The sequence below is a fragment of the Winogradskyella sp. genome (genome assembly GCF_013213975.1).
In the GTDB taxonomy this organism is placed as follows: domain Bacteria; phylum Bacteroidota; class Bacteroidia; order Flavobacteriales; family Flavobacteriaceae; genus Winogradskyella.
This window is the reverse complement of the sequence record NZ_JABSST010000016.1, coordinates 1-42,233: the sequence shown is the minus strand read 5'-3', so window position 1 is coordinate 42,233 and position 42,233 is coordinate 1. Positions and strand designations below refer to the sequence as shown.

General features: G+C 32.9%; 40 protein-coding genes. 5 read left to right on the top strand and 35 right to left on the bottom strand.

Annotated elements, in window-relative coordinates; genetic code table 11:
• The 27 genes from HRU49_RS03615 to HRU49_RS03485 all read right to left on the bottom strand — a co-directional run.
• Nucleotides 1-645 (bottom strand): hypothetical protein (locus tag HRU49_RS03615; protein ID WP_296354256.1); only part of this gene is annotated, 645 nt, incomplete at its 3' end.
• A gap of 239 nt (nt 646-884) precedes the next feature.
• Nucleotides 885-3,092, bottom strand: a complete 2,208-nt coding sequence (locus HRU49_RS03610; protein WP_296354254.1) for an LruC domain-containing protein — start codon at nt 3,090-3,092, stop codon at nt 885-887.
• 620 nt (nt 3,093-3,712) lie between these two features.
• Nucleotides 3,713-4,330, bottom strand: a complete 618-nt coding sequence (locus HRU49_RS03605) for an acyltransferase (RefSeq protein ID WP_296354252.1) — start codon at nt 4,328-4,330, stop codon at nt 3,713-3,715.
• Nucleotides 4,330-5,538: a glycosyltransferase gene (locus HRU49_RS03600; RefSeq protein ID WP_296354250.1), complete on the bottom strand. Its 1,209-nt coding sequence runs from the start codon at nt 5,536-5,538 to the stop codon at nt 4,330-4,332. The genes HRU49_RS03605 and HRU49_RS03600 overlap by 1 nt, the downstream gene beginning before the upstream one ends.
• Nucleotides 5,539-5,540: 2 nt before the next feature.
• Entirely contained in the window at nt 5,541-6,695 is a 1,155-nt protein-coding gene (locus HRU49_RS03595; RefSeq protein WP_296354248.1) for a glycosyltransferase family 1 protein, read from the bottom strand.
• A gap of 5 nt (nt 6,696-6,700) precedes the next feature.
• The gene (locus tag HRU49_RS03590; protein WP_296354247.1) at nt 6,701-7,915 is read right to left on the bottom strand and encodes a glycosyltransferase; all 1,215 of its coding nucleotides are present in this window, start codon (nt 7,913-7,915) and stop codon (nt 6,701-6,703) included.
• A 26-nt stretch (nt 7,916-7,941) separates the two neighbouring features.
• The gene (locus tag HRU49_RS03585) at nt 7,942-8,901 is read right to left on the bottom strand and encodes a phosphoribosyltransferase family protein (RefSeq protein WP_296354245.1); all 960 of its coding nucleotides are present in this window, start codon (nt 8,899-8,901) and stop codon (nt 7,942-7,944) included.
• Nucleotides 8,902-8,913: 12 nt separating this feature from the next.
• A complete protein-coding gene (locus tag HRU49_RS03580) occupies nt 8,914-10,386 on the bottom strand; it encodes an O-antigen ligase family protein (RefSeq protein WP_296354243.1) in 1,473 nt (490 codons plus the stop codon).
• 263 nt (nt 10,387-10,649) lie between these two features.
• A complete protein-coding gene (locus HRU49_RS03575) occupies nt 10,650-11,993 on the bottom strand; it encodes an oligosaccharide flippase family protein (RefSeq protein ID WP_296354242.1) in 1,344 nt (447 codons plus the stop codon).
• A 10-nt stretch (nt 11,994-12,003) separates the two neighbouring features.
• Entirely contained in the window at nt 12,004-14,328 is a 2,325-nt protein-coding gene (locus HRU49_RS03570) for a hypothetical protein (protein WP_296354239.1), read from the bottom strand.
• A 17-nt stretch (nt 14,329-14,345) separates the two neighbouring features.
• Nucleotides 14,346-15,080, bottom strand: coding sequence for a TolC family protein (locus tag HRU49_RS03565; protein ID WP_296354238.1), 735 nt, complete (start codon nt 15,078-15,080; stop codon nt 14,346-14,348).
• Between the two features lie 215 nt (nt 15,081-15,295).
• Nucleotides 15,296-16,477 carry a sugar transferase gene (locus HRU49_RS03560; RefSeq protein WP_296354236.1) on the bottom strand — a complete coding sequence of 394 codons (1,182 nt, stop codon included), beginning with the start codon at nt 16,475-16,477 and terminating at the stop codon, nt 15,296-15,298.
• 26 nt (nt 16,478-16,503) lie between these two features.
• A complete protein-coding gene (locus HRU49_RS03555) occupies nt 16,504-16,890 on the bottom strand; it encodes a response regulator (protein ID WP_296354234.1) in 387 nt (128 codons plus the stop codon).
• Between the two features lie 14 nt (nt 16,891-16,904).
• Nucleotides 16,905-17,840, bottom strand: a complete 936-nt coding sequence (locus tag HRU49_RS03550) for a UDP-glucuronic acid decarboxylase family protein (protein ID WP_296354260.1) — start codon at nt 17,838-17,840, stop codon at nt 16,905-16,907.
• A gap of 31 nt (nt 17,841-17,871) precedes the next feature.
• Nucleotides 17,872-19,233 (bottom strand): UDP-glucose/GDP-mannose dehydrogenase family protein, encoded by a 1,362-nt coding sequence (locus HRU49_RS03545; RefSeq protein ID WP_296354232.1) that lies wholly within the window; start codon nt 19,231-19,233, stop codon nt 17,872-17,874.
• Nucleotides 19,234-19,992: 759 nt separating this feature from the next.
• Entirely contained in the window at nt 19,993-20,706 is a 714-nt protein-coding gene (locus HRU49_RS03540; protein ID WP_296354231.1) for a LytTR family DNA-binding domain-containing protein, read from the bottom strand.
• A 9-nt stretch (nt 20,707-20,715) separates the two neighbouring features.
• Nucleotides 20,716-21,033 carry an Hpt domain-containing protein gene (locus HRU49_RS03535; RefSeq protein WP_296354229.1) on the bottom strand — a complete coding sequence of 106 codons (318 nt, stop codon included), beginning with the start codon at nt 21,031-21,033 and terminating at the stop codon, nt 20,716-20,718.
• Nucleotides 21,020-22,183: an ATP-binding protein gene (locus HRU49_RS03530; protein WP_296354227.1), complete on the bottom strand. Its 1,164-nt coding sequence runs from the start codon at nt 22,181-22,183 to the stop codon at nt 21,020-21,022. The genes HRU49_RS03535 and HRU49_RS03530 overlap by 14 nt, the downstream gene beginning before the upstream one ends.
• Nucleotides 22,183-23,280, bottom strand: coding sequence for an FIST N-terminal domain-containing protein (locus HRU49_RS03525; RefSeq protein WP_296354225.1), 1,098 nt, complete (start codon nt 23,278-23,280; stop codon nt 22,183-22,185). Before HRU49_RS03525 ends, HRU49_RS03530 begins: the two co-directional genes overlap by 1 nt.
• A gap of 1 nt (nt 23,281) precedes the next feature.
• The gene (locus HRU49_RS03520) at nt 23,282-24,865 is read right to left on the bottom strand and encodes a PAS domain-containing sensor histidine kinase (protein WP_296354223.1); all 1,584 of its coding nucleotides are present in this window, start codon (nt 24,863-24,865) and stop codon (nt 23,282-23,284) included.
• Nucleotides 24,866-24,872: 7 nt separating this feature from the next.
• Nucleotides 24,873-25,412 (bottom strand): heme NO-binding domain-containing protein, encoded by a 540-nt coding sequence (locus HRU49_RS03515; RefSeq protein WP_296354221.1) that lies wholly within the window; start codon nt 25,410-25,412, stop codon nt 24,873-24,875.
• On the bottom strand, nt 25,412-25,822 hold the full coding sequence (locus tag HRU49_RS03510; RefSeq protein WP_296354220.1) for a response regulator: 411 nt from the start codon (nt 25,820-25,822) through the stop codon (nt 25,412-25,414). The genes HRU49_RS03515 and HRU49_RS03510 overlap by 1 nt, the downstream gene beginning before the upstream one ends.
• Nucleotides 25,823-26,436: 614 nt before the next feature.
• The gene (locus tag HRU49_RS03505; RefSeq protein ID WP_296354218.1) at nt 26,437-27,045 is read right to left on the bottom strand and encodes a DUF4230 domain-containing protein; all 609 of its coding nucleotides are present in this window, start codon (nt 27,043-27,045) and stop codon (nt 26,437-26,439) included.
• Nucleotides 27,046-27,088: 43 nt separating this feature from the next.
• Entirely contained in the window at nt 27,089-27,838 is a 750-nt protein-coding gene (locus HRU49_RS03500) for a cyclase family protein (protein ID WP_296354217.1), read from the bottom strand.
• Complete coding sequence (hemW, locus tag HRU49_RS03495) at nt 27,835-28,968, bottom strand: radical SAM family heme chaperone HemW (protein WP_296354215.1); 1,134 nt, start codon at nt 28,966-28,968, stop codon at nt 27,835-27,837. Before hemW ends, HRU49_RS03500 begins: the two co-directional genes overlap by 4 nt.
• A gap of 19 nt (nt 28,969-28,987) precedes the next feature.
• The gene (ruvC, locus tag HRU49_RS03490) at nt 28,988-29,542 is read right to left on the bottom strand and encodes a crossover junction endodeoxyribonuclease RuvC (RefSeq protein WP_296354213.1); all 555 of its coding nucleotides are present in this window, start codon (nt 29,540-29,542) and stop codon (nt 28,988-28,990) included.
• A gap of 3 nt (nt 29,543-29,545) precedes the next feature.
• A complete protein-coding gene (locus HRU49_RS03485; protein WP_296354211.1) occupies nt 29,546-30,184 on the bottom strand; it encodes a cell envelope biogenesis protein OmpA in 639 nt (212 codons plus the stop codon).
• Between the two features lie 27 nt (nt 30,185-30,211).
• On the opposite strand from HRU49_RS03485, the gene HRU49_RS03480 reads away from it, so the two are divergent.
• From HRU49_RS03480 to HRU49_RS03465, 4 genes are read left to right on the top strand one after another with little or no spacing between them, the layout of a single operon-like run.
• Nucleotides 30,212-31,180 carry a lysylphosphatidylglycerol synthase domain-containing protein gene (locus HRU49_RS03480; protein ID WP_296354209.1) on the top strand — a complete coding sequence of 323 codons (969 nt, stop codon included), beginning with the start codon at nt 30,212-30,214 and terminating at the stop codon, nt 31,178-31,180.
• Nucleotides 31,177-32,316: a glycosyltransferase gene (locus HRU49_RS03475; protein WP_296354207.1), complete on the top strand. Its 1,140-nt coding sequence runs from the start codon at nt 31,177-31,179 to the stop codon at nt 32,314-32,316. The genes HRU49_RS03480 and HRU49_RS03475 overlap by 4 nt, the downstream gene beginning before the upstream one ends.
• A 50-nt stretch (nt 32,317-32,366) precedes the next feature.
• Nucleotides 32,367-33,233: a hypothetical protein gene (locus HRU49_RS03470; RefSeq protein WP_296354205.1), complete on the top strand. Its 867-nt coding sequence runs from the start codon at nt 32,367-32,369 to the stop codon at nt 33,231-33,233.
• Nucleotides 33,234-33,971 (top strand): Bax inhibitor-1/YccA family protein, encoded by a 738-nt coding sequence (locus HRU49_RS03465; RefSeq protein ID WP_296354203.1) that lies wholly within the window; start codon nt 33,234-33,236, stop codon nt 33,969-33,971.
• Here the strand turns inward: HRU49_RS03465 and HRU49_RS03460 are convergent.
• From HRU49_RS03460 to HRU49_RS03440, 5 genes are read right to left on the bottom strand one after another with little or no spacing between them, the layout of a single operon-like run.
• A complete protein-coding gene (locus HRU49_RS03460) occupies nt 33,968-34,444 on the bottom strand; it encodes a hypothetical protein (protein ID WP_296354201.1) in 477 nt (158 codons plus the stop codon). The genes HRU49_RS03465 and HRU49_RS03460 overlap by 4 nt on opposite strands.
• Before the next feature lie 41 nt (nt 34,445-34,485).
• The gene (locus HRU49_RS03455) at nt 34,486-34,962 is read right to left on the bottom strand and encodes a CDC27 family protein (protein WP_296354258.1); all 477 of its coding nucleotides are present in this window, start codon (nt 34,960-34,962) and stop codon (nt 34,486-34,488) included.
• A gap of 6 nt (nt 34,963-34,968) precedes the next feature.
• The gene (locus tag HRU49_RS03450; RefSeq protein WP_296354199.1) at nt 34,969-35,619 is read right to left on the bottom strand and encodes a tetratricopeptide repeat protein; all 651 of its coding nucleotides are present in this window, start codon (nt 35,617-35,619) and stop codon (nt 34,969-34,971) included.
• The gene (locus HRU49_RS03445; RefSeq protein ID WP_296354197.1) at nt 35,620-37,899 is read right to left on the bottom strand and encodes a M56 family metallopeptidase; all 2,280 of its coding nucleotides are present in this window, start codon (nt 37,897-37,899) and stop codon (nt 35,620-35,622) included.
• A 2-nt stretch (nt 37,900-37,901) separates the two neighbouring features.
• The gene (locus HRU49_RS03440) at nt 37,902-38,261 is read right to left on the bottom strand and encodes a BlaI/MecI/CopY family transcriptional regulator (RefSeq protein ID WP_296354195.1); all 360 of its coding nucleotides are present in this window, start codon (nt 38,259-38,261) and stop codon (nt 37,902-37,904) included.
• A 121-nt stretch (nt 38,262-38,382) separates the two neighbouring features.
• Here HRU49_RS03440 and HRU49_RS03435 point away from each other — a divergent pair, with 121 nt between their 5' ends.
• Nucleotides 38,383-38,880 (top strand): DUF456 domain-containing protein, encoded by a 498-nt coding sequence (locus HRU49_RS03435; protein WP_296354194.1) that lies wholly within the window; start codon nt 38,383-38,385, stop codon nt 38,878-38,880.
• Between the two features lie 236 nt (nt 38,881-39,116).
• Here the strand turns inward: HRU49_RS03435 and HRU49_RS03430 are convergent, their stop codons facing one another.
• The 3 genes from HRU49_RS03430 to HRU49_RS03420 all read right to left on the bottom strand — a co-directional run bounded on the left by HRU49_RS03430 (nt 39,117) and on the right by HRU49_RS03420 (nt 42,164).
• The gene (locus HRU49_RS03430) at nt 39,117-39,785 is read right to left on the bottom strand and encodes a response regulator (RefSeq protein WP_296354192.1); all 669 of its coding nucleotides are present in this window, start codon (nt 39,783-39,785) and stop codon (nt 39,117-39,119) included.
• Nucleotides 39,786-39,864: 79 nt separating this feature from the next.
• Nucleotides 39,865-41,727, bottom strand: a complete 1,863-nt coding sequence (locus HRU49_RS03425; protein WP_296354190.1) for a tetratricopeptide repeat-containing sensor histidine kinase — start codon at nt 41,725-41,727, stop codon at nt 39,865-39,867.
• Nucleotides 41,728-41,924: 197 nt separating this feature from the next.
• Nucleotides 41,925-42,164 (bottom strand): hypothetical protein, encoded by a 240-nt coding sequence (locus HRU49_RS03420; RefSeq protein ID WP_296354188.1) that lies wholly within the window; start codon nt 42,162-42,164, stop codon nt 41,925-41,927.
• Between the last annotated feature and the right edge of the window lie 69 nt (nt 42,165-42,233).

Here is a 42,233-nt window from a genome sequence, read left to right as displayed (position 1 = left end):
GTATAACACTGCATTTTCTTGATCAATGGCGGCTGTAAAACTACCCATTGGCATATCTGAAAGGTATGTTAATGAACCATCCAATGGATCTACCTGAAAAAGCTCATCAGACCCATTAACGCAATATAAATAATCTTCGACACTATCTCTACCTATATTATTGCTTGGACCTTGACTGAAAAAATACTCAACTTTATTGCTAGTAATCATCTCAACAGATGCCGAATACTTTAAGTTGTCCTTTCTTCGGATATATAGTTGTTCATAGAAATTTGGTATGTTGACTGAGTGCTCTAATATTCCATTTTTTGGAACTCCATAAAAAATCAATTTATTGAGAACATCATTTTTAAATATCTCTTCAGTTACAATCTCTCCCGCTTGGTTTTCAAATGTTTCATAACCTACAGAATGCAAATCCTCGACATAAGCATACACATCATACTTAGAATACGGTGAATTGTCATGAATTTTAATATCTACTTTTCGATATGTACTGTAGTCAAAACCATTTGGAATATTTATTGATTCAGTAACTATATTTTCTGACGAGGCGTCATTAAAATCGGGTTTAGCACATGAACTGTTTAGTAATAAATTATAAAAATTTGAATGCTTATTTTTCTGCTCATAAACTATGTTCATTTCTTAATCTCTAAATTAGATGAGAAACTTCTCAAATTTTTTCTTTTTCTTTCGCTAGTTTCTTTTAATAGTCAAGTTGCCATTTAACGTAGATAAATGGAAAATGATCTAAAAAGACATATTAAGGGTTGTATTATCTCAATATAAAATACCTATAATACCTTAAAATAAAAAGCCGCTCTATAGAAATTGACTTTATCAATTATTGAGCGACTTTTTAATCAACTAACCATAAGTTTTTAATTAAAAATTAGTTTAGAGTTATTTCTATTACCGTTAGCATCAGAATACCAATCTAGATTTGGATTTGAAGTAACGAAATCATCAAAATTTGGATAAGCCTCAAGAATGGTTGTATTCTCCTTTGGCCATGGCCAATCAATTGGTAAGTCGTTAAGTGCCCATGGAAAACCATTAGCATTGACAAATAAATTGCTCCCAGTTGATAAGTCATCACACTGAGAAAAATTACTATCATCATTATACATAGATGGTAAATTCAACGCTGGATAATTGATATGAATTGCGTTATATAAATGATGTATTTCCTGACCTGAGACACCATCTCTTAATAAAAATTCATCATAAGCACCATTTAATTTAGTAACAGTTCCAGAAATTACTGGAATATTTGCATAGTCTATTTGTCGACTATTAATTATAGCATCGGGATTATCGACATAAATAGATTTAAGATTTGCAAATACAAATAGGGTGGTGCCGTTATTGTTGTCATGTAATCTTGTAATGTGACTTGATTCGTAACTGTCTGAAGCATCTAAGGTTAGTACAGCATCGTTGTCGCCATCTATTACCCTTAGTACAAAACTATTATTATAACCGCCTCCTAATGCAGGGAACTTATAATTAAATTCAATAGTTGTGATATAAGTATTTTGACCGTCGTGGTTATCCCCATTATTCAATCCTTCCTTATAACTGTAATTATTAACTAAATCATTAAAATCATAATCTCCTTGACAAGGGTATAAATCTTCATAGACTGATGTAAAATACAAGCCTTGTCCTTGAGGATAATTATACGTTGCTATATCAGGGTTATCATCGTCTACATCAAGACCTCCTTCACACCCATCTCCATCATTATCAACCATATTGTTGTAACCAGGCGAGCATGAGTTTGATGATATAAACGTAGAACATGTATTAATCACATCATTATCTCCCATAGAACTGGTGTAGCTGTTAGAACATATATCTAACTCTCCTTTAAATTTCTTACCACCATTAAATGTTAGTGCTCCAGTTTCAATTATAGAATAAGCATTATCACCTTTAATGTTGCCACTTGAAATAATACTTGCGCATTTAAATATAGACCCTTCTTTGACTTTAACTTCTTTATTTGAATTATTCATGAATGCTCCCGTAACAAGAGTATAAGAAGCATTCTTACATTCCAATTCATCGTTATTTATTAATGTTCCTGAAATTGTTGTTTTACAATAATTCTTAAACTTACCAGAATTAATGGTGAAATTGCCAGCAACAATCAATTCTGAATCTTCTTTATTATCAAATTTATCTGAAAGCGTTACATGACCACCTATAACAACTGATCCCCCTTCATTTTTAAAATGTTCATTATTATTGAAACTACCGGTGATGTTAATCGTTCCACCAAAATTTTGAACATGATCTGAAACTGAAAGATTTCCTGTAATACTAGTTAATCCCCAGTTATCTAAATCGGCAGCAATATTTGCATTTACTCCATTGAAAGTGCCCTCATTATAAATTTTTGAATTTATAGTCCCTGACAGATTTAAAGTCCCTCCTTGACCTACATATATTGTTAATTTACTCGAATTGTCATTTAAATAGGAAGGGGTCCATGATCCTCCGCTACAAATATAGATTTTGGTATTAGAATTAACATTTATCCCTTGTGTTGCGTTTCCAGTTATTTTATAATTACCACCATCGTTTCCATTAAACTCGGAATAGTCATCACAGTTCCAACTTGGAGGATCATCAGAAGGAAATGCCCTCCCTGCCTCTTCGCTTTCTTCCACAATATCATCTGTCAAAATAAAATTTTCTAATTGGTCTGGTGAGATGTAATACTGTCTTGTATTTGTTGCAAGATCTGCTTCTATTAGAACCGTTTCAGTATGGTTTGGTATTAAAAATTGTGTGTTAAACGCGTGATGTTTTTCAACTGCCCCTTCGAGCAATAATTTATTGGTTTCACCTTCAACTTTGTAAACTCTAATTTTGACCATGTCTGCAATAGATTCGTCTGACAAAATTATGGATGCGTTTTGAAGATTAACCGGTCTGAGATCATGACCATCAGGTACTATTATTGATGACAAATCATCAATATTTTCGTTTGTTGCTCTTGAAGCTTCATCTTGAAATTCTCTACTACAACTATGTAACGTTAAAAGTAATAGAGCAAGAATAATATTCCATTTTTTCATTTCTAATAATTATGTGTTAATAGCTTTACTAAGCTAAAACTCTTAATATATGTACAGTTTAAAAATCGTCTAACTGTCTGATAATAAAAATGAATGATTAATAAGTTTCGTTAAATGGTATTTTTAACTCTAAAACCCTATAATGATGAGAATTATACTTTTAAATACGTTAAAAAGTAGGAATTTGTGATAATGAATGAACTCTTATTCGCTTTATCTAATTTATTCTTCTTTGCTCGATAATCTCAGAAATTATTTTACTTTGATTACAAATTAATCCATGCGATGCCTTTAATATTTCTTCAAATTTTTTGTTTGGTATATGCGCTGTGATTAAAATTTAAGATATTTAATAAATGTCTTAGTTAAGAGTATAGTGCAAAATGAAAGGCCTCATTTCATCTGACCCAGATAGTACTCGTATTATGACTATTTTTACAAATGTGCATTAAGTAGTCTTGTCTAAGGTTAACACTATTAAGGACCAAACAAAATTTAATTATATAACTTTTATTAATATGCTTACTAGATTATTTACAAAGATACATTCATAACCTTCTACTAAAACGATTATTTCTCAGGTTTTATATCACTTAAGTTTGGTCTATTTTGAAATTACTTTAATAACATTTCTCCCATGACTGTGTTTCAAAATTATATTGCTTTAATACTTTAGCAGGATTACCCGCAACCAAGGTATATTTAGGTATATCTTTTGTAACCACACTTCCTGCCGCAACAATTGAATGCCTGCCTATAGTAACCCCAGGTAAGATAACGGTATTAGCACCAATCCAAGATTCATCTTCAATGATAATGGGCTTAGTGGTAAACCCCTGTGCATGAATTGGTCTATAAATGTCCTTATAATTATGATTTAATCCAGAAATCACCACACCCTGAGCTAGTCTTACATCATTCCCTATATTTACCGGTCCAATTATTGTATTACTTAAACCTATTCTTGTCCTATCCCCAATGATAACGTCACCTACACCATTATTCACTGCTGAAAAATCTTCAATGGTTGACGCTTGACCAAGACTGAATTTATTCCAGGGCACCACATCCATCCTAGTGTGTCTTCTCACAACAGAACCTTTTCCTTTCTTATGAACAAATGGGTTTACAAACCATTTTATCCATAATCTAGGTCTTGCTTGATTGGGGATTAAAATAGACCAATGAGCCAATCGCTTTAATTTACTGTTCGATTTTATTTTAGACACAAATTCCATTAATGAAATTGTTTTAAAGTAGATTCCATGGCCGCGTAAATATGATTAACACTATTTTTCCAAGTGTGTTGATTAGCAAATTTTATCTGTGCCTTTGCTTTAGTTTTTGAATGCTCCGTTAAAGCTTTATCAATAAGCGACACATAATCTTCTTTTGTTTCTCCCAGGTAAACATAGTCCTTAAACATTTGCATTGCTTTTGTTTCTGTAGCTACAACTGGTTTACCCATAGCTAAATATTCATCTATTTTTCTAGGATAATTACCTATAGTAATTTCATTAACAACCTGAGGGTTAATAGCAACATGAAAGCCTTTAATATATGAGGCTAATTGGTCTGCTGGTTTGTAACCTAAAAAATGTACATTTTTTAACTCATGTAAATTCGAATATCTAAATGCTTCATCTTCAGGACCAACAAGAACAATATTCCAATCCGATCTTTTAACAGCTATAAACTCTAATAAATCTATATCTAATCGCAATGTAGTTAGGGACCCTACGTAGCCAATTACAGGGCCTTGAATTGTATTAAATTCCTCCGGAATGGCCATACTATTATCTTCATCGCTAAACATACTCACATCACACCCTTGTCCTACCATAATACTATTCTTGTTATATTTTGAGCTATAGTCTACATAGTATTCTGAATTATTGACAATGACATCTGCATTTTCCATTAAAACTGGCTCTAGACGCTCACCATGCTTTTTCCAATATGGCTCTTTAACTAAGTTGTCTCTAATATAATAGGTGTATAGCTCTGGTTGCAAAAACTCTTTTAAGTGAAGTCCCAAAAACATAGAACTGTCATTGAACAATAAAATATTTTTAAAACCTAAGCGATTGATTGCATCTGTAATATTCTCCGAAAATAATTTTGCATTTCGCCTATTTAAAAGCTTGAATATTTGGTGAGAATTAATCCAATTTATAGACTCAATGACACTCTTTGGATAAAGGTTCCATAAGTTTGATTCTATTTTTTGAATATCTGGAAGATGACCTCTTGAAATATGAATTCGCTTTTGAATTGACGGCTTATATTTTTGCCTATACCTCGTAATCCTGTCTAATGGTGGATTTACATAAAGAACTCTGTTATACTTAGCAAATTCCACAGCAATGTTTTTACAGTTACTGCCAATTTTTATGTCCCAAGGCTGTATTCCTACTATTACTATATCTTTTCCTGTTACAGTCATTTCTAAATATTGTTATGGTTAAACGTCTGATAAATTCCCAAGACCTGTCTTGCTGCATTTTCCCAAGTAAATTTGGTATACCTTGCCAATCCCTTTTCAGTAAGCTGATTTTTATAATTTTTATCCGAACGTACTTTGGCTATGGCTTCATAAATATTTTCTGTACTATTTGGATTTACCAGACAAGCTGCATCACCTGCAACTTCGGGCATTGAGGATGTATTTGAGGTAATCACAGGAGTTCCACATGCCATTGCTTCGATGATTGGAATCCCGAAACCTTCTCTTAATGAAGGAAATAAAAACAACTCGGACAGACTAAACAATATTGGTAAGTCTGTGTCTACTACATACCCTGTAAGTATTATTTTATCGCTTAACTCTTCTTCTAAATCAATGGACTTTAAGATCGTACTTAGTTTGGATTCATTAAGACCAACAAGAACTAATTTTAAATCTTCTGTATACACATAAATATACATGTAAAAGGCTTTTAAGACACGTGCTGTGTTTTTTCTAGGGTCTGTATTGCCTAGATGCAACAAAAAGTGTTCTGGAAGATTATATTTCTGTTTAACCTTTGCCCTTGCTTTGTTATCAACCACAGCTTTAAAGCACTCATTGACACCATTATGTACTGTTTGTATTTTGCTGCTGTCTAACTTATAAATTTTAGAAATATTTTGTCTTTCAAAGTTAGAAACCGTGATAAGCCTCTGGCTCTTCTTAACGATGCTGTTAACAATTAATCTTCTATAGAGATTTCCTATTTTTTGATACCAAGAAGCGCTACTTGTCAATTGTTCTAGCACACTTCCTTCTTTAAAAATAACATCATGGAGCGTAGTTACTAATGGCATTTGCAAAGCCAAAGGCGCTGTATTACTAGTACAATGCAGAATATCACAGTTATGAGCTTTAGCCAATTTAGGCAGTTTGAATTGTTCCCAAATCGGATATGCGCCACCTTCAATCTCAACGATATGAAAGTTATCCGTACTAAAGACGACCTTATTATCTACATCTGGCTTAACAAAGATGAAATATTCGTTCTCCTTATCGATTTTTTGTAAGCTCCTAATTAACTCAAGAGCCACCCTATCCATACCATGCTTGTGTGGACGAAATAAACGCTGTGCCTCTATACCAATTCTCATTTTCCTTAGCTTTTTATTACACCGTGCGAGGTATGTATAAACTTTGTATTTGCGCCTTTTAATTTAAACAACAGACAAAACATTCTCAAAAATGCTGAAGGCAAAGAAGCCATTGCTTTTAGGGTTGCCAAATTATAAAATGTTCTTGGGAGTGCTAATAGAAATGTTACAACTAAAAATGAAAGATTCACTAACCACAAGAAACTAGAGACATGTGTTTCAATGCTAAACCCAAAATCGAAGATACTGTAAAAAAGCGCCGTTAGAATTGTAATACCAAGCAATAAAATTCTTGGGGGTATTATCATTTGAAAAACCTTATCAAAAAAGTTTATGTCCCCATTAGTAAAAAGAGCTCTTGCCCCTGCTCTATAATTTCTTTTTAAATACACAAATTGAGTTGCTAACCAGCGTCTTCTTTGTTTTGAAAAATCTGATGATTTCTGAACTTTTTCATCTAAGAGAACAGTATTTTGAAGATATTCTATTGTAATGTTCCTTTTAGCCAATTCAAACTCCAGCTCCTTGTCAAACCCGCCAATGGCAGTAATTTTTTTCATAATTGACACGAATAATTTGTACTCAAAACCCATCCCAGAACCAATCAATCCTGAAGACAAGCCTAAAGCTCTATGTCCTTTTCTGTAGATATGATTATTTATTTCTTCGCTAGCTGCATCCAAAACAGCAAAAGATGTATTTAGATTTTTTGCTTTTCTATGTGCTTGTATTACACGATAGCCATTCTTAAAAGCAGTATTCATTTTTACTAAAAAATAATCTTCCATTATATTATCAGCATCAAGCACTAAAGCATAATCATAAACTTTTTCGAGGTCCAAAATGGCCTTGTTCAACGCCTTGGCTTTAGTACTATTCTCAAAGTTAACTTCTACTAATTTAACAGGAAGTTTTTGAAGTTTGCTTAAAGTTGTTGGCTGTAAAGAATCTGCAATAATAATTACATCAAAAAGGTTTGCGGGATAGTGCTGTAATAATGCTTTTTTAGCCACATGAATAATAACAGCGTCTTCCTTGTAAGCAGGAATAAATATGGCCATTTTACCAGGTTGGTTATCAGTACTTTCTTTTCGTTTTTTATAGAATTGTCCTGCAACAGCAAATACCAAAACATATAGACACGATATCATGAAGTAAACAGCAAATACCATCTCTACACCTTGTGCTAAATATTGAAATACCTTAGTTATAGTTTCCATAGTGGTCGTTAATTTAATAGTTAGCTTTATTTTATAGCTAAATCGCTACTTTTAAACTTGTTAATTACTGTCCTTAATTTAAGTGTAACTTCTCTTAAAAATGGCAGGTATTTACCACTTTTAATATTATAAGTAAGCGACTGAGAATTGTATATCATCTTGAAGTTTTCTGTACAAAACACAGGTTTCTTGGTAAGCTTATTGATCTGTATGGCTTGCTTTAAATCGCTTTCCACAAATAAATTATACTTGCTGTTTTTATATTCATTGGCCTTGTGAACACCGTGACAGTTGGCTCTTTGCCTAGCTTTCATGTCTGGCAGATCTAGCATTACAAGTTTATGGTACTTTATCCCGTGATTTTTTAACCAAGTTTCCGTTTCAGCTCTATATTTCTCTAATCGAGAGGTTACTAATGCTCCTATTTTACTTCCTGAGAGATATAATGGTGCTGCATTTAGTAAAAACGAGACATACTTTGGCCCATCGTCATTCTGTTCTTTAGTTGGATCTGCACATAATACACCATCAATATCAAAACATGCTTTATCTAAAGTAGAATGGTTAAAGATGTTCCACTGAAAATAGCGTGGATTAGCTACTGTTTCTAAGGCATAATTCACAAGATATTCCTTGCCCGGTGCCGCATAAACTACTGCATACTTAAAATTGAATTTTGATTTTAAGTGTGCTAAATTCTCCTTACACTCTGCCAAGGCAGAACCACTAGCAATACTATCATCTACGACCAATACATTCTTATAATCTGAACTGTCAAAAAATTGTCTTCTAGCACCCGCTTTATACACAAAGCCATTAATAAACGAATGGATATCCGTATATGGTAAATTAAGATATAGCGCTAATAGATTAGCAGGTAGCATTCCACTTCTTGGCACACCAACCACCAAATCTATGTCTCTAGATATCAAATGAAGTTTTCTTAATATGGTTTCATTTAAATCGTTAATACTTCTATAATTCATGACTCTATTATTTTATGCACTTTTTAATCTTTTACTTTTATCCAATTGTGGAGAAACAAACATGAAAACCATAGTGGCATACATGAGTATCCCTGTGGGCATTTGTCCAAAAACACCATTACCATAAGAAGCCGCCATTATACCGGCCATCCCACAAGCAATTGCAGTTATTTGGATTTTTAAATTATGATCCTTGATTTTGAACATGATATTTCGAGCCCCTGAAAGAAGAATGAAAAACAACATAAATAAATAATACACTAATCCAACCACACCTGTATCTGCCCAGACCATGACATACCAGCTATCAGTCGCTGTATTTGCCAAAAAAGTACGAGGTGTAAAACGTTTTCCCCAGTTACCTGTGGCTCCTATACCACCCCCAAAAGGTCTTGAAGCCAAATAACCTTTTAGCTTTCTTTGGTTAGCTAAACGTATTTGTAGCGACCCTTCATTAGGGTCAAATGCGGTGCGCATTCTTCTTATTTCTGCATTTCCCTGACCAATTGTTGTGTGTGCAAAAAAAACATACACCCCTATTCCCAAAACAGCCCCAAGCAAAAGGATTTTGAAATTTTTGCTAAGAATTAAAAACAAAAACCCGCCAATAGCTGGCACAGCAAGAGCACCTCTAGTTCCTGAAATAACCATACCTAGAAAACCTGCTAATGCTACGCTAAAAAAAAATACTCTAAGCTTGATACTTGTTTTTTTGAATAAAGCTAAAATCCCAAACACAACACCTGCATGTGCCTGAGAGGCACCAAATTGACCAGCGTCTGAATAAAATGAGAAAATCCTCAACTTCCCGAAAAGGACATGTGTTTCTGCACCACCCAACTCTAACCAACGCTGTTCAAAAGGATCAACTCCAAATTGAAATTGTTGTAAGCCCTTTAAAGTTCCTATAATCGAAAGAATTCCCCAAATTATAAAAAAGTTATTTAAATCTTTTTGCTTACTAAATAATATAAATAACAATGGAATTGCCAAAAACTGATAGAGTCCTACACCGCGCATTGCATAAAACCAAGCCTCCATACTGATCACTTCTGGATTTCCTAATTGGAATAACACATAAACCATCCATAAGCTTACCACTATAGTCAAGCTAGACTTAGCCTTTAACCAAGGTAGTTTTACTGCAAATGCTTTGAAAAACAAAGCAATATAGATTAGCACTAACATCACGTCTATGGTTAATCCCCAAGGTGCTTGCACATATCGTGAAACCCCTATAGCGAAAAAACCCAATATGATAGTCACATAGATTCCGATTTTAGGGATTTTAAATATGGCATAAACCAAGGCTGTAATAAAGAACAAACCAACACAAAATATAACCCCAGCAACCTCGGTTTTAATAATAATAAGTCCTAAAAGGCTCATGAATACAAGGAAAATGATTGCACTGTTGAGTTTAGTTACTCGCATTGAGCCTGAGTTATTTTCAAAAGGGTTAATATGATTTTTAAATGTATCCATTGTTTATACCGTAAAACTTAACGCATTGATTTGTTTGACATTACAAACATAAATTCTAAACCGAGTGATATCGGCTAGATTTCGACTAATAATCATTAAGTGTAGACGAATAGAAAACTATTATTGATAAAGGAATGCAAATATATTATCTCGTTATATATCTCTTGATCTATACTTTCAAACAAAAAATAAAGCCACAATCTCTAATCGTAGCTTCATAATAAAAGACTAATTACTTTTCAGGTTAGTAAAATCTAAAACCCTCAGATAAATTGCTTTGATTGCAGCCAAAGGCTTTTGTAAAACGCATGACCGCTCCTAAAAATTTCCAATAGAGAAACACGAAACGTCTTATTTAGAAAATAAGCACCTACTATAATCCCAACAGTTGTAAATACCAGTGTTGAAACAGCAACCATTTCGATGGACTTGAAGACGTATATAGCTATCAAATCACCAACAATATTAGCACCTAGCATTATGGCCACTTTTAAGGCGTTAATGTTTGGTCTATTGATACTATCTAAACCAATCCCTGTCATTCTATCAATGGGAAGCAATAAACCATAAACCGATAATATTCTTACAATAGCTACAATATCTATTCCTATTATCTCAGTGTCTAAATACTGGTATCCCGAGATTAGAATTACAAATGCCTCCGCAAAAACGAAGGTTCCAATAGACACGGCAAAAAATAAATAGGTTAATGCTCCTGAATAAGTATTAAATAATACTCTTACGTCATTTGTTTTTCCTTCTAAACATGCTTTTGACATTTTCGGAAAGGCGGTTGCCGTAAAACTTCGTAAGGGAATTTGCTGGATCTCAGTTAGTTTTAAAGGTATACTAAACAAGGCTACAGCGGTGCTCCCAAAAGGGCTTACACTAATAATTAAAATATCTGCATTTCGCAATAAGTTTGTTCCAATTAATGTAAATGTACTGTACTTCCCAAAATTCAATAAGGTTTTTAATGTTGCCCTAGTTGCTTTTCGAATGTATTTTAAGCCATCCCAAGATTTACTTATGCACACCAAAGAAGTGATTGTATTAACCCCTATAAAAACTAGGGTAATCTTTAGAACGGAATATTTAAAAACAAAGGTATTTAATACCAAAAAGCCAAAGAACAAACCACTATTCAATGCTTTTATAATTAATATTTTGTCGTATCTCATCTTTGCCTGTTGTACTACAAGGGCATTGTTAAGGGGGAGGTTTAAAAATGCTAGCACTGGATACCAGCTAAAAAAGAGCACGTATGAAGACGTATTAATGATATTGCCCAAAAATAATTTAACACTTATCAATAATAGGGCTATGATTAAAGTGACAACTAAGCTAATAAGTACATTAGATCCTATTAGCTTGTCCCTGTTCTTTTCTGTCGCTCCCGAGAGAAACCTTACCAGTCCATTATTGCTTATTCCATAACGTAGCATTTCTGCAAGCGATCCTCCAGAGATAAATAGTACCCACTGCGCAAATTCCTGTGTCTCCAAACTTCTTGCCAATAAAGCAAAACCACCAAAACCCAATAATGCTATTATAAGATTACCTGATAAGGACAAAAAATTATCTTCTCTAATTATTTTTTTGTACAAGCTCTTCATCTTAAATATGATTACCTGTATAGAATTGAAAACGGAACATGTTCTTTAGCCTAACCCTAGTCTTAGAACGGTTTTTCGGCAACTCGCCCAAAACAGCTTCTACTTCATTAATCTCTACACCGTTAATAATAAACTGTAATTTTTCACCCGCAATTGCTTTTAAATCATACAAAATGTTGTCATCTGCTTTTAACCATAATCTATTAGACCGACAAATTATTAATGCTAAATCGGAATTTGCCACTAATTCTGAAGGGTAGCTAAACTCCAGCAAACTTGGTAATTCGATCAAAATATAGTCTAAGCCACTAATGGTATCTTCTGAATCATTAATCATAAAATCTTGGTAACTTTTAATTCTCTTATACGATTCGTCCACACGATATACTTTGTACTCGGACGAACTTAGAGTATCCTTTACCGAAGACAAAAACGGATGGCTACTATCTATTCTTGGATCTTGATAACCAAAAAATCTATACAACCATGCCACTCTAGAATAACTAGTCATGGACTTCTCCTCATTCGAGTGGTTTAACACCATAACGGAATGTCCCGATGCTTTTAATTTCTTAGCAATATTAGCGGCTATCACGCTTTTTCCTTCATTATTTCTTGTACTAATAAACGTAATTACTTTGGGCGTCTTTGTAATTTTTGCCTCTTTGAATGTTCTATTAAAATCCTGCATTAAAAACTCCATCAAACGATCTTGAATTCTCACTAAATCTAAGTGTGATTTTGCTCTGAAAAGCTTAGCAAGCATTCCCATTGACGGAATTCCTAAATGCGCTTTTGCCTTTTCTTCATTTTTTAATGTGTTATCAAAATATTCCATCAGTAAAATGCCTGCAAGAATGATAATACCAGTAATTAGTACAATTGCAATGATGATAATTTTTCGTTTTGAAGGTATAGGCTTCAATGGATAATACGGCGGATCTACAGCAGTTAAATTACTGGACAGTTGTGTATCTTGATACTTAAGTTTTGCCAGGTTTAAGCCATGTAAAATATCAAGATATTCTTGTTCTGCCACCTCTATTTCTCGTTCTATTCGCTTTAAATTAGCACCAGCAGGAGCATACGTTGCAAATTGTTTTTCTATGGCTTTATTCTGCGCATCCATGATCGAGAGCTTAGCTTTTAAATCTTCAGTCTCAACAACTTTATCTACCCAATCTGGCAATACTTTTTTAATAGGCACACCATCCGTTGAATTTTGAAACGAATACAACTCATCCACATTAGTCTTTATTTCTTTCTGAAGGGCTCTAGCTTGCTTTTCTAATTGTTCGATGTTTTGAGTAGCACGCTCGTCTCCATTAGACTTAGCCGAATACATACCTATTTTATAGTTCAGATCCCCCAACTGCTTTTTGCTTTCTACAATAGCATTATTCTTTTCTTGAATAAGTTCCTGTATTGCCAATTTTTCTTCTAAACGTTTTTTTGAAGCCTGTGAACCCGCTAATTGAGCCATGTTCTTTTTATAGGCCACTTCCATGTCTTCTTTTACTATCGCAACCGCTTTACTTTGCTCATAATAATTTATAATGTTATTATCTTGATTGAATTTTAGCATCCTCTGCTCTATAGCCTTCAATTTCGTTTCAGACATCATCAGTTGTTTTTCAAAGTATTTTACAACAGCATCAGAACCATTCTCTTTAAGGTTCTTATACATCTTGGTGCAGACCTCTGTATAGATTTTTAGTGTTTGTTGGCAAATTCCTGGGTCATCTGCCTCATAACTCAATTTTACCAAATCACTTGAAGAAATACGTTCTATTTTTACTTTTGAAATTGCCTCAATGGAATAGTATCGATGGTGAAAACTAAGCAGCGAATACACAAAATTAGAATTATCACTATGCATTACTTCTGTTAGGTATGCCACTGTAGCTTCATAATCTAAATTGCCGTCTTGATCAAGATTTATCTGAGTAGACAAATGACCTTTAATCTCTTCTGGAAGAATTTCCTGTAGTTCTTCGAAAGCTTCTTCTGAAATAAATTTATAGTTAGCCTTCTTTAAAGACAAGTGTCGACTTAATAATCTTATCGCAACTTCTTCTTGAGTATCTCTAGATTTAATAATATTGATAAGATTATCAAATGCATTATTAGCTGCTAGATAGTTAAACGTCTTATCCATCTCTATGGACGATCCCGAGGCTATACCTGTATATAGCATAGTTTCTGAATAGTAGCTTCTCTTTGGATTTAGCGTAAGCAACACTGCTAATACCCCAAAAATCAGTGGCACCACCACAAGAATCGTCTTATGCTTTAATATCAGTTTTATAAAATCAATAGGTTTCATCGTATCGTGCTAAAAAATTAATTGATTTTTACACCTGTGTAATTCTCCAACAGCTTTTTAGCTAAAAGTAAGTTTGACTTTGCTTTTTCAAATTCTGTTGCTACACCAGCTGTGATATCTGATATTCGTATGTATTCGTATATTTCCATTTGCCCATTGGTAAACTCCTTTTTTGCCATTTCCTTATTTACTTTAGCGTCACTGAGGTTGATCGCTTGAATTTCGAGTAAATTTTCCTTCAGAATTAAGTCTTCGTAATATCTAATTACTGTTTCTCTAATTTCATATTCCTGAAATTCCACCAAGCTTTCGGCTTGAGATATTTCTGCCTTTGCTTGTTTTATGTCAGACTTTCTATTGAAAACATCGAATACAGGGATTTTTAAGTATAAGCCTACGCCATAGTTGGTTTGTGTAGTTGTACTCGATAAGGTTACCGTATTGGGACCATTAATATTATTAGAAAAATTATCAAAGGTTCCATACCTAGTATCTGCTTGAATTCCGAAATTTCTTGTCCAATTTCTTCGCTTTGCTTTAAGATTAGCCTTCTTCACTTCAATTTCATTTTTTCTGTAACCAAGCATTCCGTTGTTTGTTAAAGCCGAATCAATTAAAACACCTAGTTCTGGTATTAATAATTTAAATGAATCAAGTGTTTTAGCTTCAGCAATTGTATCTTGAGCGTTAGCAAACGTATTTGCCATTACAATGACAATTAGCGTTATTACTATTCTAGAAAAATAATTCATGGCTCCAGTTTTGTATTCGTTATTCCGTTTTCACAACACAAACTTACAATGGCAATAGAGTGAATTCTCTTATATTTCGATGGATGATCGCTAAGTGTAGACGAATTGATAATATATATTGATTAAGCATTTTACCTAATTTTAAAATACTTAAACACAAAAAAGCCGCCACCCCAAAGTATTGACATAGCGGCTAAAAAACTAAACTTGAAAAACTATACTGAACCTCTTTGAAATAAGGCAGGAACTGTTCTTAAAAGAATCTTTAAATCAAACCAAAGTGAATAATTATTGTCTACAAAATAATCTGCATAACGATTATCTAAAGCAATACGTTCATCCTCTGACATATCGCCTTTCTTGCCTCTCAGTTCTACTTGCCACAATCCTGTAATACCTGCAGGTGCCAAGAAACGCTTAGACATCTGATCTTGTGTAAGTGTCTCCGCCTCATAAACCGGTAATGGACGATTTCCAACTAGGGACATATCACCTTTTATAACATTGATAAGCTGGGGTAATTCGTCAATACTGGTGTTTCTTATGATTTTACCAATTTTTGTAATTCTAGGATCGTCAACAATTTTTATGAAGCTAGAATTATTATTTCGTTCTCTGATTTTCAATTCTGTATGCCAATAGTCGCAAACTTTAACTAGTCCATCGTATTTCAAAGAAGAACAATATACACCCGCTGGTAACTTCCTGCACCTAGGACATTCATCTGCATGAATGTTATCTTTGTTAAAGGTGTTTTTATATTGGTTATTATATTTTGCCAATTGCTTTAACATCTTATCAGATCCTGCTCGCATCGATCGTAACTTATAAAAGTTAAATGTTTTTCGTCCAACACGTTTAGCTGCGTAATATACTTTACCTTTTGACTCTAAACGAATAGCTATAATAGTTAATAATAACAGTGGAGAAAGTAATAGCAACACTGTTGAAGCCACAACAATATCAAAAATCCGTTTAGATAATGGAAATCTATATTTTGCTGGTTTAATTGATGCTTCTGCCACACCATACGATTCATTAGTCTTCGACAATTGCCCTGCTCTTCGTAAAATTTGTTCTATTCTTGTGGAACCGATAACAAAATAGTCATCAACACCTTTTCCAAAAGCTTCTTTGTAAATTATATCATTGTGTCCTTCCATCAATAATATGAATGGAATTTTTGGCAAAGTTGTTTCATTTCTGAGCGTATTATAAAAATACATACCATTATTACCTGGTATATTGTACTCACAAATTATAACTGTAATATCTCTATTAGTTTTTAAAACTTCGAGTGCATTTAAAGCATTGTTACAGAAAACTCTTAAAGTTTCAGTACCCTTTGTAGCAGATTCTTTAATTCGATCTTCATTACCCACATATAGTATTCTCATTTTTTTAAGACTTTTATTTGATTTATTCACCAAACATTACTGTAATGAATAGGGTACAAATTCTTCTTCACAACCTCATCCAATTCCTCCGGATTAAATGGCTTAGTCAAATAATCCTGTGCTCCAAGTTTATAAGATTTTATACGCTCTTTGCTTTCACATTTTCCAGATAACATTATAATTGGTGTGTGTTTGGTATAGCCTCTTAACCTTATATTCTTTAAAAGCGTAAAACCATCAATCTCATCCATTTGGATATCACTGATTATTAAATCAGGTAAATTCTTTTCTAGCCAAGCTTCTGCTTCCGCTCCTGAGTTAACTGCCTTAACGTCGTACTTGTTTGATAGGAAAAACTCCAGTAGAGTGGTCATTGTTATCTCATCGTCTATAACTAATATCTTTTTTTTCATCACTTTAAGTTTTACTACTCGATGGCTTGCCTAAAAAAGGCAATTGTTTTCTCTAAACCTTTATCTAACTCAACATTTGGCTCCCAGTCTAGTTCCTTTTTTGCCAATTTTATATCTGGCTGCCTCATTAAAGGATCATCACTTGGCAATGGTCGAAAAACTATTTTTGATTTTGAATTGGTTAACTTAATTATCTTCTCTGCAAGTGCAATGATCTTAAATTCATCTGGGTTACCTATATTAACAGGCCCTGTGAACGAGTCATCTGTTCCCATAGTTCTTAACAGACCTTCTACTAAGTCATCTACATATTGAAAACTTCTAGTTTGCTCACCCTTGCCGTATACGGTTATATCCTTATTTTGTAAAGCCTGACCTATAAAGTTAGAAACTACCCTTCCATCATTTGGGTGCATTCTTGGTCCGTAAGTGTTAAAAATCCTCACGATTTTAATCTTTACATTGTTCTGAACATGGTAATCTCTGAACAAGGCCTCTGCCGCACGTTTACCTTCATCATAGCAAGAACGTTCTCCAACAGGATTTACATTTCCCCAGTAAGATTCAGGTTGTGGATGCACCATTGGACTACCGTAAACCTCACTGGTTGACGCTTGCAAAATTTTAGCCTTAACTCGCTTTGCCAGTCCCAACATATTAATAGCTCCCATTACGGATGTCTTTATAGTTTTTATAGGATTGTGTTGATAGTGAACAGGTGAAGCAGGACAGGCCAAATTGTAAATTTCATCTACTTCTATTAAATAAGGGTTAATAACATCATGACGAATTAACTCAAAATATGGATGTTTGGTTAAGTGAAGGATATTTGCTTTTTGTCCAGTAAAATAATTATCCAAACAATACACTTCATGTCCTTCTGACAATAGTCTTTCACAGAGATGTGAACCAACAAATCCTGCTCCCCCAGTTACTAATATTCTTTTTATCATGATAATAGTTTTATCAAATAGCACCAAGTTATACTACTAATTTCAATATTTTATTTGTTGATTTTTTCTTTACCTTTTTTACCCCAATACATTCATAATTGAATCCTAAAGAATAGATTTCTTTAGCACTATAAATATTTCGTCCATCGAATAAGGTGAACTCATTCATCAATCGTTTTACGATATTAAAGTTAGGCACCCTAAATTCTGGCCATTCGGTTAGAACAGCTAAACAATCTGCATCTATTAAGGCATCATATTTGTCTGGACAGTACATAATACGATCCTCAAAGTAATGTTTTGCTTCGTCCATAGCTTCAGGATCATAAGCTTTTACTATTGCTCCCGCATCAAGTAAACTAGTAATAATTTCTAGAGACGGAGCTTCTCTCATATCGTCTGTTTTTGGTTTAAATGAAAGTCCCCAGATGGCAATTACCTTGCCTTTCAACTCGCCGTTAAAATGTCTTGAAATTTTCTTGAACATTAATGTTTTCTGATATTGGTTTACAGATTCTACGGCTTTTAATACTTGAAGTTCATAGCTATTTTCACTCGCCGTTCTAATCAAGGCTTTTACATCCTTTGGAAAACAAGAACCTCCGTATCCAATTCCTGGATAAATAAATTTAGCACCAATACGTGAATCCGACCCAATTCCTTTTCTAACATTGTTAATATCGGCTCCTACGATCTCACACAAATTAGCAATATCATTTATAAAGCTAATCTTTGTAGCTAGCATTGAATTGGCAGCATACTTGGTCATTTCAGCCGACACAACATCCATAAAGATTATTGGGTGTCCGTTTAATGTAAATGGCTGATATAATCTATCTAATAATTCTTCAGCTCTCTTGCTTTCTGTCCCTACTACAATTCTATCAGGTTTCATAAAGTCTTCAATAGCTGCACCTTCTTTTAAGAATTCTGGATTTGAGGCAACATCAAACTTTATTTTCAACCCTCTTTCATCTAATTCTTGTTGCACTACTTGTTTTACTTTTTCAGAAGTCCCAACAGGAACTGTACTTTTCGTAACAATTAGTTTATAATCTTCCATATGCTTGCCACACTCTCTTGCTACAGCAAGTACATGTTTAAGATCTGCGCTACCATCTTCATCAGGAGGTGTTCCCACACTTATAAATATTGCCTCTGCATCAGATATTGTATCTGCTAGACTTGTTGAGAAAGCTAATCGTTCTTTAGACATGTTACGCTTAATCATATGTTCTAGTCCCGGCTCATAAATTGGTATTATTCCTTTTTTTAAGTTTTTGATTTTTTTGTGATCTATATCTACACAAACTACATCGATCCCTACTTCAGAAAAACACGCACCTGTAACTAAACCTACATAACCGCTTCCAACTATTACTATTTTCATAATTAAAGTTTTTTATTAATGAAACAAACTTAATAGTGGTATAACTCTTTGTGCGTTAAATTTCGATAGATAGACACTAAGTACAGACCAATGAATCGTTCTAACAGATGTTTTGTTTTATCCAAAAAATGATATTCAGCTCATTTACAGCTCTATAGTATTGACAATTAGAAATTATTGATTACTAATCTGTTTATTTTAAATTTTACATCTCAAGTAGATCTAAAACTTTGTAATTAAATCTCATATAAAAACAAAAGGCAAAAACTTTCGTTTTTGCCTTTCCACGTAGTTAGTATTAGGGACTATGTTAATAATTACAAGCCAGCTATTAATTAGTTTCTATGTGCATTCAAAAACTTCTTATTTACTCGTAATATTAACATCAATTACACTATTGTTGATTTTTTCAATCATCAGAAACTTTTAGCTTCCTTTAATATTGTATAACCTTTGTTAACTACTTAACCAATACTAATGTAAAATTATGATTAATGTGTTTTGGGTAGTTACATTTTCGTTGAATAGGCAAATAAGGTCCACAGATTGCGCTTAAGCTTCGATGAATGGTTTAAAGAAATGTTTAGTTAAAAAAATAAGACAGTAAAAATACTTTTACTGTCTTATCATGCTATCTATTCCAAAAACCTACTTTTATGAATACTTCAAAGATAATTCTTAAACCTTTTTAGGTGAGCAAAAAATCGTTAATATGCCCTTGCTAAACGTTGGATAACAGAATTTAGCAGGTAAGCGGATTTATAATAGGTTAAGACGTTTCATTAGTTCTGATCGATTAGACCGACTTACAGGAATAACATCTTTTTTTATTAACACACTATTATCTTCGATATCTATAATTTTAGATACGTTAATAATATAGGAACGATGTACTTTTAGAAATATAGTATCAGGTAACTTTTTCTCTATATTTTTTAATGTAGAATGAACCGTGTAATTTTTCTCTTCAGTCTTGATTAGAATATAATCCCCTTTGGCTTCTACTAAATAAATACTGGGAATATCAATTTTTATTAATCGTCTATCAATATTAACATACAGGTCATTTCCTGAAGCTAACTCTACGGACTCTCTATTTATTGACTTAGCAATTCCATTAGTAGATGTTGCCTCGGCCTTTTGAATGGCTTTTTGAAAACGCTCTCGGGTAATTGGTTTTACCAAATAATCCACGATGCAATCATATTCAAACGCTTGAATTGCAAAATTAGGATCGGAAGTGGTCAAAATAATCTTTGGAGGATTACTTAAAGTTTCTATAAAATCAAAACCCGTAAAATCTGGCATATGAATGTCTAGAAATATGAGATCTGCTTCATTCTGGTTTAAATATTTAATGGCTTGAATCGCATTTGGAAATTCTTCTAATGCAGTGAGACTAGAAATACCGTCACAAAGTTGAGAAATAATTGCTCTTGCTGTAACTTCGTCATCAATAATAATACAATTCATAGGATTGGCTTATAAGGTCTTTAAAAAATCTGTCATGTTTTGCAAAATGACCTCAAAATCTTCTCTACAATTAGTATTTCCATTTAAAAGATTATTCTCAAAGTCTACTGCTACTTCATAACTCTTAACGAGTCCTAAAATACTAATTTTATGCTTAAGCTTATGTACATTTTCTGCAGCTTTCTGATAATTTCTAGCATTTACATTATTAAAGTATACTGCTTTCTCCTCAGGAAATTCTTTCTGGATGATATTTATCAATTTTTGTTCAAAGGCTCTGTCTCCTCCAGACATGCTTTCAATATAAGATAAATTAGGCTGTTCCATTTGGCTCTTTTTTTAGAGTGAAATTAAAAGAAGTACCTTTTCCTAATTCAGAGGTTAACCAAATATCACCACCATAAAGATCTACAATCTTTTTAACCACAGACAAACCAATTCCTGTTGACTTTTGGTTATTTTCTAACTTCTGAAAGGTCTTAAAGATTTTTTCAAAATACTTTTCCTCAATTCCTTTTCCGTTGTCCTTGACATAAAATTCCCAGAATTGATCTTTATCTTCTACACCAATTTCAATTTTTCCCTTTTCTTTGTCATTATACGCAATTGAATTACTTATTAGATTTTGAAATAATTGCTGTAATCGATACTTATCACCTTTAACAACAGGCAATATTGACTTTTCAATATCTATATTTTTAGGAATTTGAATCATTATTAATATCTCATCTATTAAAAGGTTTAAATCTACATCAAATATCTCAACACTTGTTTTTCCAATAGTAGAATATTCAAGTATACCATTAATCAGTGTGTCCATCTTTTCAACGCTAGATCTTATAGTGTTAATTTGATTTTTACCTGTATCATTTAACAGTTCTCCATAATCTTCTTTCAACCAAGATGTTAAAGCGTCAATACTACGCAACGGTGATTTTAAATCATGAGATACCATATGCGCATAATCACTTAGTTCCTGATTTTGGACTTCCAAATTATGTAATAACTGTTCTTGCTCTTTAAAGGCTCGACAAGCCTTAAGATGTACAGCAAACTTTTGTATTACTGGCGATAATTGGTTCAAATCTTTAGATGTTATATTATCTTTTCTAGAATACAGAAATAAAAAGCCGTGATTGTTTAAATTAAAGACTATGGTTTTACCAGTACTAATAGATATCGGTGCAATAGAAGACATTAAATCTGTTGTTTCTACTATAGAATTATTTTGAATTTTATTGAGTTTTTCTAGCACCTCTTGATTATTTGACTTAATGTCTTTTCCAAATGGTAAGGCATATGTAGATTTTAATACATTATTATGTGGCTCTAAAATCCAAGCAGCATTTAAACTTTTTCGCTTTAAAATTAATTTAAGAAATGAGTCACAGCTTTCTTTATAATTTAAAGATTTACCTATGGCCATAGCATACTCATAAAGCTGAAGAATTTCTAAAATATGATTTTCTACTTTCATTATTCAAACAAACCTACAACTACCGTTTTATTATAAAATTCTAAAAAACCCTCCCCATATGAAGAAATCTCACCTATCGTCAAAGCACCACCAACGGAAATGTTAGAAAATTGATTTTTTAAAGTACTTGTTATCGCATTGAGCTCTTTATCAAAATTATTCTCTAAAAATAGTATTCGCGATATACAGTCTATAATAATAGCTTTTTTAGGCTGAGTTGCTTGATTGACACTATCTAAGGCTGCCTCTTCCGCAGCTGCAACTAGGGACTCTTCATTTCCATTTAAAATATCAACTAAAGTATTTTCCTCTAGCTCGCCTACACAAACCAATTCTTTATTTTCATTAACCATTAAAGGGTCTCTCACAATACATTCAGCACCATCTTTAATGATCCCGAAAGGATAGCCTTTTGCTATATCAAAAAAGTTTTCGTCATTAAACGTCTTTCCTGAATGCGCTTCTACAACTTCCTTATAGACTTCAAAGGGGTTTCTCCAGTTAATTTCTTTAATTACATTGCCTTGTGCCTTAGTAATTATGAATGGCCCTTCAACTTTCTTCCAACCATGCCTTACACCAATCTTAGACGTCATTCTTAAAACACCAAATACTGCAGCATCCATAAAGATCCCTTCATTACAAAATACACATGGCTTTTGTTCTAATGACAAACTACCTGCACCTCCACCAAAATAATTAGTTTGCATTCCATAATTCTCATATAATTCACTTAAATAGTTTGAAATATTGGAGGTTAAACCATCCACATAGGTAAGGATGCTGTAGTCTACATTATCCTCAAAACTCACCTTAGGAATACTGTACTCTTTTGAACTAATATTTTTAATTAAGAACATAGATTCCATATTGTTAAGTGTGTTTACAACAATCCCTTTATCCAATATAGAATTACCATGTATAACCTTTGGAAAAAGACCACCCATGAATTTTATCTCTGTTTTATTTAATTCATCTATTAAATGGCCAATGTCAATTTCTGTATGCTCACCTATTGTAATTAAAGCGGCATTTTGCTTAACGTGATTTAAGATTTTCTTTACAATCTCATCATAATTTGTAGATGTGACTAACATACTATTTTTTTAAAGTGAAGTAAAATATTGTTCCTTTTCCAAGCTCACTTTCGAGCCTAATTTCTCCTCCATGCAATTCAACGATTTTTTTAACTATAGATAATCCAACACCTGTTGATTCCTTACTTTTATTAAGTGTATGAAAAATTTTAAAAATCTTGTCATGAAATTGCTTTTCTATTCCAATGCCATTATCACCTACTGAAAATTCGTAATACTGCGCTGATTCCTTCATCGAAATCTCAACTCTACCCTCTTCTTTATCTATAAACTTTATGGCATTGCTGATAAGGTTTTGAAATAATTGTTGTAGCTTAGGCTTAAAGCCTTTAACGACAGGAAGTTTCACCTTCACACTCACTTCAACGTGCTCTGGAATATATAAAATCTCTAATAATCCAGAAACTAATTCGTCGAGATCTACATCCGCCTTTTTATCTGTATCTTCTGTTACGCTCGAATAAATTAAAACGTCCGTAATGAGTTGTTCCATCTTTTCTAAGGTGATTTGAATGAGATTTATATTGTGAAAACTTACCTCATCAAACTTATCTTTATTATCTTCTCTTAGCCAGGTAACAAGCGCATCAATACTACGTAAAGGTGATTTTAAATCATGCGACACAATATGCGCGTATTCTTGAAGTTCATCATTACTTTTCTCTAATTTTTTCAGTAATATTTCTTTCTGTAGCTCTAAATTTTTAAACTCAGTAATATCTAAATGAATACCTATAGAACCGATCACCTCGCCTTTAACATTATAGTTAGGTGCACCACTTATTAACCAATAGCGCAGCTCCTTCATTTTATTTACAATCTTTAATTCATAAGAATTGGAAATCCCATCTAAGCGTCTTTTATTTTCTATTTCAATTACTTTTTCCTTATCAGCCTCAAAAAGTTCGGCGGCCCTAGAACCTAATAATTCTTTTTCTGAATACCCTGACATTTCAACAAATCGTTGATTAACCATTAGAATTTCATCATCATTATTGACCTCAACCAATCCAAGATTCATATTAGCAATAATATTTCTATATTTTTGGCGCTCCGCCTCAACCACTTCTTGATATGCACTTTCAAGTGTAATATCCCTTACGATACCTTGCGCGCCGACGGCTTGTTCATTTTCATAAATAATAGATGCATTAATATGTACAAACTTTATGTCTTTTTTATTGGTAAGAATTTGAATCTTAAAATCTGTTAAAGAGCCTTCATTTAAGAGTTTTTTAAACGACTTCTGAACTTTTTTCAATTCTTTGGGTAAAACCATAGACATCAAATTAGAACTGTCTTTTGTGGACTCGAAACCTAAAAGATCAACAGCGGCGTTGTTCATTTTAAGAATATTACCCCATAAATCCATGATTACATAGGCGTCAACAATATTCTCAAATACACCTTGAAGCTGAGAACTAGTCTTAGAATACGAAGTTTGAAGTTCAGCATTAGCAGCCTTAAGCTTAAGATTTACCTCATAAAGCTCGGCAGACTTTGCCTCAAGAATTTCTTCTGCAGCCTTTCTCGAGGCCTTTTCTCTTGCAAGCGCCCTTTTAAGTACCTCTTCGATTTGACTCATGTAGCTGCTATCCTCTGTTAATAATAAACCTTACTTCTGTTCCTTCGTCGTTCAGTTTTTCTATTTTAATTTTAGCTGGGACTTTAAATAATTTGAAAGTTTCTAACATAAGTCCTTTACCAAGAACGTATAAGGCCTTATCAGATTTATAAGTTAATACCATACTACTTTCCGTACGTTCTTCCAATTCAAACGTAGGTAGTTGTGCATCTGGATAAATTTTCTGAACCTCGACATGAATATGATTTTCAATAGAGGCCAAAAGGTCCATGGGATTTTGGTAATGACTGACCAAATCTGGATGAGATTTGATTAATACAGCAAACAAATGCTCTGAATAGACCATCAATAAGTCATCCACAGCAATATTTGTATTAGCACTTAAATGAGATAATAGCTGCAACATCTCAGAGAATTCGTATGTCCCAACAGCTGTATATATGCCCCCAGAATCTAGATTTGCCTGATTTATAATTTTATCTACCATTTCTAGACCAAACTTTTCTTCCACTAAGTCTAAGAATTCGGTAAAAATTATTCCCTTCATTAAGTTGTAATCAATTCATTTATACTCCAATATGCTAATAATTTTTCAATTTTGGAAACATAATCTTCATATTTTAAAGGTTTTAACACATAACCAGCGATACCAGTTTTAAAACATTCCAATAAATCACGCTGATTATTTGAGGTAGTTAAGATTATAGTCGGGATGTAACTCAAGCGTTCGTCTGCTTTTAATATTCTTAAGAATTCTATGCCATTAATTTTAGGCATATTAAGGTCTAGGAGGATTATATCAGGCAAATTATTTTTTTGCTGTAATAATTCAAGGGCTTTTTCACCATTGTTGGCTTCAATAATTTTGTGATTTAGATTGAGGGACCCTGTTGCTCTCTTCAGTTTCATAACCTCTATCAGATCATCTTCGATTAAGAGAATGTTGATAGTTTTCATATTTTTTTTTATACGGGCAAATTTAACTCGGGTATAACAATTATATCAAAAAGTTCGTTTGAGGGCAATTTCTTGTCGGCGAATTGCTTCTTACTATCGACGAACGGGACGAATAAGACTATCTATTCAAAGTTAAAATCATAAAAAATTCATTATTCATTAATACATTTTATAGCTTAATATACTAACTTGTATTAATGAACAATAGGGTTTTTCGTTGACGATAATCTTTAAAACGTTAAATGGTTTCTCTTGATCTTTAAACTGTTTTTGAAGCTTATCTCGATTCCATTTGGATTGACCCTTATACCAACTCATAGGAATAAACTATCGGTTTTCCTATCATTTGAAAAGAGAGGCCTGTTTTGTAAATCTTAATGCTATTCCAAAGGCATTTATGTATATGGCAGCCAATATTCCTTCCTTATAATTTGCTCTCAATTCTTAAACGTATTCTGGATTGCATTTTAGGTTTAAAAACCCTTCACCATCTTACCATATAGATCAGCATGCTAAGGCAAATAATATATGACACACCACTTTAAAAACGAATACATCTTTATTAAATTTAAAGTACTCATTTACAGTTTAATGGGTTCTGTAGTCCTCAATGTTTATTCCAAAAGCTTTTTCTCGCCATCCTCAATTTTTAAGGCAGAATAATCTAGGGTCCAACCAATGGTCTCGACTAAATTCTCAATTAGCTGAATAGCCTCTAAAGCTTCAAGTCGAGCAACATTATACAAACCACTTTCTGGAATTTTATCTTTTATGTGAGTTTTGGCTTGGGTATGTAACTCAGTTAAATCTGACGCATCGAATTTGTTAAACATGCCATCTTTTTTATCGTAATAGTTAATATCACTTTCTATAGACAATACTTCTGGCTGTGGAAAATGCGATAAGACTACAGTCTTGGTTTTTGGGTTAGAGCGCATTTGTACTTTACTTAGATCAAAACCAACATGGGCTTTAGCATTAATTACAACAAGTGCTTTTTTCTTACTAGAAATTAACTTTAGAAACTTTTCTTTAACATCTTCATAATGATAGATCTCAGCAAAATCACCTTCAACAGTTATAAATTTACAAACACGCTTTATTTTATCTAAGAGAATGATAGATTGTGCATTTGTGGTTTGTTTTGTCTTCCATTGCTTATACAATGTCACTAACCCTAAGGTTACTAAAATGCTTATAATTATGATAAAAAATGTTTCCATATCTATAAATAAGAACTTACCTATTACTATTTGTCACTGCCTATTAATTCATCACTTTGTACAAAATTGGTTTACTTGGGGTGGCATCATTTTCAAAAGGGGCTATCTGTATATTAAGCAAATACATCCCATCGTCTATTTCATTAGACACGTAAATAAATTCCGTAATGGTTGCGTCTTTTCTTAATTGACCATGATAATTCCAAAAGGCTTTATGTCCTCTTAATTCCCCTCCATCTTCTTCTCGGTCTACACTTGGCAAGTCTACCAATAAATGGCGCACCCCTTTGCGAACCAAAAGCTTTATAGCTTCTTCTTGAAAATAGGTCCAATTTGTATGAGAATATTGTTTTGTTTTCTTATCACTAGTATTGGGAATTGTACGCACAACAATCGCATCTCGTTTTTTATTCCCAATAGCGAACTGTAATTGTTTAGCTGATATAACTGAATCTTCGCCTAGCTTTTCTGGCGCCACAGTAATGACCTCGGCTAAAAAGAAAAATTGCTTTAGATGTTTATTTATAGAATGTACTTCTTCTGTAATATGCCCTGCCATTTCGGTATGGGTACCGTGTGAATGTGGATTAAACGTAATCGTATTGAAATTGACTGACGCCCCTTTTTTTACACTAATGGTATCACCATCAAAAACTTCGGCTTCTATTTTTGGTGGTCCAATATACCAAGCATTTACATTAGTCCCTGATCCTTTTACAGGAATCGAAATATCTAAGGGTTTTTCTAAATCAACTTTTAATTTCTTAGAATTGTATTGTATGGTTGCTATCAAGATAAATTAAGTTTAAATAGTTCGCTTGCTATACCATCACTTAAGAATTGACCTTTTTTAGTTACTCTTAAATGCTCACCATCAATATACAACAAATGCTGATTTATAAAAACATTAGCTTGCTCAATTAGGTAGTCTCTTAATATGGATCCAAAATCTTTCTCAACCTTATCTAAGGAAACTCCCCAAATGGTACGTAGACCTGTCATAATATACTCGTTGTATTGATCTATTTTAGTAAGATGTTCTATTTCCATAGGTAAGTCACCATTTAAAATAGCCTTTATGTACTTTGAGTTATTTCTAACATTCCAACCGCGTTGCTTACCATTAAATGAATGCGCAGAAGGACCAATTCCTATATAGGACTTGCCTTGCCAATATGCCGAATTATTCTTACTAAAGTATCCTACTTTGCCAAAATTTGATAATTCATAATGAATAAATCCTGCGTCTTCCAATTGTTCTTTTAAAATGTGAAATTGCTCATGAGCTTGTTCGTCATCTACATTCTCAATAATCCCTTTTTCAATAAAGGAGGCTAAGGCTGTTTTAGGTTCAACAGTCAATGCGTAGCTCGATATATGTGGCACTCCAAAACTTAAGGCCATCTCAATATTTTTTATCCATTGCTGATTCGATGCTCCTGGAATTCCATAAATTAAATCGAGTGAAATATTATCAAAGTGCTCCACAGCTATTTCTAAACAAGCTTTGGCTTCCTGGGCATTGTGAGCGCGATTCATTAATTTTAAATCGGTCTCAAAAAAAGACTGTATACCAATACTTAGTCGATTTATTGGAGTATCGGTTAAGGCTTCTATTCTATTATAAGACAAATCATCAGGATTAGCCTCTAAAGTAATTTCTGGATGCGCCATAACCGAATAATTAAAATACACTGCATCAATAATGGATTGCAACTCATTATTAGTTAATAAACTTGGAGTGCCGCCACCAAAATATATGGTTTCAACTTCAGTGCTTTTAAATTCCTCTTTACGAAGTTCTAACTCGGTTATTAAAGCTTGAATAAGTTCGTCCTTCTTTTTCAACGAAGTCGAAAAATGAAAATCGCAATAATGACACGCTTGCTTGCAAAAAGGAATATGGATATAGATGCCTGCCATTTAATTAACCTCAAAAAATTTATTTCTTTACACGATCCTCATTCTGCTTTACAAAAGCAGACCAACCCGAATAGCTCTTGCCCACTTCCACTCTTCCTTGGTTGTAAAAGTGACATACTGCTGCCGCAAGTCCATCGGTAGAATCCAAATTTTTAGGTAGCGATTTTAACTGCAATAAGCTCTGTAACATTTTTGCGACCTGTTCTTTGCTAGCGTTGCCATTTCCTGTTATTGCCATTTTAATTTTCTTAGGAGAATATTCGGTAATAGGCACTTCTCGCGATAAACCTGCTGCCATAGCAACACCCTGAGCACGACCTAGTTTTAACATACTTTGCACATTCTTACCAAAGAAAGGAGCTTCAATGGCTATTTCATCCGGATGATAGGTGTCGATTAATTCTACCGTACGTTCAAAAATGAGCTTTAGCTTTAAGTAATGATCGTTATATTTTTTGAGATGCAATTCGTTTAATTGCATAAAAGACATTGTCTTGCCGACAACTTTTATAAGACCAAATCCCATAATAGTAGTGCCAGGATCAATACCCAATATTACTTTTTCTTTACTCATAATTTAATCGCAGTATTGACAACCGCTCAAAGAAACGGCAAGTCCTAATGTAACATTAAATACGTTACCATTAAATGCTCCTAAACCACTCAAAACTGGATCGTAATCATTTAATGATGTAAAGCCATATATATATGCCGTATCAACATACACAGAAACCTTTTCGCTTACAGCATAATGTACTTCTAAACCACCTAAAACATTTAAATAGGATTGTTTATTTTCACCCAAATTTCCCAACGGTTTCACAAAAGAAAACCCAGGACCACCATGTAGGATGGTACGTAATCGTGGTGGCAGAAACCCAAGATATTCCGTTGGATCAAAAACAAACTGGACGTTAATTCTTGAGTAATTCATCTTTACTTCTGGAGATATTTCTTCAAGTTTAAACCTATTAAAACCATAATCAAGTTTTACACCAATAGTACGTTTAAACATGTGTTGCAGCCCTAGATTTACAGTTGGAAAATTTATTGCCTGTGCATAGGTTCCTTCTACAAAACCATCTGTTGTAGGATAATTAAACCCTAATGCAATAAGAGCTTTCCATTTGCTAGTAGCTTTAAACTGAGCCTGTGCATACAGACCAAAAAAAATAAAACTCAAAAGAATAAGGTTATGTCTTAATTGGAGCTTCATCTGAGCGTTTTTGATTTAATTTGTAAAATGCTGTTGCGCTTACCTTACAAAACTAAACAATTCTTCTTTGTACTTATTAAGTTAAGTATTGTTGTTGGCGCATTTTACTTTATATATACCAAACTAACAGAAAACAAAGAGTTAAGTTTTAGTGAATTTTGGGATTTTTCGACCAAAAACGACCGTTTTTCAGCAAAAATTATATGTTTTTTACTCATTTTAAGCAGTTTCAATTGGTTTTGTGAAATAGTGAAATGGCAAAATTTGGTAAGCGCTATCAAAAGAATCACTCTACAAAATTCTCTTGAACAAACCTTAGGAGGATTAACAGCTTCAATTATAACTCCTAACCGTATAGGAGATTATGGCGCCAAAGCCATGTACTTTGAGAAACCGCTTAGAAAGCGCATACTATTTCTAAATTTATTGGGTAACCTTGGACAGATGGGAGTAACAACCCTCTTAGGATGTGCTGGTTTAATAGTATTTATAAATAGATATGATGTTTCGGTTGATTATTATCGGATAGCTCGATTTCTAGGAATAGTAGTCATTGTAGTTTGTTTAATCCTATTCGGATTAGGCCATAGACATTTTAGAATTAAGGGATATACACTTCAAAATGTTTTAAATCATACAAAAGAGATTGCGCTAATAATTCATCTTAAGACTATTTTATTATCACTTTTGCGTTTCCTTACGTTTTCGTTTCAGTTCTTTTTTCTTATGACCATATTTCAGATTGAATTAAACTATTTAGATGCTATGGTCCTAATTACAAGTATGTATTTCTTAGCTTCTATTATTCCTACCATTTCAATTTTCGATGTTATTGTTAAAGGAAGTGTTGCGGTTTTTGTATTTAGCTATGCAAATATTGATGAGTTACGAATTCTATCCATTATAACCTTGATGTGGATACTCAATTTTACTATTCCTAGCATTTTAGGAAGTTACTATGTCCTAAAATTTAAGCTACCCAAAACCTCAACATGATTGCAACTAGCCTTATCATCATAATTGTTTTTTATCTTTTTACTATTGCAGTATTGGTTATTGGATTTGATAAAGTCAAGGATTTTAACCTACGTGATTTACAATCTAAAAATAAGTTTACAGTTATTATTCCATTTAGAAATGAAGCTGAAAATCTTCGGGAACTCTTAAGTTCAATATATAGATTAAATTATCCAATAACACATTTTGAAATTATTTTAGTCAATGATGAATCTCAAGATAATTCCATTGAAATAATTAACACATTTATTCCAAAGTCCAATCTTAAAAATTCTGCTAGCATAACAGTTATTGATAATTTAAGGCGTACTAATTCACCAAAGAAAGATGCCATTTCTTCAGCAATTAAAAAAGCGAAATACGACTGGATTATTACTACAGATGCTGATTGTGTTTTACCCAAATATTGGTTGGATGCTTTTGATGAATTTATACAAAGCAACAATCCGATTTGTATAGTTGCACCAGTGCGTTATCAAAATCCTAATACCTTCTTAGATCGGTTTCAAACCTTAGATTTTTTAAGTCTACAAGGCGCCACTATTGGAGGTTTTGGAATAAAAGAACCCTTTTTAGCAAATGGAGCAAACTTTGGATATAAACGTTGTGTATTTTTAGAAATTAATGGTTTTACTGGCAATGAAAATATTGCCAGTGGTGATGATATATTCTTACTTGAAAAATTTAAGAAATTAAACATCAAAGAGGTTTCCTATTTAAAATCCGATTTGGCAACTGTAACTACCAAACCTGTATGCAATTTTGAATCCTTAATTCAGCAACGCCTACGATGGGCCTCTAAAACTAGTCACAACCCAAATTGGTTTTCAAAATTCCTTGGACTAATTGTATTTTTAGGGAATTTTGCTTGTATTCTTATGTTCTTATTAATGTTATTTCAGATATTGAATGTGAGGACTGCTGTTGCCCTTTTAGTTATAAAATTTGGTGTTGATTTCTTATTACTTTTTAAAACTTCTCGATTTTTTAAACAAGAATCTGTTCTGTTATCTTTTTTATCCTCGAGTATTTTATATCCTCTATTTAGTGTGGCCGTTGTCTTACTTTCCTTTTTTAATTCTTTTGAGTGGAAAGACAGAGGATTTAAGAAATAGAAACTTCAGATATTTTTGGTAGCTTTACTCATACCAAATCAATAAAAACAATGAAAAAACTAATTATAACCTTATGCCTTTGTTTGGTGTTTCACTTTAATTATAGCCAAGAAATCTACGCAATAAATGGCGAAACCCTAGAGCTGAAAACCGAGTTAAATGGATCACTCGATTTACTGTGGAATATCATCGATGGTAATTATAGATATTTTATAAAAAAATCGGACGGGAGCATTACTGAACTCAAAAACACCAAGGGTTCAGATAATAAATATCAAGAAGAATATAAAACGGTCTTACAAGAAGCTACAGGTGGATTATCTACAGACAAGGTTAAACTAACCTTATATAGTCTAAGAAACTTTATTGACGCCTATAATACAAGTAAAGATTCAAATTACACGTCATTTTCAACAACAGAAAGCGGTGTTCAATTTAGACTTGGATTTTCGGCCGGAATTACTAATAATCCTTTTGTTGGAAACACAGACAATAATAAGAACCTACTAATTGGTGCTGAATTGGAAATTTATGAAACTACCAATTTACCAAGACACTCTGGTTTTTTTCAGTTAAGACATGCTTTTCAGAGTGATGATTTCCCATACAGTACAACAGAGCTGTCGTTAGGATATAGGTACAGGATAATCAACAAGGCAAAATTTTCAATTTATGGGCAACTAAAAATGGCAACACTTAACTTTTCTAGTGTTACTTTTGAAAGCGAATCCAACACAGAAATTGACCAAAGTGACACTTCATTCGACATTCCACTCATCTTTGGAATTGGTTCTGACATTAAAATTGGAGACCATAGTTTTTTGACTATAATTTATGGTGAACTATTTGCGGTTCTATTAGATAATCAAGGTAATTTTTCTACTGATATTGCGATAGGTTATAAATTTAATTTATAAGTGAGTTTAAGAAACTTTAAAACCTCTAATCCTGTCTTTAACGGATACTTCTGGGAAGATGGTAAGTCTGCTTCTAAGAAAATGACAGTCACCGGAATTTTCCTGAAATCTATTATTAGTATTTTAGTTATTGCTGGTATTACGGCATACTTATGGAAGCTAAATGAAGCAAGTATGTCTCTACGATGGTTTAGCCTTGGAGGCATGTTGGGTGCTATCGAAATTAGTATAATAATTTCTGTTAGACAACAATGGGCGCATGTTTTGGTGCCACTATATGTCATTGCAAAAGGCTTGTTTTTAGGAGGATTTTCTGCTTATGCGCATCAAAATTTCCCAGAACTGCCTTATCAGGCTATAGGTGTAACTATTGTAACGTTCTTTGTCATGTTAATGCTTTATCAGCTTAGAATCATTGTGGTTACTAAAAAATTACGAAGTGTCATCATTACAGCGACTGTAAGCATAATACTCACTTACCTGATTTCATGGATCCTTAGCTTTTTTGGAATTAAACCTTACATCTGGGGAACATCTTGGTTTGCAATTGGTTTTAATATTGTCGCAGCTATTGTAGCTTCCTTTGCGCTACTTTTAGATTTTGATTACATAGAGCGTTACAAAAACAAGGCTCCTAAACACAAAGAGTGGTTAGCTACTTGGGGACTCTTGGCAACACTTATTTGGCTGTATGTAGAAGTTCTGAGGCTAATGCAAAAATTAGCCATTCGATTCTAGTTTATCTTTACTATAATTGGCAACTCAAAGGCTGTTGTCACTTGCTGCCCTCGCTTTATTGCTGGATAAATTTTCGGAATACCTTTTAAACTCTCATGTAATAAACTATCAATTTCAGGAATTTGAATGACGGTTTCTGGTTTAATTTTCATTTGCTCTATTACTAAGGTTCCTTCCTTATCTATTATTAATTTTAAGCGAATCGTATCATTAATATCTTCTGAAACAACAATATTTTGATTACTCAAAAAGGTATTAACATGAGCTAACAGGTTGTCCTGAAAACACGCTCGACTTTCTATTTTTCCTGAAACTGAAGAGCAATCATCAAAGGTTGGATAAGTATCCACATCATTCCAATTAAACGTCTGCAATTCTTCCTCTAACAAGTCTTCTGGATTAACCTTTTGCTTTTCAAAATAACTGCAAGATGTAAGCGACAAAAGTATAATAAAAACAGCTATTCGATTCATTATGAAAATTCTAAAACCGAAAAGTACAATATTTTTAGATTTTAGTCTTCTTCCTTAAATTTTTCTTCCTTGAGTTGTCTTAAGCGCTCCTCAGCATACAAACCAAAGGGACTTTTCTCATGCTTCTTAAGATAATCTTCATAGAGTTTAATTTTTGTATCGATATCGGCATAATATTCATCCTTAGTTCTTATTAAATAAAACTCAGATATCATATTTTTAGAATCCTCTTTTAAAGATTGTTGAAATGCTTTTATGGCTTCATCGTACTTTTTCTGTCTATTCAAGACAGTACCCAAGCGCTGGTATTCGTCCGATAGGGAAACATCACGAAGTGTTAGCGACTTAGAAATAAAATCTTCTGCCATCTCATAATTGCCAAGTCGTTCATAATACGTCCCAATAACAAACATGGCATTGGCATTATAGGGATTATAATTAAGCGCCTTTTTTCGGTGAAAGATGGCATCTTCATAATCCGAATTCTGAGCATAACTAAGACTTAGCTTTTCATGAATAAACTCTTATGCTTCCCCTAAGTCTATTAGCTTATTAAACCAAACAACAGCATGTGTATAATACTCCTGAAAATAATAAGCCTGCGCCTTTAAACTTATGAGCTCAATACTTTCAGAATAATTCTGTAAGCCTTTATCAATTAGAGCATGAGCTTGCTCAAATCGTCTTTTAAAAATATGCCGTTTGGCAATTTTAAAAATGGCCTTTTGGTGAGAATCATCAATCTCATATGCTTTTTTAAAGCTGTTTATGGATAAGGTATCATGTTGTTTTTCAAGAACAATACCTAGTTCGTAATGCAAATTTGGATTTAGACTATCATTTAAAATAAGACCTATTAATTCATTTTTCGCGATTTCAAATTTTTTTGTCCGCATCAAAAGCTTTGCATAGTCGTATCGAACCTTTAGATTATTGGGCTCTAATGCGATTGCTTGCTCATAATATTTTAAACCTTCACCGTAATTTCCGAGCGCTATATAAGCCTTGGCAATCTTGGCATAAATACCCTCTTCATTTTCTAATGTTTTATAAGTCTTAATGGCTTTAGAATAGGCGCCAAGAGCATAGTATTCATCAGCTTGTTGAATGCCAGTTTGTCCATAAACCAGTTCTACAACTACTATAATAAAGACAGATAATAGGTAACGTTTCATTTAATCATTGCTCTTTTTATCCTCCGCTATCATAAATACAATGGGTATACTTAATGGCACATCTACCTTTTCTCCATTATTTTCACCAGGAATAAAATCGGGTAATAATTTAATAACACGTAGTGCTTCTTCTTCTAGCTTTTTATGTGTTGCCCTTGCCTTAAGGTCTTTTATCTTACCTCGTTTATCTATTTCAAAATTTACAAAAATACGCTGTTTCCCAGCAGGTAAATCTAGAGCTTCCGCCATTTTCGTGTTAAAGTTCCTAGCCAAAAATACATTAACCGCACTTACAGTGCACTTTTTACGGTCTTCATTACTAACCAAAGCCTCACAATCAGGATGAATTGGAAATTTTTCAATAACTGAAGCAGCGGTCTCTTCTATTTCTAGACTGTCTTTTTTCTTAAGATCTTCTACAAATCTTTTATAATTTGGAGTACTTGTGCGAGAAGATTCACTTTCTGCAATTTGAAATACAATGGGTAAAGCGTATTGTACTACTACCTTTTTCCCTTTTTGCGTACCAGCTGTAAAGTGTGGTAACATATTAATGACTCTATATGCTTCCTTCTCAAGAACTTCATGCGACGCTCGGGTCTTTATACCTATAACCTGTCCTTCTTTATCAATTTTGAATTGTGCAAATATACGTTGCTTACCTTTAATCCCAAGTGAATCGGCTATATCAGTATTGAAATTTTTAGCAACGTGCTTTGAAACAAATTGACTCATGCATTGCTTGCGCTCTTCATTGGTCTTGAGTGTCTCACATTCGGGTAGTGTAGGAACACTTTCGATAACATTGAACGGTACTTCAACAATATCTTCGACTTTTATTTGCTTATTTTCACTTTCATAAGTATTAGAGTCATAAAGAACAATTTTAGATCCTCCCACAGCCTCGCAAACCACTAGCTTGTGGAAATTATTATCAGCATTTAGCTGGTTTAATAGCGCATCAAAACGTATTTGTTCAGCATTAGTCTTATTATCCATATCATTTACTACCAGTCTCAATTCACCTTCACTGGCATTGACCTCCCAGCGATCCTTGGCTTCATCTGATTTTAACCAATCTCTATGCTCAGCATAGGAAGACATTAGTTTCATTTTATGGGCTATATCAATTATCTCATCTGTCAATTCACCTTTTTCAGATGTGCGCTCCTCCATTTTCTCACCTATATAACGCATATAAGCAATTGATTTGTAATACACTTCTTTAGAAATCACATACACATCATCACTTTTACCATCCATTCCTACTGATCTTGCTATTTCAAGAAACGAACTTCCGCTTTTCTCCATGGCAATTAATTCATTATAATACTCCTTTATTATTGGTTCTTCATTTTGTTCTTGTTGAACATTCAGAGTTTTACTAGAGCTCTGTTGTGCCATGACTTCAGTAGAGGTATAAATAACCATTCCGAATATCAATGGTAATAGTAGCGCATACTTAAGTGTCCTAATTTGACTTGATTTTGATTTTTGTAACATAGCGATTCGTTTTTTGATTAATGATTTTTTATAAAACGTATTTGTAAATGAGATACTATTAACGTTGAAAATTTGATTGAGTAAACTCTGATAATAGGCCTTCTTACCATTCTGTTTTACCGCTTTGGCATCAGCAATGAATTCGTGAAGTTCCTTTATTCTTATTTGGTATATATATACCAATGGATTGAACCATAATACAATACGTAATATCTCGAAGAAGAGTAAATCTAAACTATGCCACTGTTTAACGTGTACCATCTCATGTTTATAGATTGCATTTTTTTGGGAAGTTGAAATCTGTTCACCTAAGAAAATGATTCTAAAGAAAGAAAAGGCTGCTGTGCTATTACTTAGTTCTACAACAAGAATATTACCTTCCCATTGCTTAGGATTCTTAAATTTTAACCAAAATATTTTTAATATTTTTGAAATAAAAATCAACGTGGCTATCCCAATACCAGCAATTGCAATAATTTGCCATAATGGTATTGATAGCTGTTCTAGTATAATACCTGATTGTTCGACCACTACGATGTCTTGTTGCGTAATTAAGGGTTCACCTATGAAGACTTCAGGTAATTGAATAACCAAATCCTTGGTTGTAACTTCTCGTAGTTTGGGAAATCTAATAAATGGCAGTACTAACGAAATTATTGATGTGCTTAGTAAATATGCTCTGTTATAGTTAAAAAAAGTCTCTTTTCTAAGTAAGAGGTCATAAACCAATAAAAATATAGCCTGAAACGCAATAATTTGAAATATTGTATAAAGCATATCTAGTTATTTTTATTGATTTCATTTAATAACGTTTCAATATCCTTAACATCTACATCATTTTTTTCAACAAAAAATGAGACCATACTTTTAAAGGACCCTTGAAAATAATTATCAACTAATTTATTTATAGACTGATTACTGTAAGCTTCTTTTTTTACAATTGGAAAATACAAATGTCCTTTGCCCTGCTTTTCATAATCTACAAATCCTTTAGACTCTAAGATTCTTACAATTGTAGACACCGTGTTATAAGCAGGCTTGGGTTCTGGTAATAGCTCTATTATAGATTTAACATTGGCCTTTTCTAGCAGCCAAAGCGCCTGCATAATTTCTTCCTCTGCTTTAGTAAGTTGTTTCATTAAACTAAGTTTTTAGTTGTGTAACCAATCAAATATAACTAATATTTTAGTTTAAACTAAGTTTTTAGTTAAAAATTGTAACAAAACGCTATTACCTGCGTCATACCAATAAATTTAATTTATGGAATTATTCTTGGTGATTTTATCGCTATTGTTGATGCTGCTTGGTTTGTTAGGTAGTTTTTTACCAGTTCTTCCAGGCCCTTTAACCAGTTGGGCTGGACTTTTAGTGCTTCATTTTACGGATGGTGTTGATCTAAGTAATACCTTTTTAATTCTTACGCTAATGGTGGCCATATTTATCTATGTACTAGATTATATTATACCAGCTATAGGTACAAAACGATTTGGAGGAAGTAAAGCTGGAATCATTGGCACCACAATAGGACTTTTTATTGGCCTCATTGCTCCTATTCCTTTTGGTATTATTGTTGGTCCGTTTATAGGCGCTCTAGTTGGAGAAATGGTTCATAGAAACGATATAAAAAAAGCCTTGAAGGCAGCATTAGGATCATTTTTAGGTTTTATAGCATCGACCTTTTTAAAATTTATTGTTGCTATAATTTATTTAGGCTTTTTTATTGTGAAGCTATCAGAACACAACGCCAATTGGTTCTAAGAAAAAACCTAGTCCTTACGTGTAGAACTAGGTTTAATTTTCTTGCTATTAACTCAACAATTACTAAGAGGGATTAATTAATTCTTGTTGACTCGGCGTAAATATATATTAGCCATACATAATTTTGCTGCGGTAAAACCTCAAACTTATTGTGGTAAAACCGTAATTTTCAATTATAATAAAGGATTTGAGCTGATTTTTGTGTTAAACCAAAACAACTTTTTTTCTATATTTTCTTACAAATACCCTTTTACTCGTGCTTCTTGAAGTAAAGTTTCGTCTTTTCCATCTACAACTGAAAATAACAATTTAAGCTGTTTTTTTCTTTTTTCGATGGCACTTGTAGATAAAGGAATATACTCACTTAAACTTTTCGTCTTTATGCCTTGAGACAACAGATGAAGAATTTTTCGATTTATATCATCGACATAGATTTCGCTAGTAATTGTTTTCTTAACATAATTACTTACTGTACTACTATAGTAAGGAGGGTATTTGAGGATTTGCTGAAAAGCATCTGCCAATTCCATAGAGGTTAAATCACTTTTTATTAAAAACCCATCTGGATTTATCTCTTTAATAATGTTATGAATTCTAAACGATTCATTAAACATGGTTAGGATTATAATCTTGGCATCTGGAAGAACGCGTTTTGCTAATAGTGCTAAATCTTCACCTGAGGCATATTTACCATCTTCAGAAGCGGGTAAACTAATATCGAAAAAACACACATCATAGGGAGTTGCTTTGGACGCTCTATTTATCATTAACTGTGCGGTATCACAATTGTTTGCTGTATCAATAAGCAAGGTTTGATCATCTTCTTTGGTTGCCATTAAGACGTTTTGGTAACCTTCAATGATAATTGGGTGATCATCTACCATTAAGATGTTAATATGTTTCATCCGTGTCTTTAATTAAATTATTTGGGACAGCGGGACTCTCAATTGTCATTATAATCCATTCGGATTAACGAGCAAATTTTTATGAAGGACTATTGTATGGAATAGAAACATTAATCTGTGTACCTTCTCCTTGTTGAGAATTAAAGTCTATTTTACCTTTAATATCCTCAACACGAGACGTCATGTTTTTCAAACCAATTCCTTTCTTGCTCTTTGATGTGTCAAATCCCTCTCCATCATCGATGATGTCTAAGCAAATTACGTTTTTTTCTAAAAAAATGCTAATTTTTATAGTCTTGGCATTGGCATGTTTATAGATATTTTGCATGGATTCTTGTATAACCCTGTAAATGTTGATTTTAGTCTTATTGTTAACTGTATCCCAATTTATATCATCGGTATAATCAAAGTCAGATTCTAAGCCATAAGCCTGAGTTTGGGTCTCAATTAATTCTGAAACGATATCCATAAAACCAGATCCTGACACAAAATCCATATTTAATTCATGCGAAATTTTACGAATATCTTCTTCAATGGTTTTTAACTGACCAATATAATTGGCTCTGGTCATCATAGCGTCTTTTCCATCCTTAAAATTGATACTATCTAGACTTAAACGTGTACCAAAAAGACGTCCCAAAACACCATCGTGAAGTTCTTCTGAGATACGTTTTTTCTCTTGGGTTCTTGCTTCGTCGACTTTATCCTGCTGACTTAACATAAGATTGTATATGTCTTCATTTGCTTTCTGCTGAACTTGAACTAGCTTAAGTTTTCTGTTCTTAGCACGTTGTGAAATCACGATATAAGTTAAAACTGCTGTTAACAGCAAACCAAGAGAAATCAGAATTAAATAAAAATTCTCTTTTGAAATTTGCTCGTTTTCGGCTTCAATTTGATCAGTGTCATATTTTATTCGTGCGTACTTATTCCTATTTGCTCTCTCTACCTTTAACAAACTATCATTAAGAATTATATGTTCACGTAAGTAAGAATTACTCTCCTCTCCCTCTGTTAAGCTTGAAAGAAGCATCATTGACTCAAGATATAACTCGTTTATTGGAATTTCACTTGAAATTCGATAACTCTCTTTAGCATAAAATAAAGACGATTCAGACTTATTATTTGCCTTATAAAATTTTGCCAAATCAATTGACGAAGCTAATTTCGTGTAAGGATCGTCAATACTGTCAGCAATTTTTAGTGCACTCAAAAAGTCCTTTTCTAGGGATTCATAATTATACTTGCCTTTTAAAAATTTCGTAAATGCATAATTATTTAATATCAAAGCATAAAAGACAATATCAGTTTTTTTGAGAGTAGGATCATTAATAAGTTCATTATAGATATTCAAAGCTTTTTCATAATCACCTTTTGCTCTATATGGTAATGATAAATTATTTAAGGTTTCTAAATATAAATCATTCCCATAATTAATTCTCTTAGTTAATTCTAATGCCCGATTATGATACTCTATTGACTTATCATAATTATCAAGCTTATAAGAAACACTACCAAGTAAATTTAACAGCAGATACTTATCATTACTTTTGTCGTCAACTTTTAGAACATTTAACAACCTTAATGCTTCGATTGCATTTTGTTCACTCCCCAAATAATCTTTTTCATTATCTTGAATTACTGCGATACTATAAAGAACTTCCGCTTTTTCATTTAGAATTCCATTACGATTGAAAAAATCAAAGGCCTCTATAAGGTACCTGTACGATGTAGCATTATCATCATCAATTTGATAATAATACCAACCTAGGTTTTTGTTTATATATGCTATTGCACTTGAATCGTTAAGTTTCTTAGAGAGTTTTAGATTATCTAGACTAATATCTTTGAATATTTCATAATCACCATTTATTAAATGAATATAACTTAATCCTCGATTAGTATTTAGTATAAGAGTGTCATTTTTAGTTTCGTCTGCCATACTGCTCGCAATTTTTGAATAGTTCAACCTTTCTGCCGTGTCTAGTAGTTCATTCTCGGATAGCTCTGTTAATTTCTTAATCGAATCATACAATCTCTCGTTACTCTGACTAAACATATTGTTAGTCAAAATAAAAAATAAAAGAAATTTAACTAAGTAAGGCTTCAAATTGGGAATGCAGATTGTTTAATTCAAATTTATGCTTTTTGGTTAACAAATGAAGATGGTCTAATAGGTAGGTTAAATACAAATTTTTCAATTTTTGGTGCTATTTTATCTGTTGAAGTTTTGTTCTGTATTGTCGCTTTTACTATATTTTTCGCAATATTGTCAATAGTTCTTATAATCAAATCTGCCCCTTTTTTCATCATTATATTATGTATCTTTTCTTTTTTATCACGTTTGCTGTCTTCCCTACTGTGTATGTGAATACACATATGCATATATAAAAAAATATAGACAATATATGTACAGTACACAGATAGTAAACATATATATTATATGTA

What these genes read in the sequence shown, in the direction of transcription:
- HRU49_RS03555 (WP_296354234.1), bottom strand. Translation starts at nt 16,890, where the DNA reads ATGAAAAAAAAGATATTAGTTATAGACGATGAGATAACAATGACCACT.
- HRU49_RS03585 (WP_296354245.1), bottom strand. Translation starts at nt 8,901, where the DNA reads ATGAATTATAGAAGTATTAACGATTTAAATGAAACCATATTAAGAAAA.
- HRU49_RS03480 (WP_296354209.1), top strand. Translation starts at nt 30,212, where the DNA reads ATGCTGTTGCGCTTACCTTACAAAACTAAACAATTCTTCTTTGTACTT.
- HRU49_RS03510 (WP_296354220.1), bottom strand. Translation starts at nt 25,822, where the DNA reads ATGAAAACTATCAACATTCTCTTAATCGAAGATGATCTGATAGAGGTT.
- HRU49_RS03590 (WP_296354247.1), bottom strand. Translation starts at nt 7,915, where the DNA reads ATGGAAACTATAACTAAGGTATTTCAATATTTAGCACAAGGTGTAGAG.
- HRU49_RS03525 (WP_296354225.1), bottom strand. Translation starts at nt 23,280, where the DNA reads ATGTTAGTCACATCTACAAATTATGATGAGATTGTAAAGAAAATCTTA.
- HRU49_RS03610 (WP_296354254.1), bottom strand. Translation starts at nt 3,092, where the DNA reads ATGAAAAAATGGAATATTATTCTTGCTCTATTACTTTTAACGTTACAT.
- HRU49_RS03530 (WP_296354227.1), bottom strand. Translation starts at nt 22,183, where the DNA reads ATGAAAGTAGAAAATCATATTTTAGAAATTCTTCAGCTTTATGAGTAT.
- HRU49_RS03600 (WP_296354250.1), bottom strand. Translation starts at nt 5,538, where the DNA reads ATGACTGTAACAGGAAAAGATATAGTAATAGTAGGAATACAGCCTTGG.
- HRU49_RS03520 (WP_296354223.1), bottom strand. Translation starts at nt 24,865, where the DNA reads ATGAGTCAAATCGAAGAGGTACTTAAAAGGGCGCTTGCAAGAGAAAAG.
- HRU49_RS03420 (WP_296354188.1), bottom strand. Translation starts at nt 42,164, where the DNA reads ATGTGTATTCACATACACAGTAGGGAAGACAGCAAACGTGATAAAAAA.
- HRU49_RS03545 (WP_296354232.1), bottom strand. Translation starts at nt 19,233, where the DNA reads ATGAAAATAGTAATAGTTGGAAGCGGTTATGTAGGTTTAGTTACAGGT.
- HRU49_RS03435 (WP_296354194.1), top strand. Translation starts at nt 38,383, where the DNA reads ATGGAATTATTCTTGGTGATTTTATCGCTATTGTTGATGCTGCTTGGT.
- HRU49_RS03475 (WP_296354207.1), top strand. Translation starts at nt 31,177, where the DNA reads ATGATTGCAACTAGCCTTATCATCATAATTGTTTTTTATCTTTTTACT.
- ruvC (WP_296354213.1), bottom strand. Translation starts at nt 29,542, where the DNA reads ATGAGTAAAGAAAAAGTAATATTGGGTATTGATCCTGGCACTACTATT.
- HRU49_RS03565 (WP_296354238.1), bottom strand. Translation starts at nt 15,080, where the DNA reads ATGAATTATTTTTCTAGAATAGTAATAACGCTAATTGTCATTGTAATG.
- HRU49_RS03485 (WP_296354211.1), bottom strand. Translation starts at nt 30,184, where the DNA reads ATGAAGCTCCAATTAAGACATAACCTTATTCTTTTGAGTTTTATTTTT.
- HRU49_RS03605 (WP_296354252.1), bottom strand. Translation starts at nt 4,330, where the DNA reads ATGGAATTTGTGTCTAAAATAAAATCGAACAGTAAATTAAAGCGATTG.
- HRU49_RS03535 (WP_296354229.1), bottom strand. Translation starts at nt 21,033, where the DNA reads ATGGAACAGCCTAATTTATCTTATATTGAAAGCATGTCTGGAGGAGAC.
- HRU49_RS03540 (WP_296354231.1), bottom strand. Translation starts at nt 20,706, where the DNA reads ATGAATTGTATTATTATTGATGACGAAGTTACAGCAAGAGCAATTATT.
- HRU49_RS03450 (WP_296354199.1), bottom strand. Translation starts at nt 35,619, where the DNA reads ATGAAACGTTACCTATTATCTGTCTTTATTATAGTAGTTGTAGAACTG.
- HRU49_RS03570 (WP_296354239.1), bottom strand. Translation starts at nt 14,328, where the DNA reads ATGAAACCTATTGATTTTATAAAACTGATATTAAAGCATAAGACGATT.
- HRU49_RS03595 (WP_296354248.1), bottom strand. Translation starts at nt 6,695, where the DNA reads ATGAGAATTGGTATAGAGGCACAGCGTTTATTTCGTCCACACAAGCAT.
- HRU49_RS03470 (WP_296354205.1), top strand. Translation starts at nt 32,367, where the DNA reads ATGAAAAAACTAATTATAACCTTATGCCTTTGTTTGGTGTTTCACTTT.
- HRU49_RS03425 (WP_296354190.1), bottom strand. Translation starts at nt 41,727, where the DNA reads ATGGCAGACGAAACTAAAAATGACACTCTTATACTAAATACTAATCGA.
- HRU49_RS03460 (WP_296354201.1), bottom strand. Translation starts at nt 34,444, where the DNA reads ATGAATCGAATAGCTGTTTTTATTATACTTTTGTCGCTTACATCTTGC.
- HRU49_RS03515 (WP_296354221.1), bottom strand. Translation starts at nt 25,412, where the DNA reads ATGAAGGGAATAATTTTTACCGAATTCTTAGACTTAGTGGAAGAAAAG.
- HRU49_RS03580 (WP_296354243.1), bottom strand. Translation starts at nt 10,386, where the DNA reads ATGGATACATTTAAAAATCATATTAACCCTTTTGAAAATAACTCAGGC.
- HRU49_RS03445 (WP_296354197.1), bottom strand. Translation starts at nt 37,899, where the DNA reads ATGCTTTATACAATATTTCAAATTATTGCGTTTCAGGCTATATTTTTA.
- hemW (WP_296354215.1), bottom strand. Translation starts at nt 28,968, where the DNA reads ATGGCAGGCATCTATATCCATATTCCTTTTTGCAAGCAAGCGTGTCAT.
- HRU49_RS03505 (WP_296354218.1), bottom strand. Translation starts at nt 27,045, where the DNA reads ATGGAAACATTTTTTATCATAATTATAAGCATTTTAGTAACCTTAGGG.
- HRU49_RS03430 (WP_296354192.1), bottom strand. Translation starts at nt 39,785, where the DNA reads ATGAAACATATTAACATCTTAATGGTAGATGATCACCCAATTATCATT.
- HRU49_RS03440 (WP_296354195.1), bottom strand. Translation starts at nt 38,261, where the DNA reads ATGAAACAACTTACTAAAGCAGAGGAAGAAATTATGCAGGCGCTTTGG.
- HRU49_RS03560 (WP_296354236.1), bottom strand. Translation starts at nt 16,477, where the DNA reads ATGAGAATACTATATGTGGGTAATGAAGATCGAATTAAAGAATCTGCT.